Consider the following 43,717-nt stretch of genomic DNA (forward strand, 5'->3'; position numbering starts at 1 on the left):
GGGCCGGTAGCAGGCTGCGGCCGCAGCGACATCCCCACACGCGTCCAGCCGCCCGCAGCCTGCGCGGTCAGACGGCGGACCCAATTGCTCTGATGAGCGTGACCTGATCAGTTTGATCCGACCATAACGGGAGATTCAGCGACATGGCGATCGACAAGCACCAGACTCCGATGCTCGATCAGCTGGAGGACGGCCCCTGGCCGAGCTTCATCTCCGGCATCAAGCGCCTGCGTGACGAGCACGGCGACAGCCGCATCAACGCGGTGACCAACGACCTGCTCGGTCAGCTGGAGCACTCCTACGAGACACGCAAAGGCTACTGGAAGGGCGGCACGGTCTCCGTCTACGGTTATGGTGGCGGCATCATCCCGCGCTTCTCCGAGGTCGGAAAGGCCTTCCCCAAATCCAAAGAATTTCACACGCTGCGCGTGCAGCCGCCGGCGGGCAACCACTACACGACCGGCATGCTGCGCCAGCTGGCCGACAGCTGGGAGAAGCACGGCTCGGGCCTGGTGACCTTCCATGGCCAGACCGGTAACATCATGTTCATCGGCGCCGACACCCAGGCGACGCAGCATTTCTTCGACGAGATCAACGATTACGGCTGGGATCTCGGCGGCGCCGGTCCCTGTGTGCGCACCGCCATGTCATGCGTCGGCGCGGCCCGCTGCGAGATGTCCTGCACCAACGAGCTGAAAGCGCACCGCATGCTGGTGAACAACTTCACCGATGACGTGCACCGCCCGGCGCTGCCGTACAAGTTCAAGTTCAAGGTCTCTGGCTGCGCCAACGACTGCCAGAACGCCATCGAGCGCTCCGACTTCGCCGTGCTCGGCACCTGGCGTGACGACATGAAGGTCGATCAGGACGAGGTGAAGGCCTACGTCAAGGCGAAAGGCCGCCAGTACATCATCGACAATGTCATCACCCGCTGTCCGACCCAGGCGCTGTCGCTGAACGACGACGACACCCTCAACGTCAACAACCGCGACTGCGTGCGCTGCATGCACTGCCTCAACGTGATGCCCAAGGCGCTGCATCCCGGCGACGACAAGGGTGTGACCATCCTCATCGGCGGCAAGCGCACGCTGAAGATCGGCGATCTGATGGGCACCGTCATCGTCCCCTTCAAAAAGCTCGAGACCGAAGAAGACTACGAGGAGATGGTCGAGCTCGCCGAGAACATCATCGACTTCTGGGCGGAGAATGGCCTCGAGCACGAGCGCTGCGGTGAAATGATCGAGCGCATCGGCCTCGCCAACTTCCTCGACGGCATCGGAGTCGACGCCGACCCGAACATGCTGGCCCACCCACGCCAGTCCTCCTATGTCCGGATGGACGGCTGGGACGAGGCGGCCGAGGAATGGTTCGAGAAGCAGGCCGAAAAGGCGGCCGGCTAACGCAGGCTCGCGTCGGGAGCGGTGTGCGGCGCCATGCTCGCAGCAGCAGGTGTCGCATGCCGATCTTCCGCGCCGGAATTCATCAGTACCTAACGCTTTTCTGATTGACTGGAGGACCATCGATGGCCAAAGACATGCGCGAGCCCATCGAATCCGGCTGCCCGGATCCGTGGCAGTACATGCATCCGGTGATGCGTAAGAACTTCGGCCAGTGGAAGTGGCATGACCATCCACGCCCCGGCGTGCTGCGCCACGTCGCCTACAGCGGTGACGAGGTCTGGACCGTCAAGGCCGGTACGCAACGCATCCTGGACGTCTTCACGCTGCGTAAGCTCTGCGACATCGGTGATCAGTTCGCCGACGGCTATGTGCACTTCACCCTGCGCTCCAACATCGAGTACATGGTGACGGAAGAGTCGCGTGTTCAGCCCCTGATCGACACCCTGGAAGACGCCGGATTCATCGTCGGCGGCACCCAGAACTCGGTCACCATGATCTCCCACACCCAGGGCTGGCTGCACTGCGACATCCCCGGCACCGATGCCTCGGGCGTGGTCAAGGCGATGATGGACGAGCTCATCGACGAGTTCCGTAACGCCAACATGCCCAACCGCGTGCACATCACCACCAGCTGCTGCCAGATCAACTGCGGCGGCCAAGGTGATATCGCCATCAATGTCCAGCACACCAAGCCGCCGAAGATCAACCACGACCTGGTCGCGAACGTCTGCGAGCGTCCGTCGGTCGTCGCGCGCTGCCCGGTGGCGGCCATTCGCCCGGCCATGGTCAATGGCAAGCCCTCACTGGAGGTGGATGAGCGCAAGTGCATCTGCTGCGGTGCCTGCTATCCGCCGTGCCCGCCCATGCAGATCAACGACGCCGAGCACACCAAGCTCGCCATCTGGGTTGGCGGAAACCATTCCAACGCCCGTGGCAAGCCGACGTTCCAGAAGCTCGTCGCCGCCGGCATCCCCAACAATCCGCCGCGCTGGCCCGAGGCAACCGCCATCGTCAAGCGCATCCTCAAGGCCTACAAGGAAGGCGCCCGGGACTGGGAGCGGATCAACGAGTGGATCGAGCGCATCGGCTGGCCGCGTTTCTTCGAAGAGGTAGAGCTACCCTTCACCAAGTATCACATCGATACCTGGCGCGGCGCGCGGGCGAGCTTCAACAGCTCCTCCTACATCCGCTTCTGATCGGGGCCGTCGTTACCGGCGCCGGATGCGGCCGTCGGTCCGCCCCGGAACCTGACCGGGGCAGGCCCGTCGTCCGCCGGGCAGGATTCGGCCGGCGCCTGCGCCGATGGCCGAGCACCCCGGCAGTCCCCGATGTTACAGCCTGAGGTCTTCATGAAATTCGCTATCCAGATCAACGAAGGACCGTATCAGCACCAGGCGTCCGATTCGGCCTACTTCTTCACCAAGGCGGCCTTGGAGAAGGGGCATGAGATTTTCCGCGTGTTCTTCTACCACGACGGCGTCAACAATGCCTCCCGCCTGACGACGCCGCCGCAGGACGATCGTAACGTCGTCGATCGCTGGGCCGCCCTCGCCGAGCAGCACGACCTCGACATGGTCGTTTGCGTCGCCGCTGCACAGCGCCGCGGCATGGTCGATGAAGGCGAAATGCAGCGCAACGGCAAGGACGCGACCAATATCCATCCACGCTTTCGCATCTCGGGTCTCGGCCAGTTGGTCGAAGCGGCCATTCAATCGGATCGTCTGGTCGTCTTCGGCGACTGAGCCTTCTTGGGGGACGACATGTCGGAAACCATCAAGCAATTTCTCTATCTCAACCGTAAGGCGCCCTATGGGACCATCTACGCTTGGGAATCGCTCGAAGTCGTGCTCATCGGCGCCGCCTTCGATCAGGACGTGAGCCTTGCGTTCGTGGACGACGGCGTCTACCAACTGACCAAGGGACAGGATACCGCCGGCATCGGCATGAAGAATTTTTCTCCCACCTACGCGGCGCTGGGTGACTATGAGGTCAAGAAGATCTTTGTGGAGAGAGAGTCGCTGGAGGAACGGGGCCTGAGCCTGGACGATCTCCAGCACCTCGTCTGGGAAGACGAAGACGACGACTACGCCGAGAAGGACTCCATCAAGCTCGTCTCGCGCGAGGAGATGACCGCCATCATGGACGACGCCGACGTCGTCTTCAGCTTCTGATGACCGCGACCGAGCGAGGACAACGATGAGCACGCTTCACACCGTCAACAAGTCGCCTTTCGAGAAGTCCTCCCTGGACGCCTGCCTCGCCCATGCCGGCACCGGGGCCAACGTGCTGTTGCTCGAGGACGGCGTCTACGCGGCCACCACCGGCACGGCCGTCGAGCAGCGGATGAAACAGGCGCTGGATTCGGTCAAGCTGTTCGTGCTGGGGCCGGATCTGATGGCGCGCGGTCTTGCCGAAGACCGCGTCATCCAGGGCATCACCGTCGTGGACTATGCGGGCTTCGTGGATTTGGCCGCGGAGAACGACAAGGTCCAGGCCTGGCTGTAATTTCACCAACCGATACAGGAGCATTGATATGCCTATCGAAGTCAATGGCAAGTCCTTCGACACCGACGAAGAAGGCTACCTCGCCAACATCAACGACTGGGAGCCCGGCGTCGCCGAGGTGATGGCCAAAGAAGATGATCTCGAGCTCAGCGACGAGCACTGGGACATCATCAACTACCTGCGCGAGTACTACGAAGAGTACCAGATCGCACCGGCCGTTCGCGTTCTGACCAAAGCTGTTGGTAAGAAGTTTGGCAAGGACAAGGGCAACAGCAAGTATCTCTACGGCCTGTTCCCCTACGGCCCGGCGAAGCAGGCCTGCCGCTACGCCGGCCTGCCGAAGCCGACCGGCTGCGTCTGATCATCCCGCGTCGGGTCCGCGCCGGCGGCGTCAACACCCGCCGGCGCTCGGATCTGATCCTGGGCCTGACTCAGACCCGATCCCGGAGCTGCTAATGGCCCGCTAATGACCCGGATGTCCCCGGCGTCGTCCATACCCAAACAGTACAACCCACCATCATCGCATGGCGGGGATGACCGTCGCCGAACAGGCTGACCGGGAACCACGAGCACACCATCGAGGCACTGTCGTCATGTCCTTCGTTTCCACCGTCTACGCCTACCTCTTCTATTTTGCGGCGTTCGTCCTGGTGGCCGGGCTGGCGACCAAGGTGGTGCAGTATGCGCGTACCCCCGCGCCCTTGAAGATTCCGACGACGCCTGCGCCCACGACCCGCACCGGAGTCGTCTTTCGGCTGACGCGCGAGGTGGTGTTCTTCGAGAGCCTGTTTCGAGGGAACAAATGGATCTGGATCTTCGGCTGGATCTTCCACTTCGGCTTGTTCCTCGTCACCTTGCGACATCTGCGCTACTTTATCGATCCGGTCTGGGCGCCGATCCAGTTCATTCAGCCCTTCGGCATCTATGGCGGTATCGCCATGGTCATCGGCCTCGCTGGTCTGTGGGCGCGCCGGTTCCTGGTCGATCGCGTACGCTACATCACGTCCTTGTCGGATCACCTGATTCTGGCGCTGCTGGTGTCCATCGGGCTGTCCGGGCTGGCGATGCGCTTTCTCACCCATACCGATGTTATCCGGGTGAAGGAATTCTTCCAGGGGCTCTATGCGGGACAAGTGATGCTGCTGCCGGCAGACCCGTTGTTGTTGCTCCACCTGCTTCTGGTTGCCGGGCTGATGATCGTCTTCCCTTACAGCAAGCTGCTGCACATGCCGGGCCTGTTTTTCAGCCCATCGCGTAACCAGGTCGACAACCCCCGCGAGCGCCGGCACGTCGCCGGTTGGGCGCGCCGGCTGGAGCAGCAGCAATAGCCGGGCACGGGCCGAAACTACGGCCGGGCACCGTCGCCCCGTCGCAAGCAAGTAACCGCGGCTCCTGAAGCCTCCATCGCAACGCATCGCGTCCATACACCGGATGCACGGGCGCCAGACCTCGCTTTCGGAGACATTGACACATGGCCAAGGCCGATTTCGACGTTCCCGTCCTGAAACAATACCCGGAGATACCGGAAATCGAGCCGGGCATCATGGCGCATTCGTCGCCATTCAAGGCGAAAGAGCAATTTCAGGCACCGCTCGGCTTCCCCGGCGCCTTGGTGGATGACTGGCAGGAGAAGGCCATCGACAAGATGGGTGATCTGCTCGGGCGCTATCGCTCGCTGCGGGTCTATCTGGATTCCTGCGTCAAGTGTGGCTCCTGTACGGACAAATGCCACTACTACCTTGGCACGCACGATCCGAAGAACATGCCGGTGGGACGCCAAGACCTGATGCGTAAGGTCTACCGGCGCTACTTCACGCTCGCAGGCAAGTACTTTCCCAAGCTCGTCGGCGCCGAAGACTTCACGGAAGAGGTGCTGCAGGACTGGTATAGCTACTTCCACCAGTGCTCGCAGTGCCGGCGTTGCTCGGTGTTCTGTCCCTACGGCATCGACACCGCCGAGATCTCGATGGCCGCCCGTGAGATCATGGATCACATCGGGGTGGGGCAAAAGTACTGTAACGAAATCATCGGCAAGGTCTACAAGATCGGTAATAACCTTGGACTGCCGGGGCCCGCGTTGGCCGATACGCTCGAGGGGCTGGAAGAGGATGTCTTCGACGATACCGGCGTCGAGGTGAAATACCCATTGGATCAGGAAGGCGCCGAGGTGCTGCTGATCACCCCATCGGCGGATTTCTTCGCAGAGCCCCACGTCGACGGCCTGATCGGCTACGGCAAGGTGTTCCACGAGGCCGGTGTGTCCTGGACCCTCAGCAGCCACGCCTCCGAGGCGGCCAATTTCGGCATGTTCATCGGCTCGTACGAGAACATGCGTCGCGTGGCCCTGCGTATCAGGGAGGCCGCCATCAAGCTGGGTGTGAAGCGCATCGTCTTCGGCGAATGCGGCCATGCCTGGCGCGTTGCCTACAGCTTCCTCAACACCCTCGCTGGCCCATGGGATTTCCTGGACCAGCGCTATCCGATACCGCAGCACATCTGTGAGTTCACGTACGACCTCATCCAGCAGGGCAGGCTCAGTTTCGACAAGAGCCAAAACGACGACATGGTGCTGACTTACCATGATTCGTGCAATGTGTCCCGGGCATCGCGAATGGGCGATCGCCCGGGTGGGCAGTTCGACATTCCGCGGGCCATCATCCGGGCCACCTGCAATAACTTCTACGACATGGACGAAGATACCATTCGCGACCGTACGTTCTGCTGCGGCGGTGGCGGTGGCCTGTTGACGGATGACCTGATGGAAATTCGTGTGAAGGGCGCGCAACCGCGCGTTGAGGCGCTGAACAATGTCATCCAGGAGAAAGGCGTGACGCACATGGCCGCCATCTGCGCCATCTGCAAGAGTCAGTTCACCAAGGTGCTGCCGTATTACGGCATGGACATGGACCAGATCGTGAGCGTGCACCAGCTCGTGTCCAACGCCCTGATCCTGACGGGGCAGACCACCGACGAAGACGAGGTGGAGGCGGCCGACGAAGCCGCGTAAGGGTGACCCGTTGCACCCGCACGCGGCTCATCGTCATCACCTAGAGCGAGTCGTCGCAAATAAACGGTTTCGGCCGACGCGGTGTCGACCAGACCTCATCGATAAGCGAGCGTGACAGCTTGCAGCGTAAGGAGCGTTACCCATGGCAACTTCCAGCGATGAAATGAGCAAACTTTCCTGGCGTCGGTTCGAAGACGGCGACGATGTCTGGGACGACCTCACCGAGAAGATCTTTGTTCAGGATACTTCGCACAAATGCCCGACCTATGTGCACAAGACACCGCCCTGCCAGGGCAGTTGCCCATCCGGTGAGGACATTCGCGGCTGGCTGCAGATCGTGCGCGGGCTGGAGCAGCCGCCCGAGGGGATGACCTGGCAGGAGTACGCCTTCCGCCGCTCCACCGAGGCGAATCCATTCCCGTCCATGATGGGTCGCGTCTGTCCGGCGCCCTGCCAGGACGGCTGTAATCGCAACGAGGTCGAGGATTACGTCGGCATCAACGCCGTCGAGCAGTTCATCGGCGATAACGCCACCGCCCAGGGCTACAAGTTCCACCCCGCCGAACATGACACGGGGAAGAACATCGCCATCATCGGTGGTGGCCCGGCCGGTCTGGCGGCCGCCTACCAGCTCAGGCGCAAAGGCCACGCGGCCACCATCTTCGAGGCCAACGGCGATCTCGGCGGCATGTTCCGCTACGGGATTCCCGGCTACCGGGTGCCCCGCGACGCCTTGGATGCGGAGATCAACCGTATCCTCGATATGGGCAAGATCGAGGTCAAGCTCAACAGCCGTGTCGGTGTCGATATCACGGTGGAGGAACTGGAGCAGAACTACGACGCCGTGCTCTGGGCCATCGGTTGCCAGTCCGGTCGTGGACTGCCGGTGCCGGGCTGGGAGGGCACGCCCAATTGCGTTTCGGGCGTCGCCTTCCTCAAGGCCTTCAACGAGGGCCGCATGAAGGTGACCGCCGACAAGGTGGTGTGTGTCGGTGGCGGTGACACTTCCATCGACGTGGTATCGGTGGCGCGTCGCCTCGGCCACATCACCAAATCCGGTAAGCGCGAGCTGCCGGAAACGGTCATCCACGACGGCTATGTCGCCCACGATGCCGCCATGACCGCCGCCGCTGAAGGTGCGGCGGTGACGCTGACCTCGCTGTTCACGCGCGAGAAGATGACGGCGGCCGAGCACGAAGTGCACGACGCCCTGCACGAAGGCGTGACCATCCTCGACGGCGTCATGCCGGTGGAGGTGCTGAAGAACGACGCCGGTCGCGCCATTGGTCTCAAGGTCGCCGACTGCGAGATGAAGGATGGCCGGCCGACGCCGGTGGCAGGCACCGAGCGCGTGATCGATGCCGACCTGGTGGTGGCGGCCATCGGCCAAGGCGGCGACATGGCCGGGCTGGAGGCCTTCGACAACGGCCGCGGCCTGATGAACTCCGACAAGTTTTACCAAGTGCCCGATCGTCCAGGGCATTTCGTGGCCGGCGACATCATCCGCCCGCACCTGCTGACCACCGCCATCGGCCAGGCGTGGATCGCCGTCGAGTCCATCGACGAGTACCTGAAGCAGGCCGAGCACCGGAAGCGGCCGAAGGTGGACGTGCACCACTTCAACCTGCTCGAGAAGATGACAGAAGCCCACCTCGCGCCGAGCGAGTTCAGTGTTGCTGAATCCGGCGATCTGCGCGGCACCTCTGACGCCAGCTATGCCATCCACAACTACGAGGACCGCTCCAGTGCTGAGGTGATTCCGCATGACGAGCTGTATCTCGGCCACTTCCCCTTCACGCCTCGCGTGCTGCGTCGGGAAGAAGTGCCGAGTGCCGAAGAGGTGCTCGGTCACTTCAAGGAGCGCGTCATCGGCTACAGTGAAGAAGATGCGGTGACCGAGGCCAAGCGTTGCATGAGCTGTGGCATGTGCTTCGAGTGCGATAACTGCGTCATCTTCTGTCCGCAAGACGCGGTATTCCGCGTCAATAAGGACCAGCGGACCACGGGTCGCTATGTGGACACCGACTATGCCAAGTGCATTGGCTGCCACATCTGTGCGGATGTGTGCCCGACGGGCTACATCAAGATGGGCCTCGGTGAATAACCGGGAAGCAACGGCGGGCCCGCGGCGGTATCGAGAGACCGCCGCGGGCCGGAGTAGAGCGATGAGAGATTACCGGTTCACGACGGTCCCAGGTGCGAGCGCTGCGGTTGCGCTGACGGCGCTGCTCTGGCTCGGTCTGGCTGGCACGGTACAGGCCACCGGCATCGGCGACTTCGTCGTCGGCAGTTCCAAGGCGGCGGGTCTCGAGAACTGCGTCGAGCCTACGGAGTACATGCGCCGCAATCATATGGAAGTCATTCGTCATCAACGCGACACCACCGTCTATGGTGGCATTCGCTCCACCAAGCATAGCCTGTCCGGCTGCGTGGAATGTCACGTTGGCTACGATGACAAGCATCAGCCCGTCGCCATCGATGATGACGATCAGTTTTGTTCCGCCTGCCACGACTATGCGGCGGTGACGCTGAACTGCTTCGACTGCCATGCCACCGTTCCCCAAGGCGAAGCCTGGAATCAAGTTCATCCGACCATGGGGCACTCGTTGGTGCCAGGGGTGGAAACGCAGGCTGCCGCCGCAACCGCGTCGGCTGGTAGCGCCGCCGCTCCGGAGAGCAAGACACGATGAGTCGAGAAGAGGAGCAACGAGTCGATACACAACGGCGCCGTTTCCTGGGTGTCGCCACCGCTGGAACTGTGGCAGGTACTGCCGTGGGCTCCGGCGCACTCACACTCGGCGGTCTCGCCGCGGCGGTCGCCACTGATGCGGCGTCGGCACCGCGCACCGAACCGGTGTCCAAGATCCACCGCTGGGGTATGTTCGTGGACGCTAGCAAGTGCGCCGACGGCTGTACGGCGTGCGTCGATGCCTGCGATCAGGAAAACGGCCTCAACCTGCAGTCCGAGCCGCACGGGAGTAACGAAGCCAAGTGGCAGAATCAGCGTTCCGTGTGGATACGCAAAGTGAAGCTGCAAGATCGGGCGAGTGGACATGTCACCAACCTGCCACTGATGTGTCAGCATTGTGAGCACCCACCCTGCGTCGACGTGTGTCCCACGGGTGCGTCCTTCAAGCGGGCCGATGGCATTGTGATGGTTGACCGCCACACCTGCATTGGTTGTCGCTATTGCATGATGGCCTGCCCGTACAAGGCGCGCTCCTTTATTCATGAGCAGGTGGATCAGAAGCTGACACGGGCACCCCGCGGCAAGGGCTGCGTCGAGAGCTGTAACCTGTGCGCGCACCGGTTGGACGAAGGCGATATCTCCACCGCCTGCGCCCAGGCTTGTGCCGACGAAAATCACCACGCCATCGTCTTCGGCGACCTGAAAGATCCGACCAGTCCCGTACGACAGGCCATGGCGAAGCAGGCGAGCCGACAGATTCGTGAAGATCTGCAGCTCAACACCGGCGTGCGCTACGCCGGTCTTTGACCCAATCCCCGGCGCCGTCGCGCGCCTGGCCCATGGCGGTCGCCGAACCGTCATGGCCAAAGCACCGAGATCGAGCGATGAGCAAGAGAATCGTCTACCGCGAGTGGTTGATACAGCCCGAACGTTACTGGGGCTTGCTCGCTATCCTCGCCACCGTCATCGCCATTGGTGGCGCGTCGGCCTTGTACATGGAGCACGAGGGGCATTGGGTCACAGGCATGACCAACTCAGTCGTCTGGGGGCTGCCGCACGTTTTCGCCGTGTTTTTGATCGTAGCCGCTTCGGGGGCGCTCAACGTTGCATCCATCGGCACGGTGTTCAATAAGCCCGCATACAAGCCCTTGGGGCGTCTGTCGGGTCTGCTCGCCGCTGGGCTCCTGGTGGGTGGTCTCCTGGTCCTGGTGCTCGACTTGGGCCGCCCGGACCGGCTGCTCGTCGCCATGACCACCTATAACTTCAATTCCATCTTCGCCTGGAATATCTTCCTGTATACCGGCTTCCTCGCGATCACCATCGGCTATCTCTGGACCATGGCCGAGCGTAAGGGGAATTTCCTGCAGCGTCCGGTGGGTATTTTCGCATTCCTCTGGCGTCTGGCGCTCACCACGGGTACTGGCTCGATTTTCGGCTTTCTGGTGGGGCGGTCTGCGTACGACACGGCGGTGCTGGCGCCCATGTTCGTGGTCATGTCGTTCGCTTACGGTGTGGCAATCTACATGCTCGTGCTGCTCACCAGCTTCGCGTGGGACGGGCGGCCGATCGGTCCGAAGATCCTCAGGCGCCTCAAGAATCTGCTTGGCCTTTTCGTCGCGGGCATCCTCTATTTCACCCTGATCTACCACCTCACCAACCTCTATGGTGCGAAGAGCACGGACTTCGAGTCATTCCTATTGCTCCAAGGTGGTATCTACACCCTGATGTTCTGGGGCGGCTGGGTCCTGGTGGGCGGTCTGTTGCCGCTTGGGATCATCTACCACCCACGTCTGAGCACAGATCGAAACTGGATCGCAACCGCCTGTGCGCTGGTGATCGCCGGCGGTCTTGCGGCCATGTACGTGATTATCATCGGCAGTCAGGCCTTCCCGCTGGAGATGTTCCCGGGTAAGAGCGTTCTGGCCTTCGGTGCGCCCGGTGATATCGGTGGTGCCGTCGCCCCGTACATGCCGACCCTCGCCGAGTTGCTGCTCGGCATCGGCGGCGTTGCCGTGGCAATGCTCATCGTCTCGGTCGGGATTCGCGTCCTGCAGTTCCTGCCGGAGTCGTTGTCGGACAGGGACATGGACGGTCTCGTCGAGCCGGTCTGAATGACATCATGCCGATTGGTCTCGCGCGGACGCTAACGGCGTCCGCTTCCTGTGCATTCGGAGCGCGACCTTCGCTCTTCGCGATATGGCCCATTTTTATCTCGCGGCCACCCGCAAGTCTTCCGGCAAAACGACGCTAGGGATTGGTCTTGCGCGGGCATTGCGTCGGCGTGGCCACGCGGTGCAGCCGTTCAAAAAAGGCCCGGATTACATCGACCCACTGTGGCTGTCCCGGGCCGCCGGGCGTGATTGTCTGAATCTGGACTACTACACCACGCCGGTGGCAGAAATCAGGTCTGCCTTCGCGCGTGCCCTGGGGCCGGCTGCGCTCGGCCTCATCGAGGGCAACGTGGCGCTCTTCGACAGCATGGATGTGCAAGGCGCCCACAGCAATGCGGAGCTTGCCAAGTTACTCGAGGCGCCGGTGCTGCTGGTGGTGGATGTTCAGGGTATGAGTCGGAGTATTGCGCCCCTGCTGCTGGGGTACCTGGCCTTCGATCCGGCGCTGCGCATCGCCGGCGTCATCCTGAACAAGGTCGGTGGTGAGCGGCACGAGGCCAACCTGCGCCGGGTGGTGGAGCACTACACGGATTTGCCGGTGATCGGAGCGCTGCCGCGGCAAGCAGATATGGGCATCGAAGAGCGTCATCTGGGGCTCATGCCCACCAACGAGGCGCAAACTGCGGATGCCATGGTCGATCGCATCGCCGATGTCGTCGCCGCACACGTGGATCTGAATGCGGTGGAGCGTATGGCCGCGACGGCACCGGCACAGCCCGAGGTGATGCCGCCGCCGGCTGGGCGGTCCGCCGGGTGTGCGAGCCCGGTGCGCATTGGCATCGCCCGGGATGAGGCCTTTGGTTTCTACTATCCAGACGATCTCGCCGCCTTCACCGCCGCCGGCGCCGAGCTGATCGCATTCAGTCCCATTGCTGACGCGCAACTGCCCGATGTCGAGGCGTTGTTCATCGGCGGCGGCTTTCCGGAAGTGTACATGCGGGAGCTTGAAGCCAATACCACCATGCGTCGTGCGGTGGCAGACTTCATCCACGACGGCAATGCCGTCTACGCAGAGTGCGGAGGGCTGATGTACCTGACGGAGCGGCTGCACTGGCAAGAGCGCGCCTGTCGTATGTGCGGTGTCCTGCGTGCGGAGGTGGCGATGCATCGACGTCCGCAAGGCCGCGGTTATGTGCACCTTGCGCAGACCGATGCCTTTCCCTGGCCGCCCCAGCGTGGAGGTGACAGCCGGGTCGAGATCCGCGCGCACGAGTTTCACCATTCTGCCATCGTGAGCCCCGACCCCGACTGGGCTTACGGCTATCGGGTACTGCGTGGACGGGGTGTCGACGGCCGTCACGATGGCATCGTCCGGTGGAACCTGCTCGCGAGCTATGCGCACCTCCGCGACGTCGGCGGCACCGGCTGGACCGGGCGATTCCTCGACCATGTGCGATCCTTGCAATGAGGGGGGACGGCTTCGCGATGGCGCAGCAGGGGGCGACGACGTCACGAGCAGCGCGTTATGATCGCGCTAAAGACGATGCCGGCGCGGCGCTCGCCGGCTCCGCAGACAGCAGTGGGAAAAAAGGCATGTTCAAGTTGACGCCGGCTGCGGCCGAACAAGTTCTGAAAGCGGCGAAACAGGGCAATGCCGAGGGCATGTCGTTGCGCCTCGCCGCCGAGCAAAAACCCGATGGTGCCATCGAGTATCGGATGGGCTTCGAAGACTCCATTCAGGAAGACGATATCCGCTTTCAGAGCGAGGGCGTCGACCTGGTGATGTCGCCGGAAGACGTGCCGCTGCTGGATCAGGCCGTCATGGATTATGCCGAGGTGGAAGCGGGCAAGATGCACTTCATCTTCATGAATCCAAAGGACCCGCACTATCAGCCGCCGTCGGATGCCTGAGACCGGGGTGGCGAGGGGCGAGCCATGGAACTTGCGAGCGAAGATAACTTCCGCCTCAATGTGCTGCTCGCCAACAAGCCGAAGGCGATCCGCATCGATGAGTCCAAGCTCATCGTCTACGGCTTGTCTGAAAAAGGCGAGGCCAAGGTCGAGCTCAATCCCACCGCGCGCCCGGAACAGTATCTGCGCGCCGTCAAAGAACTGATCTCGGGCCACATCCTCGGCTCGCCCGGTGGCTACCCCGTCTATCTCAAGCGCTGGACGCGCATGGGTCAAATGCGCGACGAGAGTCTGGAGCAGCTGCTCATGCTCGGCGAGCCCGAAGCCGTGGTGGCTGCGGTCGGCTCACCGGGTCTGACGGAAGAGCTCGCGCGGCGCGCCTGGTGGGCCATGGAGGACGCCGACAACGCCCGGCGCATGCTGCACAATCCCAACATCGTCGCCAGCGCCATGGGGCCGGTCCTGGCGGAGTATGTGCTCGATTATCTGCCCTTCGAGACCGAGACCGACCAACAGACGGACTCGGTGCGCCTCATCCTTCAGCCTGGTCTGCTGGATTCCGCGAAAATCGAAGACCTCTGGTCGAAGTCCGGGCGCAAGCAGGCATACCTGGTGGGCTTTCTCCAGGCCCTGCCCGATGACCTGCCACAGCCGGTCGCGCCGCGCGGCGACCATGTCGCCCTCGCCGAGCGGCTGGCGCCGCTGCACGCCGCCGGCAACGCCGCCGCCGGCCTGTTGTTACGTGTCACATCGGCGCCGGGGCAGACCTACCTGAAGACGCTGTCAGCGGTGCTCGACAAGCCGCCGAATCAGGACGTCGTCACCGCCGCCTTCGACTGCTTACGGGATTATTTCGGTGCCCTGCGCACGCAAGGCGATCCCAAGCGTCCACTGGCGGACATCACCGCGGAGGCGAGCGCTTTCACAGACCCAAAGGCGGCGCCGGCGTCGGTCCATGAGCTGCTCGCTCGCTGTCCCGAGGTACATGCGGATATCATCGCCATGCGCATCCTCTCGGGGGTGGGCTATGGTGTCATCCGGCCCGTGCTGAGCGATCCCACCACCCTCGGCAGCTTGATGCGGCGCAAGCTGAAGCCCATCCTGGACCCCGTTCAGGCACAGCTCGCGCAGCTTCGCCGCCCGGCGGCGTAAACGGGCGGGCATCCGGCCATCGATCGCCGCGCCGGTTTCCCTTGGGCTGGCGCCCTCGGGCTGGCTCGCCTCAGCGCGGTCGCTTCGGTGCCCGCCGGCGGGCGGCGGCGTCGGCCAGTTCCTCGAGCATCGGGACGGTGTCGTCCCAGCCGATACAGGCGTCGGTGATGCTTTGGCCGTAGCGCAGCGTGACCTCTGGCTTCAGGTCTTGGCGTCCGGCAACGAGGTGGCTTTCGATCATGGCACCGACGATACGCCGGTCGCCGCGGGCGATTTGTCCGGCCACGTCTTCACAGACGCGAATCTGCTTCTCATGCTGTTTGCGGCTGTTGGCGTGGCTGAAGTCGATCATGATCTTCGGCCGCAGCCCGGCCGCTTCAATGGCTGCTGCGGCGATGTTGACGCTCTCGGTATCGTAGTTCGGGCGGCCGCCGCCACGCAGGATGATGTGCGTATCGAGGTTGCCGCGGGTGCTGAAGATGGCGGATTGGCCGTCCTTGGTCAGGGACATGAAGACGTGCGGGCGGGCAGCAGCATGGATGGCGTCGATGGCCACCTTGACGCTGCCGTCGGTGGCATTCTTGAAGCCCACCGGGCAGGACAGACCGGAGGCGAGCTCGCGATGGCCCTGGCTTTCGGTGGTGCGTGCGCCGATCGCCCCCCAGCTGACGAGATCTGCGATGTATTGCGGGCTGATGAGGTCGAGGAACTCCGTGCCCGCAGGCACGCCCAGCTCGTTCAGGTCTAACAGGAGCTTACGCGCCAAGCCCAAGCCCTTGTTGATCTCGAAGCTGCCGTCGAGACCCGGGTCATTGATGAGCCCCTTCCAGCCGACGGTGGACCGCGGTTTCTCGAAATACACCCGCATGACGATCATCAGTCGGTCCGCCAGTGTCCGGCGGATCGCCGCCAGGCGCTGGGCATAATCGACGGCCGCCTCCGTGTCGTGCACCGAGCAGGGCCCCACCACCACCAACAGCCGGTCGTCGTCGCCGTGCAGGATGCGCTGGATTTCGCTGCGGGCGTTGAAAACGGTCGCTGCTGCCGTCTCGGTGATCGGGAATTCGGCATGCAGATCTTTCGGCGGGATGACCTGCTTGATGTCACGGATACGGAGATCGTCGGTTTCGGGGCGCATGGATTCCGAGGGCGCGCGATGGGCGCGGTTGTCTGAGCAGATGGCGACGCCGTCGACGGAGCCGCCGGCGCAACGCCGGACGGTGACCGCCACGGATGAGACCCCTGAGTATACCTGAAGGCGTTTTGGGTGGCCGCAGGCGTATCGGCCAAGACCCGGTGACGGGCATGGCTTGTCGCTACGGCCAGACCTTACAATAAGGGGTTTTTGTCGGCGGGTGCACAGACGTGCCGCCGCACAGTCTTTCGCGCCGCCCGATGCCCGGCCGTTTAGCCATTGCCGCCGAGCGTCGCCGGCGCTGCTGCGAGATCGAGCACCGCAATGAACAATGACGGATCCAGCCAGGGGCCGGGGCAACCACCACGCCCGACGGGCCCCATCCGCGCCCAGCGGCGCGGGCGCCGGCGTCGCCGCGCGGAGACACCCGATACCTGGGCCGAGGAGATTTACGCCGCGCCCAAAGACCAACCGACGGCGGACGCGGACGAGGCGCAGGTGATCGTCAGCACACGGCTGCGCAAGCCCAAGGTGCATCTGATGGCGCCTGCGACGGCCGGTCACGTGGATCTGCGCCGCTACATGGGCCGTTGGTACGAGATCGCCCGGCTACCTTACTTCACGCAGCGCCGCTGTGTGAAAGACGTGCACGCCGACTATGTGTTGGGCGACGATGGAATGGTCTACGTGACCAACCGCTGTACGCATCAGGACGGCACCATCGGCAGCGCCAAGGGGATCGCGCGGGTGAGCGACCGCGGCACCAACGCGCGGCTCGAGATCAGCTTCCGTACCCTCTACGGCGTGCATGTGCTTTGGGACGATTACTGGATCATCGGCGTCGGCGCCGACTACGAGTACGCGCTGGTGGGGCAGCCCACACGCAAGCGCGCCTGGGTGCTGAGCCGAGAGCGCCACCCGAGCGAGCGTCTCATCGCGGCCTGGCTCGCAGAATTTGCGTCCCAGGGCTTCCCGGCGAACGAGTTCCTGCGTACCCGTCAGGACCCGGCGAGCGCAGCAACCGCCGACGCAGCGGCCACCGCCGCGACTGATTGAGCCGGGCTCGCAGGGTGGCGCGCGGCATCCCCGCCACCGTGTTCGCGCCCCGGGGGCGGGGCTTGCGTCATGGATCGCGCCGTCAGCGTCGCTGGACGCCGAAGCGACTCAGCAGTTCTGTCGCTTGATTCATCACGGCGAGCAGCGGCCCGACGCGCCCCTCGAGCTCAATGCTGTCCAGCAGGTTCTTCGCATAGAGCCCCAGCTCGGTATCTCCGCCGAGGCGCAGGCGCCGGTTGAAGAACAGCGTGTCCGGGTCCTCCCGGCGTGTGGCCAACAGCAAGAACTCGAAGGTGTTGCCCTCGATGCTGAGGTCATCGGGTGCGCCCTGCCGGGCCGCCTCCAGGCGACCCCGCCGCAGCGTGAGTCGGTAATGGAGGCGGGCATCCTGCACGCTGATGCGCATGACCTTCTGCTCCAGGAAGTCGAGCTCCCCGTCCGCCAGCTCAGGCTGGAAGACCCGGTTCAGGATCTGCGCGAGCGCGGCGCTGTTCAGTCGACCCGGGATGAGTCCGAACGGCAGCGTCAGTAATGCGGGGAGGCGTGGTGCGTGGAAGACGTCTGTGTGCTCGGACATGTGGGCATTCAACGAGGCGAAGGGCGACGGACGGGGTGCGGCCATCGGGGCGTGTGGACGGCGCGGCCACTTGTCGCCGCACGCGCTACAGCGCCCCGACGGCATGACGGTGGCGATGACCACCAGATCGGGCGGGCGCCGGGGCGATACTCAGGCGGCCGAGATCATGCCCCGGGCCTTCAGGCCATGGATCGCCGGCCAGAACTCGGTGCGCAGTCGCCGCCATTCCATGACGAACCAGGGGGTCACACGATCCGGATGCTGCTGGGTCAGGCGATCGACGTCGACACAGGGCAGCCATTGCCAGGCCGCGATTTCGCTGGGATTGACATCGATCCGCACCGACGACGGCACCTTGCCGACGAATACGGAGCATAGCTCGTGCTCGGCGCCGGCGTCCCTGAACGCCGCCTGATATTGAAAGCGGTAGAGGAACTCGAGGTCCGCGTCGACGGCGAGCTCTTCACGCAGCCGGCGATGCACGGCCTGCTCGTAGCTCTCGCCACGCCGGGGATGGCTGCAACAGCTGTTGGACCAGTACAGGGGCCAGAGCGGCTTCTCGCCGCTGCGTTGTTGCAGCAGCACCTCGTCCTGCTCCGTGAACAGGAAGATCGAAAAGGCACGGTGCAGTAAGCCGTCCCCGAGGTGGGCGTTGGCCTTGGTCTCGTAGCCGGTGACGTTATCCTCGCCGTCCACCAGGATCAGCGGCTCATGATCGAAGGATACGGTCTTGTGCTTGCTCAAGTGCGATCTCCTGCCCGTTCGGGCCGCGCGCCGGTGCGTCGGCAGCCGATCCCACCGCCACCGCAACCCGATGACCGCGGCCGCCAGTCGGGCGCCGGTGGGGCGTTGACAGCGCCAACTGACCCGGGCGCGCCCTGAGGGATAAGACTGCCACAAACCGCATCGCAGGCGGTTGACGATCGGCAATCGTGTGCCGGCCCGGCGGCCGTCATCACACTTTAAGTGTTTTTGTCCTCAGGCAAGACATTCGCAATGTCCGCAGCCGTCGCCCCGGGCAGCGCCCGCCCTGTGCCTACAACGATACCTGGCTGCTGCGGCGCTCCGGCGGCAGGGAAAAACCGGGCGCCTGGGCTGGCGGCTCGACTGAAGCCGGATTGCGCCTGATCCGCAGGCTGCAACCCGGGGTCCACCGACTGAATGGCGTCGACCGATATGGAACACTCAAGCCCTTGTGACGACTGCCTGGCCGATCCTGCTATCCCAGGCACCAGCAATGCGGCAACAGGGAGCCATATCGATGCCTGACCCCCGTCATGCGGACCGCCGTCGCCCGACACGGGCACCCCAGGGTGGTGCCGCCGTCCACACGATTCCGGCGAGCCTCCTCGCCCTCGCGCTGGGTCTCTGCTGCCTGGCCGCCGCAGCAACGGCCCGTGCAGCCGACAATCCGATCGTGATCGAGAATCGCCAGCAAGGCACCTGGGACTGGGTGCTCAGCAAGCCCGCCAACGACCGCGAGCACCAGATCAAGGGCTATGCGTCCAAGGCGAGCGTGGCCCACGGCGAGCGGCTCGATTTTCATGTGTCGGTGTCGCCACCGCAAGACTATCGCATCCAGATTTATCGGATGGGCTGGTACGGTGGCACCGGTGGCCGCTTCATGATGGCGAGTGACCCGTTGCAGGGGCGCACGCAGCCGCCTGCCGTCCTGGACGAGACCACGGGCCTGATCACGACACCCTGGTCGGCGGACTACAGTCTCAGTATTCCCGATGAATGGGTCAGTGGGGTCTATGCCGCCAAGTTGATCAATGCTGAAGGCTTCGATAATTACATCATCTTTGTGGTGCGTGATGACGAGCGCACCGCCGATCTGCTGTTCCAGCGCTCGGTGACCACCGATCAGGCCTATAATAACTATCCGGATGACGGCCGCACGGGCAAGAGCCTCTACAACTTCAATAGCTATGGCCGTGATACGGTGGCTGGTGAGCTGCGTGCAGTCAAGGTCTCGTTTGATCGTCCCTATGCCCGCAAGGGCGACGGCAGCTTCTTCGATTGGGAGTTCCAGCTGCTGCGCTGGCTCGAGCGCCAGGGCTATGACGTCAGCTACAGCACCAATATCGATACCCATCGCAGGCCGTCACGGCTGCTGGATTTCTCCGCATTTCTTTCCACCGGACATGACGAATACTGGTCGAAAGCCATGCGCGATGCCGTGACGGCTGCACGGGACGCCGGCGTGCACCTGGCCTTTTTTGGTGCCAATGCGGGTTATTGGCAAGCTCGTTTCGAGCCATCCGGCGATGGTGTGCCAGACCGGATCATCACCGTTTATAAAAATCAGCAGCTCGATCCGGTGACCGATCTGCAGCGCAAGACAATCCTCTTTCGTGACATTCCCGGACGTGCCGAGCAACAGCTCATCGGTGTGCAATACCTGTCCTTCGGCGATTGGGACGAGAATACTGACTTCGTGGTCAGCAAGAGTGATCACTGGCTCTACCAAGGCACCGGCTTCAGCGATGGCGATCGCGTGCGGGGCATTATCGGCTACGAGATCGACAGCTTTCAGCCGGAATATGCGACGCCGCCCGGCACGGATCAAACCTTGCTGTCGGCCTCGCCCTACCAGGATGCCTACGGCAACACGGTGATCGCCAATGCCTCCATTTATCAGGCCCCGAGCGGAGCCTGGGTGTTCGCCAGCGGCACCATGAGCTGGAGCTGGGCCCTGGACGAGCCGGGCTACGTCGACCCGCGCATCCAGCAGACCACCGCCAACCTGATTGCCGCCTTCACCGGCGCCGCACCGCCTGAGGAACCGTCGCCCTGCGGCTCGCCGCTGGGCGCGTCGGGCACGCCGACCGATGCCGGTGATGAGCGTCTGGTCTATGAAGACGCCGAAGATGGCGATACCGCCGGATGGCGAGTCTATGCCGGCACCGGCAACATCGAGAACCGACTGGACGAAGAGCGCGGCAGTTGTGTGATCGCGCTCACGGGCGATGGTATGGAGACCGGCTATGTGCTGAGCAGCGCAGATGGGTCCGCCTGGCAGGATCGCGAGCGCACATTGCTGTCGTTGGCCCTCAGCTATGGCGAGCCCTTTACGGTTTATGTGGATGTCGATACCAGCGCCGGCCAACGCTATCTGTACTACAGCCCGACGGGCATCGGCGATAACTGGACCTGGGAAAATTATATCCACTACGGCCTCGACGGCGATCTCGCCGGTGGTGGCTGGCAGCGTCTCGAGCGCGATCTCGCCGCCGACCTGCAGGCGGTCGAGCCAGAGTCGACGCTGGTGCAAGTCAACCGCATACTGATCCGGGGCAGCGGACGCGTCGATGACATCGCGCTGAGTCGAACCGCATCGGCGCCGGAGAATATCCGCACCTATGAAGACGCGGAAGATGGAGAGACGGCCGGCTGGCGGGTCTATGCCGGTCTCGGCAGTATTGAAAACCTGCAAGACAGCCAGCAGGGCAGTCGGGTGATCGCGCTGCAGGGCACGGGCACGGACACCGGATACCAGCTACGCGATCCATCCGGCAACGATTGGCAAGACGGCGAGCGCAGCCTGCTGGCACTGGAGCTGAGCTACAGCGAGCCTTTCCTGCTTTATATCGACGTCGAAACCAGCGCTGGGCAACGTTATTTGCATTACAGCCCAGCGGGTCTTGGCAACGACTGGACCTGGGAAAACTATATCCACTACGGCCTCGACCAGACACTGACAAATGGTGCCTGGCAGCGCATCGAGCGCGATCTGGCTGCGGATTTGCGCAGCGCAGAGCCCGGCGTGGAGTTACTGCAGGTCAATACGCTGCTCATCCGCGGCAGCGGGCGGTTGGATAATGTGCAGCTGCGGGGGAATGAATGATCGGGTGCCGGGGGACCGTCAAGGTCTCTCGGGAGCAGCCCGCGGAAACCGATGACCGGGGGGCGACGGGTATACCGGCGCGGGCCCCGCGCCTCGGCGCCGGGGCCGTACGGCGGTGGCGGTCGAGTCGGCGCAGTGCCTCGGCAGGCTGGGCCGGCGCGATGGGGTCGAGCCGGGCGTGTTGCGGCTGGTCCTCAGCCTGCCAGTTTCGCCACCACCGTCTCCACCTGCGCGATGCGCCTGTTGGGATCGGTCATGTCCATGGTGAAGCGCAGCGCGCCGGCGGCTTGATCGAGCTTGTAGTCCTTGGGGTGCGACTGGATGAGTTGGATGAGCTTCATGTGGTCGATGTTCGGCTGCTCGCCGAAGACGATGCGCCCGCCCCTGGGGCCGGCCTCGAGCTTCTTGATGCCAAGCGGCTGCACCTTGAGCTTCAGCGCAGTGACGGCGAAGAGCGTCTCGGTGGGCTCCGGCAGCAGCCCGAAGCGGTCGATCATCTCCACCTTCAGATCCTTCAGATCATCCGGGGTCTCGGCGCTGGCGATACGCTTGTAGGTGACCAGGCGCGTGTGCACGTCCGGCAAGTAGTCGGTGGGAAGGAGCGCCGGCAGCCCTAAGTCGATCTCGGCGCCATGGTCGAGCGGGCGGTCGAGCGCCGGCGTGCGCCCCGCCTTGAGCGCCTGCACGGCGCGCTCCAGCAGTTCCATGTACAGCGTGAAGCCGATTTCGTGGATCTGCCCGGACTGCTCCTCGCCCAGCAGCTCGCCGGCGCCGCGGATTTCGAGATCATGCGTCGCCAGGGTGAAGCCGGCGCCGAGGTCCTCCAGGGACTCGATGGCCTCCAGGCGCTTTTTGGCGTCCTCGGTCATGGCCTTGGCGGGCGGGGTGATGAGGTAGGCATAGGCGCGGTGGTGAGAGCGCCCGACGCGCCCGCGCAGCTGGTGCAGCTGCGCCAGGCCGAGCTTGTCGGCACGGTTGATGACGATGGTGTTGGCGCTCGGCACATCGATGCCGGACTCGACGATGGTGGTGCACACCAACAGGTTGAAGCGGCGGTGGTAGAAGTCCCGCATCACGCGCTCCAGCTCCTTCTCGCGCATCTGGCCATGGGCGTACTCCACCCGCGCGGCGGGCACCAGGGCTTCCACTTTCTGCGCCATGTTCTCGATGGTCTCCACCTCGTTGTGCAGGAAGTAAACCTGGCCGCCGCGGGCGATTTCACGCTGGCAGGCCTCCTGGATGAGCCCATCGTTCCAGGGCGAGACGAAGGTCTTGATGGGATGACGCTCCACCGGCGGCGTGGCGATGATGGAGAGATCGCGCATGCCTGACATGGCCATGTTCAGGGTGCGCGGGATGGGCGTGGCGGTGAGGGTGAGCACGTCAACCTCGCTGCGCAGGTTCTTGAGCTGCTCCTTGTGTCGCACGCCGAAGCGGTGCTCCTCGTCGATGATGGCGAGCCCCAGATGCTTGAACTTGGTGCTGCCCTGGAGCAGCTTGTGGGTGCCGACGACAATGTCCACGGTGCCCGCGGCGAGGCCGTCGACGACGGCCTTGGTCTCCTTCTGATTGCGAAAGCGCGACAGGCTCTCGACCTTGACCGGCCAATCGGCGAAGCGGTCCGCAAAGTTTTGGTAGTGCTGCTGCGCCAGCAGCGTCGTCGGCACCAGCACCGCCACCTGCCTGCCGGCGCTCACGGCGACGAAGGCGGCGCGCATGGCGACTTCGGTCTTGCCGAAGCCGACGTCGCCGCAGACCACGCGGTCCATGGGCTTGGGTTTCGCCATGTCCGCCATGATGGCCTCGATGGCGCGCTGCTGATCCGGCGTCTCCTCGAACTCGAAGGCACTGGCGAAGGCCTGGTAGTCGGCGCCCGGGTCCGGAAAAGCCACACCCCGCCTGGCCTCGCGGCGGGCATAGATGTCCAGCAGCTCGGCGGCGACGTCGTGGGCCTTTTGCGCCGCCTTGCGCTTGACCTTGTCCCATTGATCGCTGCCCAGGCGGTGCAGGGGGGCGTTCTCGGGCGCGGCGCCGGTGTAGCGCGAGATCAGGTGCAGGGAGCTGACCGGCACGTAGAGCTTGTCGCCCCTGGCGTATTCCAGCGCCAGAAACTCGGTTTGCTCGCCGGCCACCCGCAGGCTTTGCAGGCCGATGAAGCGCCCGACGCCGTGCTCCTCGTGCACCACCGGCGCGCCTTCGTGTAGCTCGGCGAGATTGCGCACCACCGCTTCGCCGTCGCGGGCCTTTTGCTTGCGCCGGCGCTCCTGGCGCACCCGCTCGCCGTAGAGCTGGGTCTCGGTGATGATGGCGAGGCGCCCCGGCGTGTTGGGCAGCGCGCCGGGCAGCACGCCGGGCAGCACCAGGGGCTGCTCCAGCGGCGCGACGGTGATGCCGACGGCGGTGTCGGTATCGACGAAGGCCTGCCAGCCAGCCACCGCCTGGGGCGTGATGCGAAAGCCCTGCAGACTCTCCAGCAGCAGCTCGCGGCGGCCGCTGCTCTCGGCGATGAACAGCGTGCGCTGTCCGGGCGTGTGCACAAAGGCCTGCAGCGCCGCCGCCGGGCGCTCGGCGCGGGCGTGGATCGCCAGCGCCGGCGGCGTCGCGGTGGCGAAGTTGTGCACGGCGGCGTAGCCCTTGCGCCGCGCCGGCACCTCCGGCGACTGCCAGCAGACGCCGGGCCGGGTGTTCAGGCGCGCGGCGAGGTCGTCACGGCCCAGGTACAGCGCGCGGGGCGGCAGCAACGGCCGCTCGGGATCGTGTCGGCGCTGCTCGTAGCGCTGCTCGATGCGCCCGAGGGCCTCGTCGGCGGCGTCGCGCACGTCCGCATGCTCGAAGGCGAGGGTCGCATCGGGCAGATAGTCGAATAGTGTGGCGGTGTCGTCGAAGAACAGCGGCAGGTAGTACTCGATGCCGCCGGGCATGCGGCCTGCGGAGACTTCCCGATAGATGATGCTGGCCTTGGGGTCGGCGTCGATGGCGGCGCGCCAGCGCTGGCGAAAGGCGCTGATGGCGGCGTCGTCGGTGGGATACTCCCGCGCCGGCAGCATGCGCACCCGGCTGAGCTTCGTCAGCGAGCGCTGGCTGTCCGGATCGAAGGTGCGGATGCTCTCCACCTCATCGTCGAAGAGGTCGATGCGCAGGGGCTGCTGGCCGCCCATGGGGAAGACGTCCAGCAGGGCGCCGCGCACCGCGAACTCGCCGTGGGCGATGACCTGCGACACACACTGATAGCCGGCGTGGGTCAGGCGCGTGCGCGTGGCATCCAGGTCCAGGCGGTCGCCCACCGCGAGCACCATGGTGTGGCCATCCACGAAATCCCGCGGCGGCAGGCGCTGCAGCAGGGTGCCCACGGGCACCACCAGCACGCCGCGGCTGAGCTCGGGCAGCCGATGCAGCGTCAGCAGGCGCTCGGAGACCAGCTCCGGCAGCGGCGAGAAGACGTCGTAGGGCAGCGTCTCCCAGTCCGGAAAGGTCAGCACCGGGATGTCTTCGCCGTCCGCGCCGCCGCGCAGGAAGAAGCTCAGCTCCTCGCGCAGCTGAGTCGCCGCGGGCATGTCGGCCACTGCGGCGAGGATTGGGCGATGCGCCTGGCGGGCGGCGCGGGCGATGGCGAGGGCACCGGCGGCGCCGTAGAGCCGTCCCCACAGCAGGCGCTCGCCGCTGGCCGTGGGCAGCGGTGGAGCCAGCGGTGATGCCTCGATGGCGTCGCCGTCGCCCGGCACCATGGATGTGACGGCAGAGAGGCTCATGGCAGGTCTCCGGCGGTGGCGCGGACGCGGCTCGCGGCGGTGGCCGCCAGCGGGACATGACCGCGTGCGACGCACCGGCGCCGGGCTACGGCGCGCTCGTGGTCATCGCAAAGGCCGTGGAGGGGGGCGTGACACGCGCGTGTGTCGCCGGTGGCGTGGCAGAGCATCCGGATCATGGGTCGTGGTGGGCTAGGCAATGTCGACGGCGTTGGGCCGTCCCCGTCGGGCAGATTCGTCGGTCGGTACTGAGCGGTTCGTTGTGATGCCCCTCGGCGCGCCGCGGAGGGCGCCGCGGCGTGCGGTCACCGCGTTGCGGCCGTATGTTCCCACAGAGACGGCCGTCTTTCAGGGCCTGCGCGAGGTGTTTGCGACCGTACGTGCGCGGATGCCCGAGGGCTAGGCTGGATCTGTTTGCGACCGTTAATAATGCCGCCGTGCTAACCTTTTGCAACTCGCAATGGAGGTCGAAATGCTGACAATACTGTTTTGGGTGGCGGTGGGGATCGTCGTCGGCTGGAATCTGCCGCAGCCCGCGTGGGCGAAGCAGATGCAGGCGCGCGTGATGGGCGTGGTCAGAGAACTGACCGGTCAGCGGCGCTGAAAACCGGCATGGCCGCTGCGCCCGGCGCAGCCGGGCCGCGCAGCGGCTCTGGACAGGGGCGCGGCCCTCAGCCGTCCTGGCGGATGCCTTCCACGGATAAGATCATTTCCACGTCGGTGGCCGCCGGCCCCAGGTCGTAGTCGATGCCGAAGCCCTTCAACGGAAAGCTGGTGCTGCCCTGGAAGCCCCGCCGGTAGCCGCCCCAGGGATCGGGGCCGGCACCGATTTCCTCCACCTCCAGGGTCACTGGCTTGGTGATGCCGCGCAGCGTGAGGTCACCGTTGACAATACCGGTGCCGTCTTCGTTCCAGGTGACCGCGGTGCTCTCGAAGCGCGCATCAGGGTACTCGTCGACGTCCAGGAAGTCTTCGCCGCGCAGGTGCTTGTCGCGCTCGGCATGGCTCGAGTCCAGGCTCGCCGTCTCGATGTCCACCTGGATGGTGGCGTTGCTGGGATTCTCGGTGTCGTAGGTGAAGCCACCGGAGAAGTCGTTGAACCGTCCATACAGCCAGCTGTAGCCCAGATGCTTGATGCGGAACTGGACAAAGGCGTGGGCGCCCTCGGTGTCGATGACATACGCCTCGACTTCGGCGGCGGTTACGGCTGGTGGCAGAGCAGCGCCGGCGATGGCGGTGGTCAAGGAGTTTTGCGGGGGCTGGAACCATTACAGGCGCGCGCCTGCGCCCCTCGGTGAGCGTCGCCGGGGGCTGCGTAAGTCTTGCTCCCGTCATAAAAATTTCACAAACGTGCTTCGTTGTGTCGTCACACTTCAACCCGGCGGTCGGTTGCTGCCGTCGATTTCCGGGCCCGCCGTATGGGCAACGAACGGCATCACACCTGCAGCCCTCGGTGTCGTGGTGGCAGACAGGCGCGCACACTCGTCGCGTGAGTCGCAGATGGCGAGTGGACGTCTTCGGTTCGCAATGGGATGACTCAGGCGGCCCTTGAGGGCGCAGGCCGTCGCGATCAGGCGGGTTGCTCATCGCCACCGGAATCGCCGCTGCTGCGAGCCCCTCGGGCGGCACAAACCAGCACCATCGGCGTGTGCTTTGCGCCCGTTGGCCCCCGTCGATCTGCCGGTCGCGCCCGCGACGCTAGGACGGTACGACGCTGCCGTTAGCCGTCGATGGCTCGCCCGCGGCCCTGCCCACTGCGCGTAAGAGCGTTGGCCCACCGGGACCGCTCCTCCCGCGCGTTCGCCGGCGGGCTCCCAACATTGTCACCCGCCACCGCTGCCGTCGGGCCACCATCGGCGATTCCCGGATGTCTTCATCAAAGATTCACAGACTTGCGCGCCATGCCGCTGCACACTGACCACTCACCCCCCACTTACTCGCCGATTTCGGGAGAAATCAACCATGTCCATGAATCGGTTCTTCAACCTGCCCGTCGTGGCTGGCTGCGTCGCAGCCACCATGTTCTCCGCAAACCTGCTCGCCGACACTACCCTGAGCGGCTCTGGAGCTAGCTTCCCGTTTCCGCTATACGCAAAGTGGGCCAAAGACTTCAGTTCCAAAAACAAGGACACCCGCGTCCAATATCAAGCCGTCGGCAGTGGCGCAGGTATCCGCGCGTTTATCAGCGAGACCGTGGACTTCGCGGCGAGCGACGCAGCAATGAACGATGACGAGATCGCCAATGTTCCCAAGGGCAAGGGTGTCGTGCTGCTGCCCATGACCGCAGGCGAGGTCGTCCTCTCCTACAACCTCCCGGGCGACCCACAACTCAAATTGCCCCGAGACGTCGTCAACGACATTTTCCTCGGCAAGCTCGACAGCTGGCAGGATCCACGACTGAAGAAAGCCAACCCGGGCATCGACTTCCCGGACGGCAAGCTGACGGTTGTGCGTCGCTCCGACTCGTCTGGCACCACCTACGTCTTCACTGGCCACCTGGCCTGCGCCAGTGACGAGTTCAAAAAAGAAGTCGGGCACGGCAAAACCGTGAACTGGCCCAAGAGCTTCGTCGGCGCACCGAAGAATGACGGCGTCGCGGCGATGATCAAGCAGACCCCCGGTGCCATCGGGTATATCGAGTATGGCTATGCCGAAGCGACCGGCCAGCCGATGGCGATTCTCCAGAACAAGGCCGGAGAATTCGTCAAGCCCGGTGAGGATTCCGGCAAGGCAGCGCTTGCCAGCGCCAAGTTTCCTAGCACCGACCTCCCTGGCTACAAAGGCACACCGGATCTGCGCGTCTGGGTCTGTGATCCGCCATCCGCGGATGCTTATCCGATCGCAACCTTTACATGGATGCTCCTGTATCAGCACCAGGATGCTGAGAAAGCCAAGATCCTGCGGGAATTCGTCGAGTACGGCTTGACGGCTGGCCAGGAAGACGCCCCGAAAATGGGCTACATTCCGTTGCCCGATAACGTCAAAGCAAAGGTTCGCGCTGCGCTTGACTTAGTAGACGGGCCCAAGTAACCGCTAATCGGCGATAAGCACCGCGGCGACCCGCAGTGACAGCTCTGGCTCGCAGAGAAGCTGTCAAGGCGGGTCGCCTCATTTCATTGTGAGGACGCAAGCACTATGGCATCCAACCCCTTCACGGAGGTGGTCACCAAGATCAGCAAGGCACCGTCGTCAGGCGAATACGCTGCGGACAAGCTTTTGCGAGGCATCGTCTGGGCCTGCGCTGCGGTCATCTTACTGCTGGTGGCATACATTGTCTTCGAGCTCGGCCGTCAGGCCTTCCCGGCAATCATTCGCTTCGGCATTGACTTCCTAATCGGAACCACCTGGGACGTGCAAAAGCAAACCTTCGGCATCCTGCCGGAGATCTGGGGCACATTGTTCAGCTCATTGCTAGCGCTGCTGCTCGGCGGCGGCCTCGGCGTAGCGATGGCCATCTTCCTGACTCAGGACTTTCTCGACGACCGCGTTTCCAACGTGTTCCGAACGGTCGTAGAAATGCTCGCGGCCATTCCTTCGGTGGTCTACGGACTCTGGGGCATCTATGTGCTCATCCCGCTCATCCGGCCAGCCTCACAGTGGCTGAACGAAACCTTGGGCTGGATCCCACTGTTCGGCACATCCCTGAGTGGGCCTGGAATGGCGCCCGCCGCTTTAGTGCTGGCGGTGATGATTCTGCCAACCGTGGCAGCCATCTCCGTCGACGCTTTCCGTCGGGTCCCGTACAAAGTGAAAGAGGCTGCCTATGGGATGGGCACCACCCGCTGGGAGGCCATTCTCAAAGTGATGTTGCCGACCGCTTCCAGCGGCATACTGGCGGCCCTGGTCCTCGGCTTTGGCCGTGCCCTCGGCGAGACCATGGCGCTGGCGATGCTGATCGGAAACTCCAACCAGATCAGCCTGTCACTCTTCGCGCCCGCCAACACCCTCGCATCACTGCTCGCGTCGAGCTTCCCCGAAGCGGGGCCTCTGGAGGTCAAAGCCTTGATGTACGCGGCACTGGCGCTCCTGGCCATCACGCTGCTCGTTAACATCTTGGGTCTGTGGGTGATGAAAGCGGCGACACGTAAGTTTGAGGGTAAAGCATGAGCGAGCAAGCAAGCCAAGCAACGCTGGGGCGCGCCGTCCTCACCGAGCCCCGCTTGCGGGCATCTGTTTTCGAGGGTCGCGGTCTCAAGAGCCGGCTTCTCACCGGTTTTACCTGGTTTTTGGCCGCTCTAGCCGCCCTACCGCTGATCTCTGTGATCTACATGTTGGTTGCCAAGGGCGGTGCCAGAATCAGCTGGGAGACACTCACCGCCTTACCGCCCGCCGCATTCGAATTTGGCGGCGGCATCGGCCCGGCCATTGTGGGCACGCTGGTGATGGTGCTGATCGGCTCACTCATCAGCATTCCCGTGGGTATTCTGGCGGCGATCTATCTGGCCGAGGTAGCGCCCAGCAGCCGCCTCGCACAGGTGGCGCGGTTTCTCGCGAAGGTGCTGACTGGATTTCCGTCGATCCTGGCCGGCGTGTTTGTTTACGCGGTGCTGGTGATCTCCATGCGCAGCTATTCCGCCATCGCCGGCGGAATTTCCTTGGCTGTGCTGATGCTACCGACCGTAATTCTTACCGCTGAAGAAGCGCTCAAGCAGGTGCCCCAACGAATGAAGGACGCGGCTTACGGAATGGGCTGCACCCGCGCGCAGGTGATCGGAAAAGTGACCTTGCCCACCGCGACACCGGGTATCATCACTGGAGTGTTGCTTGCGGTGGCCGGTGCATCCGGTGAGTCGGCTCCGCTCCTGTTCACGGCGCTCTTCAGTTCTTATTATATCTCCGGACTGGAGGGCTTGGCGGAGCCAACCGCATCGCTTTCGATCCTGATCTACAACTTCTCTGGCATGCCCTACGACAACCAGATCGAGCTGGCTTGGACGGCCTCCTTGGTGCTGGTCTTGATGGTGCTCGCGTTGAATATCCTCGCCCGGGTGCTGGGACGCCGGAAAGCGTGACGTGAGCAGGACACAACGACTGAGGTATCGAGCATGAGTGCTGTATTAGCGATCGACCCTACGGAGACCGGTGAATTTATCGCCGAGCCGTACCAGCCCGAAGGGGCCACCGTTATCGACTGTAATGTCGAGCGCATCTTTTACGGAGACTTTCTGGCCGTCCGCGACAGTACAGTGCCAGTGGAGAAGAACAAAATCACGGCGTTCATCGGTCCATCGGGGTGCGGGAAGTCGACGGTGCTGCGCAGTCTGAACCGGATGAACGACCTGATTCCCGTTTTCCGGTTCCAGGGGCGAGTGGACTACCACGGCCAAGATATTTACGCGAAGGATGTCGATCCGGTCGTGGTGCGGCGGTACATTGGCATGGTGTTCCAGCAGCCCAATCCCTTTTCCATGAGCATCTACGACAACGTTGCCTTCGGCCTGAAGCTGAACAAATTCAAGGGTGACTATGACGAGAAGGTGCAGACGGCGCTGGAGCGTGCTGCGCTCTGGAAAGAGGTCAAGGACAAGCTCAAGAACAGCGGCCTGAGTCTCTCCGGCGGGCAGCAGCAGCGCCTGTGCATCGCCCGCGCCATCGCCACCGAGCCGGACGTGCTGCTGATGGACGAGCCCTGCTCGGCGCTCGATCCCATCGCTACCCGCCAGGTGGAGGAGCTGATGCTGGAACTGCGCGAGCGCTTCACCGTTGGTCTGGTGACCCACAATATGCAGCAGGCGACCCGCGTCGGCGACACGACGGCCTTCTTCTCGGTGGACATTTCCAAGGGCGGGCGCACCGGCTATCTCGTGGAAATGGGCCCAACGCAGGCGGTCTTTGAAGACCCGAAGCAGGATTTGACCAAGGAATACGTACGCGGCGAGTTCAGTTGAGGCCTGTGATGTATCCGCTCGATCAGCCAAGGGTCTTGGTCATGCAAAGTCTGCGAGGCTTCAGCCGCACGCTGGTAGTGAGTGCGGCCGTCTTGCTCGTCGCCTGCTCCAGCGGCGATGACACCGTGGTGGAGAACACCGCCGAGCTGGTGATTCGTGGCGCGGGGGCCACCTTTCCCGAACCGTTGTACCAAAAATGGATCGACAGCTACGACGAGCAGACACCGAATGTCGCCTTCGAATACGCAGGTGTCGGCAGCGGCAAGGGAATCGCCATGTTTCTGGCGGGTAAGGATCCGGCGGGAGAAGTGTATGGTGGTGCCGAGATCGACTACGGCGCCAGTGATGCCGCCATGTCCGATGCGGATCTCGAGCAGGTCGGCGAGCGTGGTGCGGTCATGGTGCCCACCACCGGTGGCATGGTCGTGCTCGCCTACAACCTACCGGGCGTAGACACCCTGACGCTGTCCCGCGAGGCCATCGAGGGTATCTTCAGTGGCGAGATCAAGCACTGGCAGGACGAGCGCATCACCGCCACCAACCCAGACATCGACTTCCCGAGGCGTGCCGTCACGCCGGTGGTGCGCCGAGACAGCAGCGGCACGACGTACATCATCACCAGTCACTTCGCCGAGGCCTTCCCGGCGTGGCGCGACGGTCCGGGCGTGGGCAAACAGATCGACTGGCCCGGCAGCACCATGGCCGTCAACTACAACGAGGGTGTGGCTCAGCGGGTGAACATCACAGAAGGCGGGATCGGCTACATGGAATTCCAGTTCGCCAAGCGGCTCGGGCTGCCCATGGCCACGTTGCAGAACAAGACCGGTGGCTACGTGGCGCCCACGGCGGCGGCCGGCAGCGCTGCACTGGGCTCCGCGCCGGAGGTGCCGGAGGATCTGCGAGTCTTCGTGCCGGATCCGCCCGATGCCGACGCCTACCCCATCGTCGGCTATACCTGGCTTTTGTTGTATCAGCAATATCCGCACGCGGAGAAGCGCGACGCTCTGAAAGACGCCGTCCTGTGGAGTTTGACACAGGGGCAGCCGATCGCCGAAGACATGGGGTATATTCCGTTGCCGGCGGACATGGTACGGCTGGCCCGGGCGAAGGTCGAAGCCATTCAATGATGCCCGCCGCCGCGGGGCGCCCGCCCCGCGGCAATGCGGCGGTGAGGTTGTGCATACCTGCCGCCCACCATCGCGGTGCTCGCCGCCGCCATGCCTGCATCACATCCGGAGCCAATGGTCAAGGCGCCGCGTCTCAATCTGTTGGCTATCGAATCATCACTGCGCGCGGTGCAGCGCGACTTCGAGCCCATCAATCAGCGGCTGGAGACCCGTCGGGACCCGCTGTCCGATGCGGTCGTCGAGCATATGATGCTCGGCTATGCCGCGGTCGACGCCCTGCTCGCCGAGCGCGTCGATCCCTTCGAGCTTGGCAATTCCCGGGCGCTCCTGGAACTCAATGGTCTGGTCATCTATGGCGGTGACCCCCGACTCCGTGACGAGTATGCGGCGGGGCTCATCGCCACCGAGGAGCGCTTTTATGCCAAGGGAGACGGCGGTTTCGAGTCGCTGCGGGAGTATTTGGCACTGCTGAATGGCGAAAGCGTCTGGCGGCGGGCAGCGGGGGCCTATATCCACGTGCTGAGCGAGCCACAGCTCTACCTGGAAGGCAATCACCGTACCGGCGCACTCATCATGAGCTGGTTACTTGCGCTCGCGGGCAAGCCCCCCTTCGTGCTGAGCGTGGAGAACGCCAAGGGTTACTTCGACCCCTCCAGCATCACCAAGGGCACGCGCAAGCACAGCCTGCGCATGCTGTTGACCCGGCGCAAGCTCCTCAAGCACTTTGCCACCTTGCTCAAGGAGGGTGCGCAGAAGACGCATCTGCTGCGTTGACGGGTCTGCGGTTGCGGGCGCGCAGCGCTTGGAGGGCATCGCAGACGGCGGATTCAGGTGATGCGGCGCCGCACCAGCTCGCCCAACTCATGCTCGACCCGCTGCCAGGCGGCGTGTCGGGCACAGTCCTTGCCTCTCGTCGCCCGCCGCGTCTGCCAGTCTTGATAGGTTGGCCAGGCCGGTGAGTCGCGCCGCAGCCGCTCCAGCACGAAGGGCTTCTGGTAAGGGATGCAGCGTGGTCCGAAGCGTGGGTCGTTGTCCACCCAGCGCTCGGCGTCGCCCAGGGCCACGGGTGCCGCGTAGGCGATGTGCACCGTCCCCGCGTCGGGCTGATCGCACCAGTAAGGGTCCAGCCAGATCACGGCGGCACCCTGGGGGGTCTCGGCAAGGAATACCTCCGCCGCATAATGGGTATCCAGTTCCAGGGGTTTGCGGGGGTTCGGCATCCGCACTTGCAGCGGCAGGAACTGCTTGATTGCTTGCGTGAGATCCATCTGAAATTATGACCATTCGATGACGCGGGCATTGTAATGCCTGCGTCCATGGAGGGAAAGCAGGCCATCGCGCCGAGCCATCGCCGGCTCGGCGGGCGGCACCGAATAGGCTCAACGGACTTCATGCGTGTGCGTGGGGGCCACATGCCCGGGGCCGTTGTGTCACGAAACGGACAGAAAGGATTCACGTAGCAGCAATTCCAACGGCCTAGGATGTTGTGCGATGCAACATTTGTCGCGATCGCACTGTTATCGCGGCGTGTCCTGAGAGCGAGTGCCATGGCCGACATCCTCGAGAACCGCACCTTTGATGAGATTCAGCTCGGGCAGAGCGCCGAGCTGCAGCGCACCCTGACCCGGGACGATCTGGCGCTCTTCAGCAAGGTCTCCGGTGATCTGAACCCCATCCACATGGACGCGGACTACGCCCGGGCGCAGGGTGCCAAGGGCGTGGTCGGCCACAGCCTCTGGGCCACCGGGCTGATCTCGAGCCTGCTGGCGAACGTGCTGCCGGGGCCCGGCACCGCCTATCGCAATCAGGATGCGGCGTTCCATCGCCAGGTCCAGCTCGGTGACACGCTGACGGCCAAGGTCAAGGTCGTCGAGAAGCTGCCGGAGCAGCGGATCGCGCTGTCCTGCTCCGTGGTCAACCAGGCGGGCGAAACGGTAATGTCGGGTCGTGCCGTGGTGGTCGCCCCCACCGAGAAGCAGCGCATCGAAGTGGCGGAGGCGGCTGAGGTCTCAGTGCGGCATCACGACAGCTTCGCGGCCCTGCTCGACAAGGTCCGGTCGCTGGCGCCCATCCCCACCGCCGTGGTGCATCCCGTCGACCAGGTGTCGCTGGCGGGCGCGATGGAGGCTGCCGCCGCCACCTTCATCGCGCCCATTCTGGTGGGCCCTGAGCAGCGTATCCGCGCCGTTGCCGAGGAGCACGGCATCGACCTCGGTGGTGCCGAGATCCTGGACGTCGAGCATAGCCACGCCGCCGCCGCCCGTGCAGTGGAGCTGATCCGCGCGGGCACCGCCGAGATCCTGATGAAGGGCAGCCTGCACACGGACGAGGTGCTGGGTGCCGTGCTGAGCAAGACCACGGGTATCCGCACCGAGCGACGCATCAGCCACATCTTCGTCATGGATGTGCCTACCTATCCGAAGCTGCTGCTGGTCTCGGACGCGGCGGTGAACATCGCGCCGGACCTGGATGCCAAGCGCGACATTTGCCAGAACGCCATCGACCTGGCCCGAACCGTTGGCGTGGCGCAGCCGAAGGTGGCCATCCTGTCAGCGGTGGAAACCATCCGGCCCAAGATCCAGTCCACGCTGGACGCCGCCGCGCTGTGCAAGATGGCCGACCGCGGCCAGATCACCGGCGGCATCCTGGACGGCCCGCTGGCCATGGACAACGCCATCAATCTGGAAGCGGCGCGCATCAAGCAGATCGACTCAGCGGTTGCCGGCGTCGCCGACGTGCTCATCGCCCCGGATCTGGAGGCCGGTAACATCCTCGCCAAGCAGCTGATCTTCCTGGCCAACGCGGAGGCCGCCGGCATCGTGCTCGGCGCGCGGGTGCCGATCATCCTGACCTCCCGCGCGGACAGCGTGCGCACCCGCCGCGCCTCGGCGGCCACCGCGGTGCTGCATGCGCACGCGGTGCGCGAGGGGCTGCACGACAAGCCGGCGCACTGAGGGGGGCCGCCATGAGTGCTGCCACCAGTGCTGGCCAGGGCGGGCTGATCCTGACCCTCAACGCCGGCTCCTCCAGCATCAAGTTCGCGGTCTACGACGCGGGCTCCAGCCCTCGAGCCGATCTGCGCCTGCGTGCCCGGGGCCAGGTGGAGGGCATCGGCACCCGGCCGCATTTCATCGCCAAGTCCCTCGAGGGCCAGGTGCTCTCGGAGAGCTGGTGGGAGACCCTCTCGGACGGCGAAGGCCATGCCCGCGCCTTCCAGCAGATTTGGAGCTGGCTCGAGGATTTCGCCGACGGCGGGCAGATCCTGGCCGTCGGGCACCGGGTCGCCCACGGCGGCGAGGCCTACTCGCAGCCGGTTCGCATCACGCCGGACATCACCCGGGTGCTCGCCGGCCTGATCCCGCTGGTGCCGCTGCACCAGCCGAACAACCTCGCCGCCATCCAGGCCGTCGCCGAAGACCATCCGGACCTGCCGCAGGTGGCCTGCTTCGACACGGGCTTTCACCGCGGGCGCCCGCGGGTGACCGAGCAACTGGGCCTGCCGCGGTCGCTGCTGGACCGGGGCATCAAGCGCTACGGCTTCCACGGGCTCTCCTACGAATACATCGTCGAGAAACTCCGGGAAATCGCCCCGGCTATCGCCGGCGGGCGTGTCATCGTCGCGCACCTCGGCAGCGGCTGCAGCATGACGGCCATCCGCGACGGCCGCAGCGTCGACACCACCATGGGCTTCTCGGCGCTGGACGGCGTGCCCATGGGCACGCGCCCCGGCCTGCTGGACCCGGGCGTGCTGCTATTCCTGATGCGCGAGGACGGCCTCGACTTGGAGGCGCTGGAGAGGCTCTTGTACAAGCAGTCCGGTCTGCTGGGTCTCTCCGGCGTCAGCAACGACCTGCGTGCACTGCACCAGAGCAACGATCCCGCCGCCGCCGAGGCCATCGACTATTTCGTCTACCGCATCGGGCAGACACTCGGCTCGCTCACCGCCTCCCTCGCCGGGCTGGATGCCGTGGTGTTCACCGCCGGTGTCGGCGAGAACGATGCCCACATCCGCGCCCGCGTCTGTGCGGATGCCGCCTGGCTCGGTGTCGAGATCGATGGCGACGCCAACGCCGCCGGCGGCTTCGGCGCAGGTGCGCGCATCAGCCCGGCCGGCCAGCACCCGGAGGTCTGGGTCATCCCCACCGACGAGGAGCGGATGATCGCGCGCCATACGCTGCGGGTGGTCCGCAGCTGCTGACGCCGGCGAATGGCGCGGATGCGGGGCCTGATGCCGTCCGGGGCGCCGCTGCGTAAGCCCCGTCGGCCCTGTCTTGTGCAACCAATGCCACGTCGCACCGACCGTGCCAGGCAGGTCGTCGGCGAGCGCGGGATGAACACGGGTCGCAGCCTGCGACCACCACCGAACCAGTCATGCGCCGAGGTCGCCAGTGATGATCGATTTCACCAAGCTTTTGCCCCAGTCCCTGTTGCCCCTCGCCGACGGCAGCGCCGCTGCACGCACCCTCGGGCAGTGGCAGACGTCCCTCGACGGCCGCGACGACGCCTACGTCCAGTACGGCCGTGATCTTGGCTTCATCGCCCAGGCCCATGGCAAGCAGGCGCTGGAAACGGCGCAGACCAACGCCCAGCACAACGCGGAGACTTGGCAGCAGGTCATGGGTGCCATGGCGACGCCGATGCTGGCTCAGCACTGGTGGCATTACGTCGTCGACGGCGCCCAGCGCGCGGTGCTGTACGCCGACGCCATGCGCGAGCGCGGCAATTATTTCGTCGAGCACGAAGAAGGCAGCAACAAGACCGTGCTCAGCTGGGACCACGACATGGTGGTGGACGGCACCAAGCTGGCGCGGCCGGTGAACTACTCCCTGGTGCGCATCACTCCGCCCGAGGGCGTGACGATGCGCGAAGACGGTCGCCCCTACATCATCATCGACCCCCGCGCCGGCCACGGCTCGGGCATCGGCGGCTTCAAGCACGCAAGCGAGGTGGGCGCGGCCATCCACGGCGGCCATCCCACCTACTTTGTCACCTTCACCCGCATGCCCATGCCGGGCCAGACCCTGGCCGATGTGACGGCTGCCGAGGCGGACTTCGTGCGCGAGGTGCGCCGGCGCCATCCGAACGCCCCCAAGCCCGTGATCATCGGTAACTGCCAGGGCGGTTGGGCGTCCATGCTGCTCGCCGCCACCAACCCGGATATCACAGGCCCCGTGGTGGCCAATGGCGCGCCGCTTTCCTACTGGGCGGGCCAGAAGGGCAAGAACCCCATGCGTTACCTGGGCGGCCTGGTGGGCGGCGCCAGCACCGTGCACATGCTGGGGGACCTCGGCAACGGCATGTTCGACGGTGCCAATCTGGTGTTCAACTTCGAGCGGCTCTCGCCCAGCAACACCTGGTGGGAGAAGTACTACGCCCTCTGGGACAAGATTGACACCGAGGTGCCGCGCTTCGTCGGTTTCGAGCGCTGGTGGGGCAGTTTCTACTACATGACCACCGACGAGATCGCGTGGATCGTGGAGAACCTCTTCGTCGGCAATCGCCTGGGCCGCGGCAAGGCCCACCTGAACGAGCGCACCCACGTGGACCTGCGCGAGGTGAACTCGCCCATCATCATCTTCGCCTCCCACGGTGACAACATCACGCCGCCGCAGCAGGCCCTGGGCTGGATCGCCGACCATTACACCGGCGTCGACGAGATCAAGGCCCGCGGCCAGCGTATCCTCTACACCCTGCACCCGAGCGTCGGCCACCTCGGTATCTTCGTGTCCTCGTCGGTGGCGAAGAAGGAGCACGAGGAAATCGTCTCCACCCTCAAGGCCATCGAAGCGCTGTCGCCGGGCCTGTACGAAATGGTCATCACCGAAGAGACGGGCGAGGGCGTCGAGAAGGCCTTCAAAGTGGCCTTCGCTGAGCGCGGTATCGAGCAGATGATGGCGCAGTGTGGCGGCGACGACTCCGATAAGCCCTTCGCCACCGTGGCGCGCTTCTCGGCGTTGGGCACCGAGGTTTATGACCTAGCCGTGCGCCCCTTCCTGCGGGCCATGACCAACCAGGCCACCGCCGAGCTGCTGGCCCACACCAGCCCGATGCGCCTGCAGCGCTGGCTGCAGAGCGACCGCAATCCGGCCACGCAGCCCGTGAAGCGCCTCGCCGAGCAGGTGCGCGACAACCGTCAGGCGGCGGCCGACGACAACCCCTTCCGCCAGCTGGAGCGCTTCAACGCCGGGCTGGTCACACAGTGGTGGGACGGCGTGCGTGACATGCAGAATGCCATGATCGAGTGGCAGTTCCACCTGCTCTGGGGCGCGCCGCCGGTGCAGGCCCTCGGCGAGCGCTTAAGCCGCACCGTCGCCAAGTCCGAGCCGCGGGAGGACCTGCGTACCCTGACCGAAGTGCAGGATGCCCTGGACCGCATCGATCTCGGCGAGTTCGCCGATGGCGTCATCCGCATGCTGATCTTCCTGGCCAACTCCCGCAAGGAGGTCCGCCGCTCGCGGCTGGAGCGCTCCAACCAGATGCTGCTCGCCACCGAGCCCTTTGCGAGCATGAAGCCCAAGCACCGCACGCGTATGATCCACAAGGAGTCGCTCATCGTCGGCTACGAGCCGGAGGCGGCCATGGCGGCGCTGACGAAGCTGCTGCGCACCGAGGATGAGCGCAAGCGCGCGCTCGAGCTGTGCGGGGAGATCGCCGGGCCGCGGGAGGAAATGAGTCGGGAGACCATCGACATGATGAACCGCTTGGCCCTGACGCTGGGGCAGGAACCGGTGGCGATGCTCGCAGACGAAGCCGGCAACGTGCTGCGCATTGCCTGAGCGAATGCAGGACGACCGCGACGCCGCCATCCCGAAGCCGCTGCGCGAGTGGCTCGTGCAGCTGCGTGCGGCCAAGGCGTTGGCGCACGCCAACGGCTACCGCCGCACGGCCATCAATGCGCGAGAGACCTTCGATGCGCTGATCCGCACCTTCGTCACCGAGCGGCCAGAGCTGCCCCTGGTCCGCGACGACGTGATTCCGGGCCACGAGTATCACGTGCCGGTGCGCATCTACCATCCGGCGCCCGCGGCCGCCCGGCCGGTGGCGCTGTTCCTGCACGGCGGCGGGCACGTCGCCGGTAGTGTCGCGGCGTACGATCCCATCGCCCGCAGGCTGGCGCTGGCCACGGGCTGGATCCTGGTCGCCGCGGAGTACCGGCTGGCCCCGGAATGCCCCTATCCGGCGGCGGTCAAAGACAGCATGGTCTGTGCAAAGCAGGTCTTTCGGTGCCTCGGTGCCCAGGGCGTGCGCTACCAGCCCAGACTGGCACTCATCGGCGACAGCGGCGGTGGGGCACTCTGCGCCACCGTCTCGCACCTGGCCCAGTTCGAGCCGGGCGTGGCCATCGACAGTCAAGTGCTGATCTACCCGAGTCTCGACTACAGCCTGTCACAACCCTCGGTGACGGCGTATGCCGAAGGGTATTTCCTGGAGCGCGAGCGCATCCTGTGGCTATTCGACAGCTATCTGCAGGGCCAGCAGGACCGCCGCGCCGTCTCGCCGCTGTTCATGGACATCACCGAGCACATGCCGCACACGTTGGTGATCACCGCCGAGCTCGATCCGCTGCGGGATGAGGGCATCGCTTATGCGCAGCGTCTGCGAGCGGCTGGTCTCTCCGCGACGAGTCATACGCTGCCGGGGATGGTGCACGCCTATTTGTGCCTGGCGGACCTGGTGCCGGATGCCTGCTCGCAGACCTACGATTTGTTGGCGCGTTTCCTCAATGCGCCAGCGCACAGGCGGCCGTCATGATGTCGTCGTAGAGGGCGAGCGCACCGCGACGGATCGCTTCGGTGTCGCGATGCTGTCCGAGGGCAGCGCTGGCGTCGGCGAGCGTTGCGAGTGTTTCCGTCAGGAACGTCTCATCATCGCCCGTCAGGGCGCCGGCGCCGCGCACTTGCGCCAAAATGGCCAGTAACTGCGGCAACTGATGCTGCGCGAAAGCACTGGTCAGCGCCCGGATCGCCTGCTCCGTCGGCAAGTCATGCGGCCGCTCGCGCGCCATGCCCAGCGGCGGGTTGCCCGTCATTCCCATGGAAATTGCAGCCAGTCTTCGAGCTCATCGAGCTCGACGCCGGGTGCCGCGCCGGCGGGATAGATCGGCTGCATGCTAATCGGCTCCACGAGCCGGAACAGGGCTGTGCCGGCCGCCGGCTCAGGTTGAACGAGCCGCAGACCGATGCGGTGTGCCAGGCTGCTGACGTGGTGTTCCCGAATCGCGGTCATGAAAGACTTCCCCGCATTCCGATGGATGACGACCTCGTCAGCATACCAAGGCCGTGTGTCAAGCCCGTGTCGCTGCGGAGAATATCCGATGAAAACGGGGATCGTATCGGGCCCAAGGAGCGGGCCCAAGACCACTGCTGCAGTCGTCAGCTGCCCGGATCGCCATAGAAGACGTAGTTGGTCGCGTAATCGCTGATCTCGAAGTAGACCTTGCGCTCGTTGCCGTCCTTGATGCCGTTCAGGTTTTGATCCAGCACCCCGTAGCCGAAGCGGTAGGGACGGTCGCCGCCGCCCTGGGTGGCGCTGGCGGTGGTGAGCTTGTCGATCTCGACGAAGCGCCGCACCAGTTTTTCGCCGGCGTAGATTTCCAACACGCCGTTGGCACCGGTCCAGTTCTGAAAGGAGCGCCCGATCTTGTTCTGGGTCTCCTGGGTGCAGGCGGGGGCGAGAGCGATGGCCGGCAGGGCCAGCGCGATGGAAAGAATGCGTCTCATGAGTGGATTCCTGGGTTGTCGCCTGAGAGGCTCTACTTGCGGACTGATAGGGTCTCGGGCGATCGCGGCGGATAGCCAAAGGCGCTTGTCAGCTGCCGGCCTCGGTGTTTTTTTCAATTTCCCCTTCATAGGTCTCGTATCTGGTTCTGCCATCTTCGCTGATGATCCAGACACCGTGTGCGCCCTTAGGCGAGATAGCGCTCGATTTTTTCGTCTATCCCCCCCCGGATGATTTGAAGGCGACACGACCTCGACGCATATGTCTGGCGCACGTTGATAGGGGGGTTCAAATTGACTGGTCTGAATCGGGCACCCGGTGATGACTATGCCTTTGCCCCGCTTGAGCTTTCTGATTTCAACGCCAACGTCAAATTGAAGCCTACCATGATCATTGCTCGCGGGGCTCATGAGGATCTTGCGGCCTTCCTGCTCAGGCCTCGATCGGCACCGGCTTCGCCTGCCAGATGCGCTCCGCGTATTCCTGGATCGAGCGGTCCGACGAGAACTTGCCCATGCGCGCGGTGTTGAGGATGGACATGCGGTCCCAATGGTGGGGGGCGCGGTAGGCCAGATCCACCTGGCGCTGGCAGTCCACATAGGCCTGGAAGTCCGCCAGCACCATGAACGGATCCGCGTGGATCAGGTTGTCCGTGAGCGGACGGAACAGCTCGCCGTCGCCGTGGCTGAACAGGCCCGAGGCGATGAGGTCCACGGCGGACTTGAGCTGCTCGTCGCCGTGATACACCTCCCAGGGACGGTAGCCTGCCGCCTGGCGCTGATGCACCTCGGGTGCGGTGAGGCCGAAGAGGAAGAAGTTGTCATGGCCCACCTCGTCGCGAATCTCGACGTTGGCGCCGTCGAGGGTGCCGATGGTGAGGGCGCCGTTCATGGAGAACTTCATGTTGCCCGTGCCGGATGCCTCCTTGCCGGCCATGGAGATCTGCTCGGACAGGTCCGCCGCGGGGTACAGCCGCTGGCCGTTCTTGACGTTGAAGTCCGGCATGAAAACGACGCGCAGATAGCCGTTCACCTGCGGATCGTTGTTGACCACCTCGGCGATGGCGTTCACGAGCTTGATGATGAGCTTGGCCATGAAATAGCCGGGCGCCGCCTTGCCGCCGAAAATGAACGTGCGCGGGGTCAGCTCCACGTTCGGATTCTGCTTGATCTGCTCATAGAGCCAGACGATGTGCAGCAGGTTCAGGTGCTGGCGCTTGTACTCGTGGATGCGCTTGGCCTGGACGTCGAACAGCGTCTCCGGGTCCGGTGTGAAGCCGGCTTGCTTGCCCAGCCAGTTGGCCAGGTCCTGCTTGGCGGCGGTCTTCACCTGGCGCCAGCGGGTCTGCAGGGCATGGTCTTCGGCCTGGCGCTCCAGCGGCCTGATGCAGGCAAGGTCACGCACCCAGCGGTCGTCGCCGCAGGCCTCGGTGATGAGCCGCGCCAGCCGCGGATTACTGACCACGATGAAGCGCCGGGGCGTCACGCCGTTGGTGACGTTGTGGAACTTCTCCGGCCACATCTCGTAGAAATCATGCATGACCGTGGACTTGAGCAGGTCCGTGTGCAGCGCCGCGACGCCGTTGATGGCCGTGCTGCCGACGGCGGCCAAATGTGCCATGCGCACCCGCCGCCCGCCGTGATCGTCGATGATGGACATGCGGGCCACCCGTGCATCATCGGCGAAGAACTTGACACGCACTTCGTCCAGAAATCGGCGATTAATCTCGTAGATGATCTCCAGGTGCCGGGGCAACAGCCGCTCGAAGAGCGACACCGACCAGGTCTCCAGCGCCTCGGGCAGCAGGGTGTGATTGGTGAAGTGGCAACTGTTGCGGGTAATCTCCCAGGCCTGCTCCCAGCCCATCAGGTGCTCGTCCATCAATAGCCGCATCAGCTCGGCGACGGCGAGCGAGGGATGGGTGTCGTTGAGCTGCACCGCGAACTTCTCGCTGAAGTGCTCGAGGGTGCCGGTGTTGCGCAATTGCAGCCGGATCATGTCCTGCAAGGAGCAAGAGACGAAGAAGAACTGCTGCTTCAGACGCAATTCCTTCCCGGCCTCGGGCTCGTCGTTCGGATAGAGCACCTTGGAGATGGTCTCGGCCCCGATCTTGGCATGGACCGCGCCGTAGTAATCGCCGACATTGAAGGCACCGAAGTTGAACGATTCGGGCGCCTCCGATCTCCAGAGCCGCAGCAGGTTCACGTTGTTGACGCCATAGCCCATGATCGGCGTGTCGTAGGCGACGCCATTGATGAGCAGCTCCGGGCGCCAGCGGTGGCGCACGACGCCGTACTCATCGGCGTACTCTTCGCTGTAGCCGCCGAATCCGACCGGGAAGGAGAGCTTTGGCCGCGGGATCTCCCAGGGGTTGCCGTTGCGCAGCCAGGTATCGCCCTTCTCGACCTGCCAGCCGTCGACGAAGGCCTGGCGGAACAGGCCGTGACGGTAGCGGATGCCGTAGCCGTAGCCGGCGAGGCCGACGCTCGACATGCTCTCCATGAAGCAGGCGGCGAGCCGGCCCAGGCCGCCGTTGCCGAGCGCGGCGTCGGCCTCGATGCCGGCGATGCGCTCGAAGTCGATGCCGAGCTCGCCCAGCGCCTGTCGGCACGGTTCCAACAGCCGCATGTTCGACATGCTGTCGCTCATCAGCCGGCCGATCAGGAACTCGACCGAGAGGTAGTACACCCGCTTGCGCTCGCGCTCGTAGGTGTCCTGGGTGCTGGCGACCCAGCGCCGCGTGATCTGGTCGCGCAGGGCGTAGGCGGTCGCGAGGAACCAGTCGCGGTCGCTGGCGTGATCGGCGTCCTTGCCGACCTGGTACATCAACTTGGCGAGGATCGCC

At 64.5% G+C, this 43,717-nt stretch carries 38 protein-coding genes; 28 read left to right on the forward strand and 10 right to left on the reverse strand.

Annotation, left to right across the window (positions count from 1 at the left end; all coding sequences use genetic code 11):
* The first annotated feature begins 143 nt into the window (after positions 1–143).
* The 15 genes from dsrA (at position 144) to QZ588_RS02815 (ending at position 14,775) form a co-directional block, all read left to right on the forward strand.
* On the forward strand, positions 144–1,400 hold the full coding sequence (gene dsrA, locus QZ588_RS02745) for a dissimilatory-type sulfite reductase subunit alpha (RefSeq protein ID WP_295539613.1): 1,257 nt from the start codon (positions 144–146) through the stop codon (positions 1,398–1,400).
* Between the two features lie 122 nt (positions 1,401–1,522).
* A complete protein-coding gene (gene dsrB / locus QZ588_RS02750) occupies positions 1,523–2,596 on the forward strand; it encodes a dissimilatory-type sulfite reductase subunit beta (protein ID WP_295539614.1) in 1,074 nt (357 codons plus the stop codon).
* A gap of 153 nt (positions 2,597–2,749) precedes the next feature.
* A complete protein-coding gene (tusD, locus tag QZ588_RS02755) occupies positions 2,750–3,142 on the forward strand; it encodes a sulfurtransferase complex subunit TusD (protein WP_295539616.1) in 393 nt (130 codons plus the stop codon).
* Positions 3,143–3,160: 18 nt separating this feature from the next.
* On the forward strand, positions 3,161–3,571 hold the full coding sequence (gene tusC / locus QZ588_RS02760; protein ID WP_295539619.1) for a sulfurtransferase complex subunit TusC: 411 nt from the start codon (positions 3,161–3,163) through the stop codon (positions 3,569–3,571).
* A gap of 25 nt (positions 3,572–3,596) precedes the next feature.
* Positions 3,597–3,905, forward strand: coding sequence for a sulfurtransferase complex subunit TusB (gene tusB / locus QZ588_RS02765; protein ID WP_295539622.1), 309 nt, complete (start codon positions 3,597–3,599; stop codon positions 3,903–3,905).
* A gap of 28 nt (positions 3,906–3,933) precedes the next feature.
* Positions 3,934–4,266 carry a TusE/DsrC/DsvC family sulfur relay protein gene (locus tag QZ588_RS02770; RefSeq protein WP_295539625.1) on the forward strand — a complete coding sequence of 111 codons (333 nt, stop codon included), beginning with the start codon at positions 3,934–3,936 and terminating at the stop codon, positions 4,264–4,266.
* A 232-nt stretch (positions 4,267–4,498) separates the two neighbouring features.
* Positions 4,499–5,233 (forward strand): respiratory nitrate reductase subunit gamma, encoded by a 735-nt coding sequence (locus tag QZ588_RS02775; RefSeq protein ID WP_295539626.1) that lies wholly within the window; start codon positions 4,499–4,501, stop codon positions 5,231–5,233.
* A gap of 143 nt (positions 5,234–5,376) precedes the next feature.
* Positions 5,377–6,912: a sulfate reduction electron transfer complex DsrMKJOP subunit DsrK gene (dsrK, locus tag QZ588_RS02780; RefSeq protein ID WP_295539628.1), complete on the forward strand. Its 1,536-nt coding sequence runs from the start codon at positions 5,377–5,379 to the stop codon at positions 6,910–6,912.
* 142 nt (positions 6,913–7,054) lie between these two features.
* Positions 7,055–9,016: an NAD(P)-binding protein gene (locus QZ588_RS02785; protein WP_295539631.1), complete on the forward strand. Its 1,962-nt coding sequence runs from the start codon at positions 7,055–7,057 to the stop codon at positions 9,014–9,016.
* Between the two features lie 61 nt (positions 9,017–9,077).
* The gene (locus QZ588_RS02790) at positions 9,078–9,602 is read left to right on the forward strand and encodes a sulfur reduction protein DsrJ (RefSeq protein ID WP_295539634.1); all 525 of its coding nucleotides are present in this window, start codon (positions 9,078–9,080) and stop codon (positions 9,600–9,602) included.
* Positions 9,599–10,408, forward strand: coding sequence for a sulfate reduction electron transfer complex DsrMKJOP subunit DsrO (dsrO, locus tag QZ588_RS02795; protein WP_295539637.1), 810 nt, complete (start codon positions 9,599–9,601; stop codon positions 10,406–10,408). Before QZ588_RS02790 ends, dsrO begins: the two co-directional genes overlap by 4 nt.
* Before the next feature lie 77 nt (positions 10,409–10,485).
* Positions 10,486–11,712 (forward strand): NrfD/PsrC family molybdoenzyme membrane anchor subunit, encoded by a 1,227-nt coding sequence (gene nrfD / locus QZ588_RS02800; protein ID WP_295539640.1) that lies wholly within the window; start codon positions 10,486–10,488, stop codon positions 11,710–11,712.
* An 85-nt stretch (positions 11,713–11,797) separates the two neighbouring features.
* Positions 11,798–13,180, forward strand: a complete 1,383-nt coding sequence (locus tag QZ588_RS02805; RefSeq protein WP_295539642.1) for a cobyrinate a,c-diamide synthase — start codon at positions 11,798–11,800, stop codon at positions 13,178–13,180.
* A gap of 125 nt (positions 13,181–13,305) precedes the next feature.
* Positions 13,306–13,623 (forward strand): iron-sulfur cluster assembly accessory protein, encoded by a 318-nt coding sequence (locus tag QZ588_RS02810; RefSeq protein ID WP_295539696.1) that lies wholly within the window; start codon positions 13,306–13,308, stop codon positions 13,621–13,623.
* A gap of 24 nt (positions 13,624–13,647) precedes the next feature.
* A complete protein-coding gene (locus tag QZ588_RS02815; RefSeq protein ID WP_295539645.1) occupies positions 13,648–14,775 on the forward strand; it encodes a sulfur reduction protein DsrS in 1,128 nt (375 codons plus the stop codon).
* A gap of 70 nt (positions 14,776–14,845) precedes the next feature.
* On the opposite strand, the gene QZ588_RS02820 is transcribed toward QZ588_RS02815, so the two are convergent.
* The gene (locus QZ588_RS02820) at positions 14,846–15,913 is read right to left on the reverse strand and encodes a 3-deoxy-7-phosphoheptulonate synthase (RefSeq protein WP_295539699.1); all 1,068 of its coding nucleotides are present in this window, start codon (positions 15,911–15,913) and stop codon (positions 14,846–14,848) included.
* 321 nt (positions 15,914–16,234) lie between these two features.
* On the opposite strand from QZ588_RS02820, the gene QZ588_RS02825 reads away from it, so the two are divergent.
* The gene (locus tag QZ588_RS02825) at positions 16,235–16,966 is read left to right on the forward strand and encodes a lipocalin family protein (RefSeq protein ID WP_295539648.1); all 732 of its coding nucleotides are present in this window, start codon (positions 16,235–16,237) and stop codon (positions 16,964–16,966) included.
* 82 nt (positions 16,967–17,048) lie between these two features.
* Here the strand turns inward: QZ588_RS02825 and QZ588_RS02830 are convergent, their stop codons facing one another.
* Both QZ588_RS02830 and idi read right to left on the reverse strand, forming a co-directional pair.
* Positions 17,049–17,543 carry an SCP2 sterol-binding domain-containing protein gene (locus tag QZ588_RS02830; protein ID WP_295539651.1) on the reverse strand — a complete coding sequence of 165 codons (495 nt, stop codon included), beginning with the start codon at positions 17,541–17,543 and terminating at the stop codon, positions 17,049–17,051.
* A gap of 150 nt (positions 17,544–17,693) precedes the next feature.
* Positions 17,694–18,287, reverse strand: a complete 594-nt coding sequence (gene idi, locus QZ588_RS02835) for an isopentenyl-diphosphate Delta-isomerase (RefSeq protein ID WP_295539653.1) — start codon at positions 18,285–18,287, stop codon at positions 17,694–17,696.
* 517 nt (positions 18,288–18,804) lie between these two features.
* Between idi and QZ588_RS02840 the strand changes: the two genes are divergently transcribed.
* Complete coding sequence (locus QZ588_RS02840; protein ID WP_295539655.1) at positions 18,805–21,393, forward strand: N,N-dimethylformamidase beta subunit family domain-containing protein; 2,589 nt, start codon at positions 18,805–18,807, stop codon at positions 21,391–21,393.
* Positions 21,394–21,587: 194 nt separating this feature from the next.
* Here QZ588_RS02840 and mfd read toward each other — a convergent pair whose 3' ends face one another.
* Positions 21,588–25,142, reverse strand: coding sequence for a transcription-repair coupling factor (mfd, locus tag QZ588_RS02845; protein ID WP_295539658.1), 3,555 nt, complete (start codon positions 25,140–25,142; stop codon positions 21,588–21,590).
* A gap of 469 nt (positions 25,143–25,611) precedes the next feature.
* Here mfd and QZ588_RS02850 point away from each other — a divergent pair, with 469 nt between their 5' ends.
* Positions 25,612–25,743 (forward strand): hypothetical protein, encoded by a 132-nt coding sequence (locus tag QZ588_RS02850; protein ID WP_295539660.1) that lies wholly within the window; start codon positions 25,612–25,614, stop codon positions 25,741–25,743.
* A gap of 67 nt (positions 25,744–25,810) precedes the next feature.
* On the opposite strand, the gene QZ588_RS02855 is transcribed toward QZ588_RS02850, so the two are convergent.
* Entirely contained in the window at positions 25,811–26,383 is a 573-nt protein-coding gene (locus tag QZ588_RS02855) for a YceI family protein (protein ID WP_295539663.1), read from the reverse strand.
* A 718-nt stretch (positions 26,384–27,101) separates the two neighbouring features.
* Here QZ588_RS02855 and pstS (QZ588_RS02860) point away from each other — a divergent pair.
* The 6 genes from pstS (QZ588_RS02860) (at position 27,102) to QZ588_RS02885 (ending at position 32,928) form a co-directional block, all read left to right on the forward strand.
* Positions 27,102–28,169: a phosphate ABC transporter substrate-binding protein PstS gene (gene pstS, locus QZ588_RS02860; RefSeq protein WP_295539666.1), complete on the forward strand. Its 1,068-nt coding sequence runs from the start codon at positions 27,102–27,104 to the stop codon at positions 28,167–28,169.
* A 105-nt stretch (positions 28,170–28,274) separates the two neighbouring features.
* Positions 28,275–29,246: a phosphate ABC transporter permease subunit PstC gene (gene pstC, locus QZ588_RS02865; protein ID WP_295539667.1), complete on the forward strand. Its 972-nt coding sequence runs from the start codon at positions 28,275–28,277 to the stop codon at positions 29,244–29,246.
* Positions 29,243–30,151: a phosphate ABC transporter permease PstA gene (gene pstA, locus QZ588_RS02870; RefSeq protein WP_295539668.1), complete on the forward strand. Its 909-nt coding sequence runs from the start codon at positions 29,243–29,245 to the stop codon at positions 30,149–30,151. The genes pstC and pstA overlap by 4 nt, the downstream gene beginning before the upstream one ends.
* A gap of 33 nt (positions 30,152–30,184) precedes the next feature.
* Complete coding sequence (gene pstB, locus QZ588_RS02875) at positions 30,185–31,027, forward strand: phosphate ABC transporter ATP-binding protein PstB (protein WP_295539670.1); 843 nt, start codon at positions 30,185–30,187, stop codon at positions 31,025–31,027.
* Positions 31,028–31,068: 41 nt separating this feature from the next.
* Positions 31,069–32,154, forward strand: a complete 1,086-nt coding sequence (gene pstS, locus QZ588_RS02880; RefSeq protein ID WP_295539672.1) for a phosphate ABC transporter substrate-binding protein PstS — start codon at positions 31,069–31,071, stop codon at positions 32,152–32,154.
* 90 nt (positions 32,155–32,244) lie between these two features.
* Complete coding sequence (locus QZ588_RS02885) at positions 32,245–32,928, forward strand: hypothetical protein (RefSeq protein WP_295539674.1); 684 nt, start codon at positions 32,245–32,247, stop codon at positions 32,926–32,928.
* Between the two features lie 53 nt (positions 32,929–32,981).
* On the opposite strand, the gene QZ588_RS02890 is transcribed toward QZ588_RS02885, so the two are convergent.
* On the reverse strand, positions 32,982–33,422 hold the full coding sequence (locus tag QZ588_RS02890; protein ID WP_295539676.1) for a hypothetical protein: 441 nt from the start codon (positions 33,420–33,422) through the stop codon (positions 32,982–32,984).
* 279 nt (positions 33,423–33,701) lie between these two features.
* Between QZ588_RS02890 and QZ588_RS02895 the strand changes: the two genes are divergently transcribed.
* The 4 genes from QZ588_RS02895 (at position 33,702) to QZ588_RS02910 (ending at position 39,906) form a co-directional block, all read left to right on the forward strand.
* On the forward strand, positions 33,702–35,108 hold the full coding sequence (locus tag QZ588_RS02895; RefSeq protein WP_295539678.1) for a bifunctional enoyl-CoA hydratase/phosphate acetyltransferase: 1,407 nt from the start codon (positions 33,702–33,704) through the stop codon (positions 35,106–35,108).
* An 11-nt stretch (positions 35,109–35,119) separates the two neighbouring features.
* Positions 35,120–36,352 (forward strand): acetate/propionate family kinase, encoded by a 1,233-nt coding sequence (locus QZ588_RS02900; RefSeq protein ID WP_295539679.1) that lies wholly within the window; start codon positions 35,120–35,122, stop codon positions 36,350–36,352.
* Positions 36,353–36,545: 193 nt separating this feature from the next.
* Positions 36,546–38,930 (forward strand): DUF3141 domain-containing protein, encoded by a 2,385-nt coding sequence (locus QZ588_RS02905; protein ID WP_295539682.1) that lies wholly within the window; start codon positions 36,546–36,548, stop codon positions 38,928–38,930.
* Between the two features lie 4 nt (positions 38,931–38,934).
* Positions 38,935–39,906, forward strand: coding sequence for an alpha/beta hydrolase (locus tag QZ588_RS02910; protein ID WP_295539685.1), 972 nt, complete (start codon positions 38,935–38,937; stop codon positions 39,904–39,906).
* Here the strand turns inward: QZ588_RS02910 and QZ588_RS02915 are convergent.
* The 4 genes from QZ588_RS02915 to QZ588_RS02930 all read right to left on the reverse strand — a co-directional run.
* Positions 39,875–40,183: a hypothetical protein gene (locus QZ588_RS02915; protein WP_295539687.1), complete on the reverse strand. Its 309-nt coding sequence runs from the start codon at positions 40,181–40,183 to the stop codon at positions 39,875–39,877. The two genes, QZ588_RS02910 and QZ588_RS02915, sit on opposite strands and share 32 nt — an antisense overlap.
* Positions 40,180–40,380 carry a hypothetical protein gene (locus QZ588_RS02920; protein WP_295539688.1) on the reverse strand — a complete coding sequence of 67 codons (201 nt, stop codon included), beginning with the start codon at positions 40,378–40,380 and terminating at the stop codon, positions 40,180–40,182. Before QZ588_RS02920 ends, QZ588_RS02915 begins: the two co-directional genes overlap by 4 nt.
* A 146-nt stretch (positions 40,381–40,526) precedes the next feature.
* Complete coding sequence (locus QZ588_RS02925) at positions 40,527–40,874, reverse strand: hypothetical protein (RefSeq protein WP_295539691.1); 348 nt, start codon at positions 40,872–40,874, stop codon at positions 40,527–40,529.
* Between the two features lie 430 nt (positions 40,875–41,304).
* The coding region (locus tag QZ588_RS02930) for a glycogen/starch/alpha-glucan phosphorylase (RefSeq protein ID WP_295539694.1) at positions 41,305–43,717 on the reverse strand (2,413 nt) is incomplete at its 5' end.

It is taken from the genome of uncultured Thiohalocapsa sp., from assembly GCF_913062725.1.
Classification (GTDB): domain Bacteria; phylum Pseudomonadota; class Gammaproteobacteria; order Chromatiales; family Chromatiaceae; genus Thiohalocapsa.

What these genes read in the sequence shown, in the direction of transcription:
- dsrK (WP_295539628.1), top strand. Translation starts at nt 5,377, where the DNA reads ATGGCCAAGGCCGATTTCGACGTTCCCGTCCTGAAACAATACCCGGAG.
- QZ588_RS02830 (WP_295539651.1), bottom strand. Translation starts at nt 17,543, where the DNA reads ATGTCCGAGCACACAGACGTCTTCCACGCACCACGCCTCCCCGCATTA.
- QZ588_RS02815 (WP_295539645.1), top strand. Translation starts at nt 13,648, where the DNA reads ATGGAACTTGCGAGCGAAGATAACTTCCGCCTCAATGTGCTGCTCGCC.
- QZ588_RS02825 (WP_295539648.1), top strand. Translation starts at nt 16,235, where the DNA reads ATGAACAATGACGGATCCAGCCAGGGGCCGGGGCAACCACCACGCCCG.
- tusB (WP_295539622.1), top strand. Translation starts at nt 3,597, where the DNA reads ATGAGCACGCTTCACACCGTCAACAAGTCGCCTTTCGAGAAGTCCTCC.
- QZ588_RS02905 (WP_295539682.1), top strand. Translation starts at nt 36,546, where the DNA reads ATGATCGATTTCACCAAGCTTTTGCCCCAGTCCCTGTTGCCCCTCGCC.
- QZ588_RS02910 (WP_295539685.1), top strand. Translation starts at nt 38,935, where the DNA reads ATGCAGGACGACCGCGACGCCGCCATCCCGAAGCCGCTGCGCGAGTGG.
- pstB (WP_295539670.1), top strand. Translation starts at nt 30,185, where the DNA reads ATGAGTGCTGTATTAGCGATCGACCCTACGGAGACCGGTGAATTTATC.
- QZ588_RS02850 (WP_295539660.1), top strand. Translation starts at nt 25,612, where the DNA reads ATGCTGACAATACTGTTTTGGGTGGCGGTGGGGATCGTCGTCGGCTGG.
- QZ588_RS02790 (WP_295539634.1), top strand. Translation starts at nt 9,078, where the DNA reads ATGAGAGATTACCGGTTCACGACGGTCCCAGGTGCGAGCGCTGCGGTT.
- tusC (WP_295539619.1), top strand. Translation starts at nt 3,161, where the DNA reads ATGTCGGAAACCATCAAGCAATTTCTCTATCTCAACCGTAAGGCGCCC.
- nrfD (WP_295539640.1), top strand. Translation starts at nt 10,486, where the DNA reads ATGAGCAAGAGAATCGTCTACCGCGAGTGGTTGATACAGCCCGAACGT.
- QZ588_RS02915 (WP_295539687.1), bottom strand. Translation starts at nt 40,183, where the DNA reads ATGACGGGCAACCCGCCGCTGGGCATGGCGCGCGAGCGGCCGCATGAC.
- QZ588_RS02820 (WP_295539699.1), bottom strand. Translation starts at nt 15,913, where the DNA reads ATGCGCCCCGAAACCGACGATCTCCGTATCCGTGACATCAAGCAGGTC.
- QZ588_RS02770 (WP_295539625.1), top strand. Translation starts at nt 3,934, where the DNA reads ATGCCTATCGAAGTCAATGGCAAGTCCTTCGACACCGACGAAGAAGGC.
- QZ588_RS02840 (WP_295539655.1), top strand. Translation starts at nt 18,805, where the DNA reads ATGCCTGACCCCCGTCATGCGGACCGCCGTCGCCCGACACGGGCACCC.
- pstA (WP_295539668.1), top strand. Translation starts at nt 29,243, where the DNA reads ATGAGCGAGCAAGCAAGCCAAGCAACGCTGGGGCGCGCCGTCCTCACC.
- dsrB (WP_295539614.1), top strand. Translation starts at nt 1,523, where the DNA reads ATGGCCAAAGACATGCGCGAGCCCATCGAATCCGGCTGCCCGGATCCG.
- tusD (WP_295539616.1), top strand. Translation starts at nt 2,750, where the DNA reads ATGAAATTCGCTATCCAGATCAACGAAGGACCGTATCAGCACCAGGCG.
- QZ588_RS02895 (WP_295539678.1), top strand. Translation starts at nt 33,702, where the DNA reads ATGGCCGACATCCTCGAGAACCGCACCTTTGATGAGATTCAGCTCGGG.
- QZ588_RS02900 (WP_295539679.1), top strand. Translation starts at nt 35,120, where the DNA reads ATGAGTGCTGCCACCAGTGCTGGCCAGGGCGGGCTGATCCTGACCCTC.
- QZ588_RS02925 (WP_295539691.1), bottom strand. Translation starts at nt 40,874, where the DNA reads ATGAGACGCATTCTTTCCATCGCGCTGGCCCTGCCGGCCATCGCTCTC.
- QZ588_RS02885 (WP_295539674.1), top strand. Translation starts at nt 32,245, where the DNA reads ATGCCTGCATCACATCCGGAGCCAATGGTCAAGGCGCCGCGTCTCAAT.
- pstC (WP_295539667.1), top strand. Translation starts at nt 28,275, where the DNA reads ATGGCATCCAACCCCTTCACGGAGGTGGTCACCAAGATCAGCAAGGCA.
- QZ588_RS02920 (WP_295539688.1), bottom strand. Translation starts at nt 40,380, where the DNA reads ATGACCGCGATTCGGGAACACCACGTCAGCAGCCTGGCACACCGCATC.
- dsrO (WP_295539637.1), top strand. Translation starts at nt 9,599, where the DNA reads ATGAGTCGAGAAGAGGAGCAACGAGTCGATACACAACGGCGCCGTTTC.
- mfd (WP_295539658.1), bottom strand. Translation starts at nt 25,142, where the DNA reads ATGAGCCTCTCTGCCGTCACATCCATGGTGCCGGGCGACGGCGACGCC.
- QZ588_RS02890 (WP_295539676.1), bottom strand. Translation starts at nt 33,422, where the DNA reads ATGGATCTCACGCAAGCAATCAAGCAGTTCCTGCCGCTGCAAGTGCGG.
- QZ588_RS02810 (WP_295539696.1), top strand. Translation starts at nt 13,306, where the DNA reads ATGTTCAAGTTGACGCCGGCTGCGGCCGAACAAGTTCTGAAAGCGGCG.
- dsrA (WP_295539613.1), top strand. Translation starts at nt 144, where the DNA reads ATGGCGATCGACAAGCACCAGACTCCGATGCTCGATCAGCTGGAGGAC.
- pstS (WP_295539666.1), top strand. Translation starts at nt 27,102, where the DNA reads ATGTCCATGAATCGGTTCTTCAACCTGCCCGTCGTGGCTGGCTGCGTC.
- pstS (WP_295539672.1), top strand. Translation starts at nt 31,069, where the DNA reads ATGCAAAGTCTGCGAGGCTTCAGCCGCACGCTGGTAGTGAGTGCGGCC.
- QZ588_RS02805 (WP_295539642.1), top strand. Translation starts at nt 11,798, where the DNA reads ATGGCCCATTTTTATCTCGCGGCCACCCGCAAGTCTTCCGGCAAAACG.
- QZ588_RS02785 (WP_295539631.1), top strand. Translation starts at nt 7,055, where the DNA reads ATGGCAACTTCCAGCGATGAAATGAGCAAACTTTCCTGGCGTCGGTTC.
- QZ588_RS02775 (WP_295539626.1), top strand. Translation starts at nt 4,499, where the DNA reads ATGTCCTTCGTTTCCACCGTCTACGCCTACCTCTTCTATTTTGCGGCG.